Here is a 54929-nt window from a genome sequence, read left to right on the forward strand (position 1 = left end):
ATGACGAAAGGCGGGCGGCGAACCTTGCTCGGGCACGGTCTCCAACGACCAAGGATGACACGGTGCGCTGCCCGCCGATCAGCCTCTCCAATTGCAAGAGGCCGTCAACAGACAAGGATGACGCACGGTGGGATGATGGCGGCTTGCCGTCGACGTCTCCACCATCCTTCGACGGCGTCGCCTTCATTAGGCATTGCCTTCACCAGGCATCGCTGCGGTCGCCATCGCAGTCGGACACCAGGCACCGACATCCGCGATAAGGCACCCCATCAAACAAGGTCGTCATCCTCGGGCTTGACCCGAGGACCCATGCCAAATCGTGGCCATCGCTGCTGAGGTGTGGATACCGCCACCCCCTCGGACCTCACCCGCGCGCCACCGAACCGACGCCCCCACCGCGCGCCACCTCCCCAAACCCACCTTCCACCCCGCCCCGTCGCGCGCTAGCTTTCGGGATCATCGGGAGGATCGCGCCATGCGTCGTTTACCGCTTGCCGGGCTGTGGCTCGGCATCTGTCTTGCCATCACCGGATCTGCCGTCGCCCAGGAGCAGGCCTCCGATCGCGTCCAGCCGGAGATCGCGACCGAGGCGTCCGACAAGGCGCTGGTGCGGGCCGAGCGGCAGATGGTGGCGGCGGCCAATCCGCTGGCGGCAAAAGCCGGTCTCGCCATCCTGCGCGACGGCGGCAACGCCATCGACGCCATGGTGACGACGCAGCTCGTGCTCGGCCTGGTCGAGCCGCAATCCTCGGGGATAGGCGGCGGCGCCTTCCTGGTCTATTTCGACGCCGAGGCCGGCCGGCTCACCACCTTCGACGGCCGCGAGACCGCGCCGGCAGCAGCGACGCCGAAACTCTTCCTCGACGCGGCCGGCGAGCCGCTCGCCTTCTACGATGCCGTCGTCGGCGGCCGCTCGGTCGGTACGCCCGGCACGGTGCGGCTGCTGTTCGACACCCATGAGCGCTACGGCAAGCTTCCCTGGGCTACCGTCGTGCAGCCAGCGATCGACCTTGCCCGCAAGGGCTTCGCCGTCTCGCCCCGGCTCCACGAGCTGATCGCCGAGGATGCCGAGCGGCTGTCGCGCTATCCGGGCACCAAGGGCTATTTCTTCGGCGCCGACGGCGCAGCGTTGCCGGTCGGGAGCATCCTGACGAATGCCGCCTATGCCGACACGCTGGCGGCGATCGCCGAGAAGGGCGCCGACGGCTTCTACGAGGGCCCGGTCGCGCAGGGCATCGTCGATACGGTGCGCAACGCCGAGGGAAATCCCGGCGTGCTCGCGCTTGCCGACCTCGCCAGTTACGCCATTGTCGAGCGCGAGCCGGTCTGCGTCGTCTATCGCAGCGCCGATGTCTGCGGCATGGGGCCACCCTCCTCCGGCGCGCTGACTATCGGCCAGATCCTCGGCGTGCTGGCGCCCCACGACATGGCCGCCCTCGGGCCCGACAGCGCCGAAGCCTGGCGGCTGATAGGCGATGCCTCGCGCCTCGCCTTCGCCGATCGCGGCCGCTACATGGCCGACAGCGACTTCGTGCCGATGCCGCAACGGGGCCTGCTCGATCCCGATTATCTGGCCGGGCGCTCCGCGCTCCTGTCCGGCGATCGGGCGCTGGCGGACGATGCGGTTGCGCCCGGCATGCCGCCCTGGGACCATGCCATGCTGCTGGGCGACGACATCGCCATCGAGCTGCCGTCCACCAGCCATTTCGCCATCGTCGATCCGGACGGCAACGTCGTCTCCATGACGACGACCATCGAGAACGGCTTCGGATCGCGGCTGATGACCGGCGGCTTCCTGCTGAACAACGAACTGACCGACTTTTCCTTCGCCACCCATGACGCGGAGGGGCATGTCATCGCCAATGCGGTGGCGCCGGGCAAGCGGCCCCGTTCGTCCATGGCGCCGACGATCGTCATGCGCGACGGCGCGCCGGTGATCGCCATCGGCTCGCCCGGCGGCAGCCGCATCATCGGCTATGTGGCGCAGGCGCTGATCGCCGTGCTCGACTGGGAGATGGACGTGCAGCAGGCCATCGCCATGCCGCATCTGGTCAATCGCTTCGGCACCTTCGATATCGAGGCCGACACCAGCGCCACGGCACTGGCCGCCCCGCTGCGCGATCTCGGCTTCGAGGTGAACGAGACCGATCTCGATTCCGGCCTGCACGGCATCGTCATCACGGCGGACGGGCTGGAAGGCGGGGCCGACCCGCGCCGCGAGGGCGTGGCGGTCGGCGACTGAGGTTTCACGGGCCGGGCGGCACCGACGCGCCCGGTTCGGCGGGCCGTCAGCCGGGCTGAGTTTTCCATTGGCCGGCCTTCCGCAAGTCTGGTAAAACCCAGCCGTTCGCTCCAATAGGAAACGCGTCGACCATGACGCCCCTGCGCCGGCTTGCAGCCATCCTGTCACTGGATGTCGAAGGCTTTTCCGGTCTGGTCGAGGCTGACGAAACCGCAGCCCTCGCCGCGGTCGAACGCGCCTACAAGCGGTTCGTGCGCCCCACCGTCGGCGAGTTCGGCGGCGACATCTTCAAGACCAGCGGCGACGGCGTGCTCATCGAATTCGGCAGCGCCGTGAACGCCGTCCAGTGGGCGGCGCGCTTCCAGCGAGCGCTGCTTGCCGACCGCCAGGAGCACAGGCGGGCGCTGCCGGTGCGGATCGGCATCGTCATCGGCGACGTCGTCGTCACCGAGCACGACCGCTTCGGCGAAGGCGTGGTACCTGGCAACCCGCGTGCAGCAGATCTCGCCGGCCGGTGGCATGGCCATCAGCCGCGGCGTGTTCGAGTATCTGCAGGGCAAGACCGATCTCTATTTCACCGGCATCGGCCCTTGCGAACTGAAGGGCTATGCCCGGCACGAGCCGATCTGGGTGTGGACGCCCAAGGTGATCAGCGCCAGCCGGGCGCGCCGCATCGCGGTCCCCGATCCGCACACCCAGCCGTCGGTGGCCGTCATGCCCTTCGACAATCTCAGCGGCGATCCGGGACGCGACAATTTCATCGACGGCATGGTGGAGGAGGTCACCGCGAGCCTCGCCCGGGTCCGCGAGTTCCTGGTCATCGCCCGCCAGTCGGCCGCCACCTACCGGGGCAAGTCGCTCGGAGCGAAGGAGATCGCCGCCGAACTCGGCGTGCGCTACATCCTGCAGGGCAGCGTGCGCTTTTCCGACCGGCGCATGCGCGTGTTGCTGAATCTGGTGGATGGCGAGACCGCGCTGCAGATCTGGAGCGAACGGATCGACGCGGAGATCGACGATCTCTTCCAGGTCCAGGACTACATCGCCGAGACCGTCTCCGGCGCCCTGCATCCGACGATCCGCCGCGCCGAGATCGAACGCGCCCGCCGCCGGCCGCCGGACAATCTCGTCGCCTACGACCTCGTCATGCGGGCGCTGCCGCATTTGTGGGCGCATCGCCACGACGAGAACGACCTCGCCATCGGACTGATCGACGAGGCCCTGGCGCTGGAGCCAAACAACGGACGCGCGGCGGCGATCGGCGCCTGGGCGCATGCCCAGCACATCGCCTATAGCTGGGCGAACGATATCGGCGAGCAGCGAACCCGCGGACGGGCGCTTCTGGACCGCACGCCGGGCCGCATCGACGACGACCCGCTGGCCCTCACCGCCGTGGCCACCGCCACCATGCTGATCGAGGCGGACCTGGAGCGGGCGAACGCGCTGTTGGACCGGGCGCTGGATCTCGACGTCAATCACGCCTGGGCCTGGACGCGGCGGGGCTTCGCCCGCGTCTATGCCGGCCAGCCGGACGATGCCTTCGCCTGTTTCGAGCGGTCGCTGCGCCTGTCGCCCCTCGACCCGTTCGCCTTCAACTCGTTCATCGGCATCGGCCTAGCGCATTTCGCCTCCGACCGGCCCGAGGAAGCTGCCCGCTGGACGCGGCGGGCGCTGGCGGAAAAGCCGGGCATGACCTGGCCGCATCGGGATCTGGCGGCCTTTCTCGGCGCCTGCGGTCAGGAGACGGATGCGCGCCTGGCGCTGGACCGCTTCACCGCCAGCCGTGCCGCCACGAGCATCGCGACCGTGCGCGATGCGCTGCGCTTCATGAACGGGGCGCTTCTCGATCGCTATTGCGCGGGGCTTGCGGCCGCGGGACTGGACGAACGTCAGGATATCGGGCTGCGCGCCGCGACGTGACCTGTGCCTTCCGGTCGGCGGGCGACTCAACAGCTGCAGACAGCAAAAGGCGGAGGCAACCGGGGCTGCCTCCGCCTTGCTTCAACGTTTCGAAGCGCTGGAGGGCGCTCCCTTCAGGCTCAGAGGAAGGTCAGCAGCTTGCGCGCGGCTTCTTCCGAGGAGGCCGGGTTCTGGCCGGTGACCAGCTTGCCGTCGGTGACCACGAAGGATGCCCAGTCGTCGCCCTTCTGATACTCGCCGCCATTGGCGGTCAGCATGTCCTGGACGAGGAACGGCACGACGTCGGTCAGGCCGACGCCCTCTTCCTCGGTGTTGGTGAAGCCGGTCACGGTGCGGCCCGCGACCAGCGGCTTGCCGTCGGCGGTCTGGGTGTGACGGAAGACGGCCGGCGCGTGGCAGACCGCGCCCACCGGACGGTCGCTTCGTGCGAAGGTCTCGATCAGCCGGCGGCTGTCGGCGTCCTCGGCAAGATCCCAGAGTGGGCCGTGGCCGCCGGGAAAGAAGATCGCGTCGAAACCGTCGGCATCGACCGAGGAGAGGACCTGGGTGCTCGCCAGATCCTGCTGCGCCGCCTTGTCGAGCTTGAAGCGCTTGGTCGCGTCGGTCTGCGCGTCCTCGGAATCGCTCATCGGATCGAGCGGCGGCTGGCCGCCCTTCGGCGAGGCCAGCGCGACGTCGGCGCCGGCGTCCTTGAAGACGTAATAGGGCGCGGCGAATTCCTCGAGCCAGAAGCCGGTCTTCTTGCCGGTATCGCCGAGCTGGTCATGCGACGTCAGAACCATCAGAATTTTCATGGTTGGTACCCTTCGAATGTGTCGGTTTCAGTCAGCGAGGTGGATGACGCGCTTGCCGAACGCTTCACCCTTCAGGAGGCCAATGAACGCGCCCGTCGCCTGTTCCAGCCCGGAGATCATCTCCTCGCGGTAGCGGATATTCCCGTCCTTCACCCAGGCGCCCATCTGTTCGGCGAATTGCGGGTAGAGATGACCGAAATCGTCGAAGACGATGAAGCCGCGCATGGTCATGCGCTTGCGCAGGATCTGGCCCATCAGATAGTTCATCCGGTCCGGGCCGTCGGGCAGCGAGGTGGCGTTGTACTGGGAGATCAGGCCGCACACCGGGATGCGGGCCGAGGGGTTGAGCAGCGGCAGCACCGCATCGAAGACCGCCCCGCCGACATTCTCGAAATAGATGTCGATGCCGTCTGGCGCGGCCTGCTTCAGGGCGTCGGCGAAGCCGTCGGCCTTGTAGTCGACGCAGGTGTCGAAGCCGAGCGTCTCCACCACATGGGCGCATTTCTCTGCTCCGCCGGCAATTCCGACGACGCGGCAGCCGAGGATCTTGCCGATCTGCCCGACGGTGGCGCCGACCGGGCCGCTGGCCCCGGCGACGACCAGCGTCTCGCCCGGGTTCGGGGCGCCGATCTGCGTCAGGCCGGCCCATGCGGTCAGGCCCGGCATGCCGAGGACGCCGAGCGCCCAGGACGGGTTCTCAGGGTTCTTGCCCATGTTGATGACGCCCTTGCCGTCGGACAGGGCGTAATCCTGCCAGCCGCCGAAGGCGACCACCCAGTCACCCTCGGCAAAGCCGTCGACATTCGAGGCGGCGACCTGCGCGACGGTGCCGCCCACCATGACCTCGCCGATCTCCACCGGGGCGGCATAGGACGGCGCGTCGCTCATGCGGCCGCGCATATAGGGGTCGAGGGACAGGTATTCGTTGCGCAGGAGCATCTGCCCGGCGCCGGCTTCCGGCCGTTCGACCGTTTCCAGGCGCAGCGTGTCGTCGTTCGGCTCGCCCTTCGGGCGTTCGGCCAGCACATAGCGGCGATTGACTTCGGTCGACTGGGTCATGGTGTCCTTCCGGATGAGATGGGCCGGTCGGGGCTCTCGCCCGCGACCGCCGACGACAACGGCCGACGGTGGCGAACCACGGCGTCGGCCGGCATCGGCAATGTCGGTCGGGACGTCTGGCGTCCCGGGATGCGCCTAAGCTGTGGTCCCGATCGTCGAATGCAATCCCGACGCACCGTTCATCAGCAGGCGGAAAGGCACGCGGTTAGCGGCCCAAAACGGCACAGGCCGGCACCGCCTGAGACGATGCCGGCCTGCTCGTGCCGTGCGGACCAGAGTTTCGCCGGATCAGGCGTAGGCACCCGCCGAATAGGTCAGCTCGTAGCTGTGGCTGTAGATCTCGAAGACGATGCCGAAGGGGTCCTCGACATAGACCATCCGATAGGGCTTCTCGCCGGGGAAATATTCGCGCACCGGCATGCGCTGGCGACCGCCCGCCGCGACAATCTTCGCCAGAAGCCCCTCCAGATCGGGGTCCTGGATGGCGAAATGGAACATGCCATGCCGGCCGAACGGCAGATTGTCGTCGGGCGCCTCGTTGCCGTCGAACTCGAACAGCTCGAAGCCGATGCGGTCGGCCGTCGCCAGGTGGGCGATGCGCAGCGACCGCCAGCCGGGGCCGAAGACGTCGGTGCACATCTGGCCGATGTCGCTGTCGTCCTCGGTCACCATGGTCGGCGCCATGATCGTGTAAAAGCCCATGACCTCCGTGTAGAATGTCACGGCCGCGTCGAGGTCGGGGACGGACAGACCGATATGGGAAAAGCTGCGGGGTGTCGGGAGCATCGTGCGATCCTTCACTGGAATTGACTGATCCCGAGATAGGCCTTTGCTGTCCTTGCGTGAAATTATCGTTTGAACGCTTTTCCATAACATTTCACATTGAACCATGCTGAACGCCCAATGGCTCGAGACCTTCACCACGCTTTGCGAGACCGGCCATTTCACCCGGGCCGCCAGCCGGCTCGCCATGACCCAGCCGGGCGTGTCCCAGCATCTGCGCAAGCTGGAAGAGCAGCTCGGCCAGAGGCTGATCACCCGTGACGGCAAGAGCTTCAGCCTGACCCCGGCGGGCGAGGCCGTCTTGGCCATGGGACGCGCGCGGCGGGCCGAGGAACAGGCCTTGCGCGCGGCCATCCTGCGCGACGATGCCGATGTCGGCGCGGTGGCGATCGCCTGTTCGGGCAGCTTCGCCATGCGGCTCTTCCCGCAGATCCTGCCGCGCATGGCAGCGGCGCCGCAACTGACGATCCGGCTGGAGGCCGCCCCCCAGGAGCGGGTGCTGGCGGGCGTTGCCGACGGCGCCTTCGATCTCGGCATCGTCGATCATCCGCCGGGCCATGCGCGCCTCGCCGCGGAGCATCTGGGCCGCGAGGAGCTCTGCCTCGTCCTGCCGGCGGCCACGGAGGACGGTCCCGTCAGTTTCGCCGATCTGGACGCACGCGGCTTCATCGCCCATCCCGACGGCTTCGCCTATGCCGACGAATTGTTCGCGCTGAACTTTCCGGAGGCCTTCAAGGGCGCCGATCGCCTCAAGGTCCGGGCGCATGTGAACCAGATCAACCAGATCCCCGCGCCGGTCGCGGCCGGCATCGGCTACACGCTTCTGCCGCGTAGCGGCGTCGAGGCCTATCCCGGCCGCGACAGGCTGCGCATCGTGACGCTGCCGCAGCCCCGCCACCACGATCTATGGCTGATCCAGCGCCGCGGCCGGGTGCTGCCGGCGCGGGTCGATGCGGTCGCCGGCCAGATCCGGGCGACCGCCGCCAGCCTCTCGGGCGGCTGACGCGCAGCCTGGACAGAGGCGTCCTTGGTGTCGGTGCAGCGCCGGCCGGTGTCCCCCGTTGCAGGCACCGCCGGCTGTGCCATGCCGGCCCCGGCCTCCGCTTCGGCGTCTTACGCCTGGGTCTGTCCGGAGGAGGCGGTCATGCGTCTGCCTTGGCGGGTTCGCACGGCGCATCGCTGCCGCTGTCTCCCGCCTCGCATGTGGAGAGATTGCCGATCACGATCGCCAGCGCATCGGCAAGGGTGCGGCGCTCGGCCTCCGACAGGCCGTCCTGCGCGTCCTCGAAGACCCGCGCCGCGCGGCTGCGCATCGGCTCCATCAGCTCGCGGCACTTCTCGGTGGTGAAGAGCTGGCGCGCCCGCCGGTCCTTCGGGTCCTGCCGGCGTTCCACGAGACCTGCGGCGACCATTCGGTCGACATGCCGGCACACGGTCATCGGCTCGAGTTCCAGGAGCGCGGCCAGCGCCGACTGCCCGATGCCCTCGTTCTTGGAGAGACGGGCAACGATGTGGAGCTGCGCCGAGGTCATGGCGATATCGCGGCTTTCCTGCTCGAAGCGGCGGCGAATGAGGCGCGCGGCGTCGATCAGCAGGAAGCCGAGGCTGGGGGCTGATGGGTCTGTCATGGATGCGGTCTAATAACCTTGCTTATGATAAGCAATTCATAGCACGGCCGTCGACACGGATTTTCCCGCCGCCATCGGCGACAGGGTTATCGACCGGTCATGACGACCTGTTCAGACCGCCAGCGCCCGCTCGGCATAGGCGGCTTCACCGAACACCCGGTGGTAGCGCGCCACCGCCTCGGGATCGCCGCTGGTCTTGGCGGGATTGTCGGAGAGCTTCACCGCCGGCCGGCCATTGGCGGAGGTCACCTTGCACACCAGCGAGATCGGGTCGAGCCCGGTGCTCGGCTCGGGCGAGGCGCCGCGGAAATCGTTGGTCAGATTGGTGCCCCAGCCGAAGCTCATGCGCACCCGGCCCTCGAAATGCCGGTAGGTCCGCTCGATCGTGTCGGAATCCATGCCGTCCGAGAACACCAGCAGCTTGTCCTTCGGGTCCTGCCCCATGCGCTTCCACCAGGCGATGATCTCCTCGCCGCCCTCGATGGGGGGCGCGGAATCCGGCCTGAAGCCGGTCCAGGACGCCAGCCACTCCGGCGCATTCTGCAGGAAGGCGGAGGTGCCGAAGGTATCGGGCAGGACGATCAGCAGGTTGCCGCCATAGTAGCTCTGCCACTCGCGCAGCACCTCGTAGGGCGCCTGGCGCAGTTCGGCGTCGCTGCCCGCGAGCGCCCCCATCACCATGGGCAGTTCATGGGCGTTGGTGCCGATGGCCTCCAGATCCGTTTCCATGGCCAGGAGCACGTTGGAGGAGCCGAGGAAGCGGTCGCCGAGCCCTTCCTTCAGGGCCTCCACGCACCAGCGCTGCCACAGGAAGGAGTGCCGCCGGCGCGTGCCGAAATCGGAAATGCGCAGATTCGGCAGGGCCTGCAAGCGCTCGACCTTGCCCCACATCTTGGCCTTGGCGCGGGCATAGAGCACGTCGAGCTCGAAGCGGCCGAGATCCTTCATCGCGGCGCGGGAGCGCAGCTCGTTGATGATCGCCAGCGCCGGGATCTCCCACATCATGGTGTGGGTCCAGGGACCGTGGAAATCCAGCTCGAACTGGCCGTCGACCCGGCGCAGCTCGTATTCGGGCAGACGAAAATCCTCCAGCCATTCGAGGAAGTCCGGCCGGAAGATCTGCCGCGTCCCGTAGAAGGTATTGCCGGCGAGCCAGATCATCTCCCGCTTGGTGAAGGAGAGCGTGCGCACATAGTCAAGATTCTCGCGCAGCTCCTGCTCGTCGACGATCTCGGCGAGGCGCACATGCTTCGACCGGTTGTTCAGCGAGAAGGTCGCCTGCACGTCCGGGTGCTGTCCCCGGATCATCTGCAGCATCAGGAGCTTGTAGAAATCCGTGTCGAGCAGACTGCGCACGATCGGGTCGAGCTTGAACGTGTGGCTCCAGACCCGGGTTGCGATATCCGTGGCCACCATGCCGGCCTCCTCAAAGTTCCCGGATGCCGCCGCCCATGCCTGCGGCACCCCCTCCGTGCGGGTCCATCGCCAAGCCGTTACATGACTTGCCCATCGGGATAAAGCGTGCGGATGAAGCGCGTACGGTCCGGCCGATCGCCGGCAACAGGCCGGCATCGCGTCGGCGGCCATCGATGAACGCAGCGTCGTCCTTGCCTTCGGCCCCCTCTGTCACAGCATATGCGGTCGACAATCTGCCAATGGGGGACCTCGCACAGATGCTGAAATTCTACTTCCACCCGACGCCGAACCCGATGAAGGTCGCGCTCTTCCTCAAGGAAGCCGGCCTCGATTTCGAGCTTGCGCCGGTCGACACGCTGAAGGGCGAACAGCACGAGGCCGCGTTCCGCAAGATCAATCCCAACGGCAAGCTGCCGGCGATCGAGGACGACGGCAAGCGGGTCTTCGATTCCAACGCCATCCTGCTCTATCTCGCCGACAAGCACGGCAAGTTCGCCGGCAAGGCCGAGGATCGCGGCGAGCTCCTGTCCTGGCTGATGTTCATCGCCACCGGTGTCGGCCCCTACTCCGGCCAGTCGGTGCATTTCCGCACGGTCGGCAAGGACAAGTCCGACTATGCCGCCAACCGCTATCTGCGCGAGGCCCAGCGGCACTACCAGGTGCTGGACGACCATCTGGCCGGCCGCGAATTCTTCGTCGACGACGACTACACCATCGTCGATATGGCGGCCTGGGGCTGGATCGACCGCGCGAAGATGGTGCTGGGCGAAGGCGAACTCGCCAATTACCCGAACCTGTCGCGCTGGTTCGCGGCCATCGACGCCCGGCCGGCCGTGGCCGAGGCCCGCAAGGTCGGCAGCGATGTCGGCTTCAAGTCGGAGCGCGACGAAGCCGCCCTGCGGGCGCTGTTCCCGCAGAACTACCCGGCCGGCTGATCCGGTCCGCCGGAGCGCCCCGGCGCTCCGGCCCTTGCTCGCCGGCCCTTGTTCGCCGGCTGTTGGCCGCTATCGTCGCGCCGGGGTGGGAATCGTCCTGTCCCCGCATGCTGCAGGAACCGGCCATGAGCGATCCGAAGACCATCCAGAGCGCCCTGAACACCGCCTTCGCGGCCGGCGACACCGCCGCCGTCATCGGCGAGGTGCTGGCAGGGGAAGCCGCCGGCTCGGTGCTCGACATCGGCTGTGGACGCGGCGCGCTCGCCCGCAGCCTCGTCAAGCGCGGCTTCGCGGTGACGGGGATCGATCCCAGCGAGGCGGCCATCGCCGCGGCCCGCGACAGCGTTCCGGAGGCCCGTTTCGACGTGGCGGCCGCCGAAGTCCTTCCCTTCGACGATTCCAGCTTCGATGCCGCCGTGATCCTCAATGCCCTGCACCACGTGCCGGTCGCCGCCATGACGACGGCGCTTGCGGAAGCTGCGCGCGTGACGAAGCCGGCCGGCACGGTGCTGATCGTCGAGCCCTTGGCCGAAGGTCCTTATTTCGAGGCGATGCGCCCGGTCGAGGACGAGAGCGAGATTCGCGAGGCGGCCGGTGTCGCAGTGGCGGATGCGGTGCGCAACGGTGGCTTCGTCCTGCGGGGCAACGTCGTCTATCAGCGCAGCGAACGCTTCCGCGACGTCGCCCAGTTCATCGAGCGGCTGGAAGCCGTCGATCCGCTGCGCGCGGCTGCCGTTGCGGACAATCGCAGCACGGTGGAAGCCCGCTTCGAGGCTGAAGCCGAGACCGAGGACGGCATGCGCGTCCTCGCCCAGCCGCTCCGCGTCTACTGGCTGCGCACGCCCGGCTGATGCCGCGAGGGCGGCCGATCCCGTCATGCGCACCGGCCGACAGGGCCGTCCTCAATCTCGCCGGATTGAGCAGGCACATCTGCGGGCAGTCGGGCCGCAGCCGTCACCGATGCGGGCGGCCCATGAGGCCATTCCATGCACGACAGGACGCACGGCATGTGTCCGAAACCAAGTCCCGCCACGATCTGACGCATGAGATACTTACAATTCTAAATAGTTCCTGCACGGCTTCTTAGGACTGCAAGCAGGCATGATTGGATAAACTTCGTCGATCCTCATATATGCACGCCCAGCAAGGTTCGATGCAGGCAGGCATGCGGACGGGGTTCTCAGGAAGACAGCGGAATTTCGATGATACCCACGACGGATCTGGCCAGCCAGCTGGAGCAGATTGCCCGGCGTCTTCACTCGCAGGGATACGCGTCCAAGCTGTTCCCGGCGCAATGGGCGGCCCTGCGCTACATCCACTCCGCGCCCGTGCCGCTGCGCACGGCCATCGATCTCGCCCGCTTCCAGGGTCTTGCCTCAGGCGCCGTGGCCCGCACCGTGCGCACGCTGATCACCAAGGGCTACGTCACCAAGCTGGGCAGCGTCGGACGCGGCCGCGCCGAGGAACTGGGCCTGACCGACCGCGGTCGCGCGCTGCTCAAGAAAGACCCGCTTCAGCGCATCTGCGAGGCCCTCGAGCCGCTTGACGAAGACAGCCGCAAGTGCCTTGCCGAAGGTCTCGACATCGTCATCCGCTCGACCCGCCCCGATCAGGCGGCGGACAAGACCGAGCCGACCGGCTAGCCCCGCGCCTTCAGACCCCCTCCGGCCAGGCGAGATCCGCCGTGACCGCCAGATGATCCGAGGCGGGCCGCGAGGCGTGGCCCGGTCCATGCGTGACCAGCGAGAACCCTTCCGAGGCGTAGATCCGGTCCAGCCGGAGCATCGGCCAGCGCGCCGGAAACGAGCGCGGCGCGGTGTGCACCGGCAGCCGCGGCGCCAGCGCGCCATGCAGCGCGCCCCCCAGCCTCAGATCGTTGCCATCCCCCATCGCCAGCGTCGGCACGTCCCGCGCGTCGACACGCTCGGCGAGGAACTGCGCCTGCGCCCGCCGCTGGCGCCGCAGCAGACCGAGATGGAAGGCCAGCACCCGCAGGTGCCCCGACGGCGCGGCGATCACGGCCTCGATGGCGGCGCGCGGCTCGACCCCGGGCTCGGGCAGCGCATGGATTGTCGCGCTGACGATCGGCCAGCGCGACCACAGCAGATGGCCGTAGTCGCGATCCTCGCGCGGGACGGTGCGCGCCTCGACGATCTGCGATCCCGCCGTCTTCAGAAGCTCCAGCCCCAGGGTCTCGAAGGCGCGCTGCCGGCGGCCGAGATGCGAGCGGCCGTCGACCTCCTGCAGCGCCAGGATATCCGGGCCGAGCCGCGCGATGGTCGCAAGGGTGCGCTCCGGGTCGCAGCGGCGATCGGCGCCGATCGAGCCGTGGCAGTTCCAGGTGACCGCCCGGATGACGCCGCGTTCGGCGATTTCCGGTTCAGGCTGCGAAGCGGCCATCGGCAACATCGAGTTCGGCCCGCATCCGGGTGACGAGCAGGCTCTCGTCGGGGGCGCAATTGTCGTGGGTCAGAAGCTCGCCGGCCCTGATCGGCTGCACCACCTTCGCCTTTTCGACGAGCCCGATCGGCAGCGCCCGGCGCGTGCGCCCGTCCTGCCAGGTCATGGCATAGCCGCGATAGTCGGCCTCGCCGATCCGCCCGAGCGTCTCGCCGGGCGCCAGGTCGCGCTTGGCCAGCGCGCCGCACTCGCCGACGGGCCGGTCGATCGGCACCATGTCGGGCCGCTGGTGGATCACCGCGCGCACCGCCGAGAGCGGGGTCTCCAGGCTGGTCAGGTGGAAGGGCCGGATCAGGCCGAAACAGGGGCCGGGACCGACCTTCAGATCGGCCATGCGCTCGATGGCGCGGGGATGGCGCGGCTTGACCACGCAGAAGACGCCGGGGGCCACGCCCTTGCCGATCGTGTAGTCGACGCAACCCGACCGCGACAGGATCCCGCCATCCTCGGTGGTGCAGAGCACCTGCCCCAGATTCTCGCTGGTCGCTTCGGGTCCGTGCATGCCCGCAACGTCCGGCGTCAGGCCGGTGCAATTGGCGATGGCGGTCATCTCGACCATGGTCTTGGAGCCGTCGATGAACTCGACCAGCATGCGGGCATTCATGTTCCGCGCGCGGGCCTCCTCCTCGTATTCCTCGGGGATGGCGGAATGGCGCAGCGGGTTGTTCTTGCCCTTGCCCGCCGCGACGATCTCCATGCCGAGGCTCTGGGCGAAGGCGATGAGTTCCAGCGTCGAGGCCGGCTCGTCGCCGGCCGACCCCGTATACACGAGGCCGGCTTCCTTCGCCTTGCGGGCCAGGAGGCGGCCGACGGTGATGTCCGCCTCGACATTCAGCATGACGATATGCTTGCCGTTGCGGATCGCCTCCAGCGCGAGGAAGGTGCCCACTTCCGGGCTGCCCGTCGCGTCGACGACCACGTCGATGCGCCCGGCTGCGCAGAGTGCGCCGAGATCGTCGGTGACGGCGATGCGGCCCGCCTCGATGGTCCGGTCGATGTCGGAGGCGCTCGCGGCAAAGCTGCCATGGTCGGCGGAATGGCCCGCCATGGCGATCGCTTCGGTCGGACGGCGCGGGCTGTTGGCGGCGATCGCCCCGATCCGCACACCGGTCATCAGCGCCACCTGCACGACGATGTCCGTGCCCATCTGGCCGGCACCGGCGAGACCGATGGTCACCGGACCATGCCGGTCGGTATAGGCGGCGAGTTCGGCGGCGAAGCCGACGCGTTCGATCATGGAGCTGGCATCCTCGGATTGCTGGTGACGCGCATGCGGCGGGACGGATTGGAGCCCTCCCCGCTCCGCGCCGGACACCTAGCGGATTTCAGCGTGGTTGTAAGCCGCCCGGCCTCAGCCGCGCACCCGGTCGCCGCGACCGCCGCCGGCCACCGTCTGCAGGATCAGCTTCAGATCGCCGAGGAAGCTGCGGTTGTTCACATAGTGCGCGTCGATCTCGGCGAGGCGCACCGGGTCGGACATGTCGACACCCTGCACCTGCGCTTCCCCGGTGATGCCGGGGCGCACCGCGAGGACGCCGCGCCGGCCGCGTTCCTCGATCAGGACGGTCTGCGACGGCAGGCAGGGCCGCGGGCCGACAAAGCTCATCTCGCCCTTCAAGACGTTCCAGAGCTGCGGCAACTCGTCGAGTTTCAGGGCGCGCAGCTTGCGACCCAGCCCGGTCACCGCCGAGGCCGGCGTCTCGTGCGAGGCGGCCGACACGGTGGTCCGGTGCATGGTGCGCAGCTTGTAGCAGGTGAAGACCGCGCCATCGCGGCCGACCCGCGGCTGGGCATAGATGCCGGGGCCGTCGCTGTCCCGCTTCACCAGGATCGCGAGAAGGCCGATCAGCCAGCCCAGACAGACAAGGCCGACGAGGCTGGCGGTGAAATCGAAGAGGCGCTTCATGGCCCTTCCGCTACAGCATCGTCCGCGATTGGCAAATCGCTTTTCGCCGCGCCGGCGTTGCGCATGGGCCGCGGCTTCGCCAGAACCGCTTCGAACGGTTCCACGGAGTGTCCTCGTCTTGCGCATCCTTCTGACAGGCAGCAGCGGTTTCGTCGGGCAGCGCCTGACGGCCGCGCTCGCGGCGGACGGCCACAACATCGTCCTCCTGCGCCGCGGCGGGCCGGCCAGCGATGGCGTCTTTGCGGCGCCGGCCAACCTTGCCGACATCGAGACGGCGGCGAACTGGCCCCGTGGCATCGACGCCGTCGCGCATCTCGCCGCCGCCAATCCCGAGCGGGGCACGGCCGACGCCGTCGATGCCGCGGCCCTTGCGGCGGTCAATCGCGACGGCACCGCCGCGCTGGCGCGCCGCGCAGCGCGCGAGGGTGTCCGGCGGATGGTCTTCGTCAGCACGGCGAATGTCCACGCGGCCTCCCCCGACCCGGTCGACGAGACATCCCCGATCGCACCGCAGAGCGCCTATGCGCGCTCCAAGCATGAGGGCGAGCGTGCCTTCTGGCAGGCGCTCTCAAGCAGTGCGACCACGGGTTGCGTGCTGCGACCGGTGCCGGTGTTCGGCCCCGGCGGGCGGGGTGGCATCGCCGCGCTGGCGAAACTGGCCCGCACGCCGGCTCCGCTGCCGCTGGGCGGCTTTGCCGCGCCCCGCAGCCTCGTGGCTGTCGACGATCTCGTGCAGGCGGTCGTGCTGGCGCTCACCGCGGAACAGGCCGCCGGCGAGACCTTTCTCGTCGCCAGCGATCCGCCGCTGTCGACCGCTGCGATCGTGACGGCCCTCCGCGCCGGGCTCGGTCGCCCCCCTCGCCTGATCCGGGTGCCGCCCGCCTTGCTGCGAAAGCTCGCGGGCCTGGCCGGGCGCGAGGCGATGGTGGCGACCCTCGACACGCCCTTCATCGTGGATGCCGGGCATCTGCGACACACGCTCGGCTGGGCGCCGGCCCGGTCGACGCAGGACGCGCTTGCCGCCATGACGACTGACGCGCGCTGAGGCCGCCGACGGAACCGTCACGCCGCAGATCGATTGACCAAGCCAGCCTGCCGATCGCCGCAACGATCGCGAACAAGGTGCAGACAGATGAGCCAGGACGACACCGGAAGCCCTCCGCCCAAACTCAGCCGGCAGGAACGGCTGGAGGCGCAATTGCGGGAGAATTTGCGCAAGCGCAAGGAACAGGCCCGCGCCCGCCGGCAGAGTGCGCAAGCATCGCAGACGGACGACAACGCGGACCCGGCAGGAGCGGGCGACGACTGACCGGGGCCCGCCGATCCGGTCACCACACAAGCGCGACGGCACGGTCGGCAGAGGCGGCGTTATCGGCTCGCCCTGCGACATTTCCGCTGGGCCGCAAAACCGCCGGGCATCGCGCCGCTGCGATCCCCATCTGCGCAGCGGCGGCGAAGTCCCTGTTCGCGCTTCGCTTCCCGGCAAAACGACAATTGAACGCATGGTGCCCGAATGCCCGGCCGAAGATGGACTTTGACTGGAACGGCTCTTAGAAAGGTTCTGACAAGGAGTATGGGATGATCGATTATCAGGGCCAGTTCGAGTCTGCGATCGAGGCTTTGCATGCCGAGAAACGCTATCGGGTCTTTGCCGATCTCGAGCGCATTGCCGGCCGGTTTCCGAAGGCCATCTGGCGCCATGACGGCGAAGCCACCGAGATCACCGTGTGGTGCTCCAACGACTATCTCGGCATGGGCCAGCACGCGGATGTCATCTCGGCGATGACCTCGACGGTCTCGGCCATGGGTTCGGGTGCCGGCGGCACCCGCAACATTTCCGGCACCAACCACCCGTTGGTGGAACTGGAGAAGGAACTGGCGGATCTGCACGGCAAGGAAGCCGCGCTGGTCTTCACCTCCGGCTTCGTCTCCAACGAGGCGTCGATCTCGACCATCGCCAAGCTGCTGCCCGACTGCCTGATCCTCTCCGACGAGCTGAACCACGCCTCGATGATCGAGGGCGTGCGCAAGTCCGGCGTCAAGAAGCAGGTGTTCCGCCACAACGACCTCGCCCATCTGGAAGAGCTCCTGAAGGCGGCCGAGCCGAACCGGCCGAAGCTGATCGTCTTCGAGAGCGTCTATTCCATGGATGGCGACATCGCGCCGATCGCCGAGATCGCCGATCTGGCCGAGCGCTACAACGCCATGACCTATATCGACGAGGTCCATGCGGTCGGCATGTATGGCGCGCGCGGCGGCGGCATCTGCGAGCGCGACGACGTCGCGCACCGGATCGACGTCATCGAGGGCACGCTGGCCAAGGCCTTCGGCGTCCTCGGCGGCTACATCACCGGCACCCGGGCGCTGATCGACGCGGTCCGCTCCTATGCGCCGGGCTTCATCTTCACCACCGCCCTGCCGCCGGCGCTTGCCGCCGCGGCGGTCGCCTCCATCCGCCACCTGAAGACCAGCCAGGCCGAGCGCGACGCGCAGCAGCGCCAGGCGGCGCAGGCGAAGCTGGTGTTCGGCGAGGCCGACCTGCCGGTGATGCCGTCCGAGACCCACATCGTGCCGGTGCTCGTCGGCGACCCGGACCTGTGCAAGAAGGCCAGCGACCACCTCCTCCACGCCCACGGCATCTACATCCAGCCGATCAACTACCCCACCGTGCCGCGTGGTACCGAGCGTCTGCGCATCACGCCGACGCCGCTGCACGACGACGCGCTGATCGACACGCTGAAGGACGCTCTGGTCGAGACCTGGAACGCCATCGGCATCCCCTTCGCCAGCCAGCAGCCGGCCCAGGCCGAGCGGTCCACCAAGGTGACCCCGCTCGTCGTGTCGCAGGCCGGCGGCTGACACGTCCCACACCGGCCGCGCTTGCCGCGGCCGGGTGACGCCCCGCGTCGAAAGGAGCGCTCCATGAAGATTTCGCTGGCGCAGCTTCTGGACAGATTGCCCCTGCCCGCGACCGAGCAATGGCCGAACGGCGTCTTCGCCGCCGAGGCCATCTCCCACGGCACCATGTCGCTGGAAGTGTTCGCGCCGCGCGGCACGGACCACCAGCGCCCGCATCTGCAGGACGAGCTCTACATCGTCGTGTCGGGCCGGGCCGCCTTCTGGCGCGAAGGCCAGACCGACGACGTGGCGGCGGGCGATGCGCTGTTCGTGCGCGCCGGCCAGGACCACCGCTTCACCGACATGTCGGACGATTTCGTCACCTGGGTGATCTTCTGGGGACCGGAGGGCGGCGAGGCGCCCGCCCCGTCACCGTCGGTCTTCGCCGCCATCGACGCCTGATTCCTCCGGCGGCACCGCCACGGTGTCTCCCGGCCGCGCGATGTGCTTGGCCAGAAGCGGTACCATCAGGGCGATACAGACGAAGCGTACGACGTGGTGGGCCGCCACATAGGCCGGATCGACGTCGAACTGGAACGCCAGAACCGTCAGCGCTTCCAGCGCCCCCGGCGCATAGGCCAGCGCCACCTTGCCGATCGATATCTCCAGCACCAGCACCGCCACGGCGACCGAGATCGCCGAGACCACGATGCCGATGGCAAACGAGCCGATCGCCGCGGGTAGCAGCGCGAAGACGCCCCTGCGGTCCAGCCCCTGCAGTCGCGACCCGATCAGCGCCCCCAGAAGGATCAGGCTCGGCACGGCGAGAACCGGCGGAATGGCGACGGTGGCGAATTCGCCGACATGCATGAAGGCGCTGCCGATCAGCGCGCCCAACATCATGCCGCCCGGCAGCCGCACCAGATGGCCGAGCGCCGCCGCCGCGATGCAGACGAACAGCAGCAGCAGATATTCCGTCAGCGGCCCGTCGGTACCGCGCGAGGCCGCCACCACGTCCTCGCCGCCCTCGAACCAGCCGAGCACCGGCGTCAGGGCGCCGATCAGGATCAGCAGCCGCACGCTCTGGACGATGGTCACCCGCGGCAGGTCGGCCCGTGTTTCCGAGGCCGCCGCCAGCACGAAGGACAGCGCCCCCGGCAATGAGGCGAACAGGGCGGTGTCCCGGTCCCAGCCGAGACCGTGACGCAGGAACGCGCGCGTCACGATGATGACGCCCAGAACGCCGAGCATCTGGACGGCGAAGGACAGCGGCCAGATCGCCATCTGGTCGAGGACCGCGGGCGTCACGCCGGAACCGGCCTGCATCCCGAGAATGAAGAAGGCCAGTGTCCGCAGCGCCTGCGGCAGCCGCGTATCGAGACCGGCGACGCTGGCCGCCGAAACGGCGAGAACCGGGCCGAGCAGCCAGGCGACCGGCAGGCCGAGCACCGCTGCCACGCCCCCGCCGAGGGCGGCCAGCGCCAGCGTGGCGGCGAGATTGCCGACCCGGCGCCGGTCCCAGCCTGTCACGCCGAACGGCCGATCCAGTCGGCCAGCCGATCCGCCGCCATCTCCACCTCGTCGAGCCGGCGATGGAAGCAGGCCCGGAACGAGCCCGGCGAGACCGGCCCGAAGGCGGTGCCGGGCGCAAGGCCCACCTTGGCCTCGTCGACGATGCGGAAGGCCGTCTCGCGGGTCTCGGTGATGCCGTCGATGGCAAAGAAGGAATAGAAGGCGCCCGCCGGCTGGACGATGGCGACCCGGTTGGTCGCCGCCAGCCGCTCGGTGAAGATGTCGCGCGCCTTGTGGGCCCGCTCCACCTGCATCGCCACGAAGGGCTCGCCCTCGGTGATCGCGGCGATGGCGCCGCGCTGCATGAAGGGGGCGACGCCCGAGGTCGAATACTGGGTGAGATTGGCGATGACGGTGCCGATGGCCGGGGTGGTCTCGATCCAGCCGACCCGCCAGCCGGTCATCGCCCAGTTCTTGGAGAAGGAATTGACGAACAGGATCGCGTCGTCCGGCTCCATGATGTCGTGGAAGGACGGCGCCCGGTCGGCGGCGTAGTAGAAGCGGCTGTAGATCTCGTCGGCGATGATCGTCAGGCCATGCTTGCGGGCCAGCGCCAGCAGCGCCTTCAGCGTCGCGTGGTCGGCCGTCCAGCCGGTCGGGTTCGCCGGCGTGTTGACGAAGATGGTGCGGGTCTTCGGGCCGATCGCGGCGGCGACCTTGTCGAGGTCGAGTTGCCAGCCGGCATCGGTCCAGTCGAGCGCGACTTCCCGGGGCACGGCGCCGCGCACGCCGCAGGCGGCGGCGAAGTTCGGCCAGGCCGGGCCGAAATAGATCAGCTCGTCGCCGGGCGAGGTGCTCGCCGCGATCGAGATCTGGATCGCCTGCATGCCCGAACCGGTGACGAAGAAGCGTTCCGGCGAGGATTCGATGCCGTAGAGCCGGGCGGTGTAGTCGCTCAGCGCCTGGCGCAGTTCCGGCAGGCCGCGCTGATAGGTGTAGAAGGTCTCGCCCGCCGCAAGGCTCGCGGTCACCGCGTCTGCTATGAAGCCCGGCGTCGGCAGGTCGCCCTCGCCGGCCCAGAGCGGGATCACCCCCTCATGGCCGCGGGCATAGTCGATGACGGCGACAATGCCGCTCGCCGGCGCTTCCACAGCCTCGCGGCTGAGCCGAAATCTGTCGCTCATCAGGGTGCCTTCCGGGGGAGACTCGAACGAAAACGGCGTCGCCTGACGCCGTGCCCGGCATCGCGCTTCGTCCCGGAAAATGCAAGCCCGCCGCTCTCGGCGGCGGGCGTCGTCGTCGGTTCAGTGAGGCGTCAGACCCGGGTTTCGCGGTTCGAGGCGCTGGCCAGCAGGTCGCGGATTTCCTCCAGCAGCTTCTCGTTGCGCGGCACCTCGGACACCTCCGGCGGCTTGGCCTCTTCCTTGCGCTTCAGCCGGTTCATCGCCTTGACCACCATGAACAGGATGAAGGCGACGATCAGGAAGTTGATCGACAGGGTGACGAACTGGCCATAGGCGAGCACCGGCCCCTGCTCGCGCGCCGCTTCCAGGCTGGTGGCGGTGACGCCGTCGTCGAGACCGACGAACTTGTTGGTGAAGTCGACGCCGCCCGAGATCGCGGCGATGACCGGCATGAACAGGTCCTTGACCACCGAATTGACGAGGCCGGAAAACGCCGCGCCGATGATGATGCCGATCGCCAGATCGACCATGTTGCCCTTCAGGGCAAATTCCTTGAATTCCTTGAGCATCTCATGATTCCTCTGACGATGGGGCGTCCACTCTACAGTTGCGCGGCAGGGGCACAATCGCGCCACACGCGGAAAACCGGCGATCGCCGGTACCGGCGGTGTCGCGATCTGGACTTGCGCGGGCACCGATGGTTGTGTCGAACACGCATCGGCCTGAAGCGGCATCCCGGCTCACCTGACCCGCAGGGGCGCCGCTCCGCTCCCGTCAGGCCGCCGGGAGGATGAGAATTGCATAGCGGGATCATCGTCTTCACGGCGATCGTCTATCTCTTGCTGCTGTTCGCCGTGGCCTGGTGGGGAGACCGCCGGGCGGCGGCCGGCCGGGCGCGCATCAGCCGGCCGGGCGTCTATGCGCTCAGCCTCGCCGTCTACTGCACCTCCTGGACGTTCTTCGGCTCGGTCGGCGTGGCGGCGCGCGACGGGCTGTCCTTCCTGGCGATCTATCTCGGCCCGATCCTCGTCTTCGTCTTCGCACCGGGCTTCATCGAGCGGCTGATCCGCCACGCCAAGGCGGAGCGCATCACCACCGTCGCCGACTTCATCGGCTCGCGCTACGGCAAGAACCCGTCGGTCGCCGCGCTGGCCACCGTCATCGCCATCGTCGGCACGGTGCCGTACATCGCCCTGCAGCTGAAGGCGATTTCCACCAGCGTCGCCAGCCTCGTTGCCCATTACAGCGCGACGCTGGAAATGCCGCCGCTGTTCAGCGACCTGGCGCTGCTTGTCGCCACCGTCCTCGGCATCTTCGCGGTGCTGTTCGGCACCCGCCACGCCGATGCCACCGAGCATCAGGACGGCCTCGTCCTGGCCGTCGCGATGGAATCGCTGGTCAAGCTCACCGCCTTCCTGGCGGTCGGCCTGTGGGCGACCTTCGTCCTGTTCGAGCCCGGCGAATTGTGGAATGCGGCGCTCGCCAGCCCGCGGGTCCTCGCCTCCTTCCAGGGCGGCATCGGCGGTCATTTCATCGCCTCGCTCGGCCTCAGCGCGCTGGTGATCCTGCTCCTGCCGCGGCAGTTCCACATGACCGTGGTGGAAAACCGCACCCGCCACGAGATCCGCCGCGCCCGCTGGCTGTTCCCGCTCTATCTCGTCGTCATCAACCTCTTCGTCGTGCCGATCGCCGTGGCCGGGCTGATCACCCTCGGCCCCAGCGTCGATGCCGATCTCTACGTCCTGTCGCTGCCGCTGTCGCAGGGCCAGGACGCGCTGTCGCTGGTCGCCTTCATCGGCGGCCTGTCGGCCGCCACCGCCATGGTGATCGTCGCCAGCGTCGCCCTGTCGATCATGATCTCCAACGACCTCGTCCTGCCGTGGCTGCTGAAGCGCCGCGACCATGCGGTCGACCCCACCCGCGACGAGACCCGGCTGATCCTCAATGTCCGGCGCTCGGCGATCTTCGTCGTCGTGTTTCTCGGCTACGGCTATTATCGCTACGCCGGGGCCGGCAGCGGCCTCGCCTCGATCGGGCTCCTGTCCTTCGCCGCCATCGCCCAGCTCGCGCCGCCCTTCCTCGCCGGGCTGTACTGGAAGGGCGCCAATGCCCGCGGCGCCACGGCGGGCCTCATCGCCGGCATCATCGGCTGGGCCTGGACGCTGCTGATGCCGGCGCTCCTACGTGGCCAGGCCATCGACGCGACGGCGGTCACCGCCGGTGCCGACCCCGCCGCCGCGCCGCTGCTTGATCCGCTGCTCTATGGCTGCCTCGTCAGCCTGTCGGCCAACATCTTCTTCCTCGTCGTCGGCTCGCTCAGCCGCAAGGCGACGCCGCTGGAGCGCATCCAGGCGGCGGTCTTCGCCTCCAGCGACGTCGGCCCCGCCGCCGGTGTGCGGCGCACCCGCGCCGGGGTCAGCATCCGCGAGCTCAAGGCGACCATCGCCCGTTATCTCGGCTCGGACCGCACCGAGCGCTCGTTCCGCAGCTTCGCCGAGGCCGAGCACCGGACCATCGACGACGACGACACGGCCGATTCCGCCACGATCCGCTTTTCCGAGCAGCTTCTGGCGGCGGCCATCGGCTCGGCCTCGTCGCGGCTCGTCCTGTCGCTCCTGTTCCAGCGCCACGCCGATTCCAGCCGCTCGGCGTTGCAGCTCCTCGACGACGCCTCCGAGGCGCTGCAATACAATCGCGACCTCCTGCGGATCGCGCTCGAACAGGTCGACCAGGGCCTCGCCATCTTCGACGCCGACTACCGGCTGACCTTCTGGAACCGGCAGTTCCGCGATCTCGTCGGCCTGTCCTCGGAGTTCGGCCAGATCGGCACGCCGATGACCGTCGTCCTCGACGAGCTGATCGAGGCCGGCGAGATCGACCGGCCGGAATACGACACCAGTTTCGAGGTGCTGACCCGGCCGCCGGCCTTGCGCCAAATCAGCCTGCGGCGCTCCGGCCGCGTCCTGGAATTCCGCTCCAACCGGATGCCGGAAGGCGGCCTCGTCGCCACCGTCTCGGACATGACCGAGCGGGTGCGCCGCGCCGCCGCCCTGCGCGAGATGAACGAGAGCCTGGAAGAGCGGGTGCGCATGCGCACCGGCGAGCTGACGACCGCCAACGAAGAGCTCGGCAAGGCGCGGCTGGCGGCCGACGCGGCCAATCTCGGCAAGACGCGTTTCCTGGCCGCCGCCGGCCACGACATCCTGCAACCGCTCAATGCCGCAAGGCTCTACGCCGCGGCGCTGGAAGAGCGCAGCCTGGGCGGCCAGGAGACCGAGATCGCCGCCAATATCGGCTCGTCGCTGGAGGCCGTCGAGGCGATCATCGGCGCGGTGCTCGACATCTCGCGGCTGGAAGCCGGCGGCATGCAGGCCAAGATAGAGGATTTCCCGCTCGACCGGCTGCTGCGCCAGATCGAGACCGACATGAAGCCGCTGGCCGACGAAAAGGCCATCGCGCTGCGCTTCGTGCGCACCGGGGTCTCGGTCCGCTCCGACCGCAACCTGCTGCGCCGGCTGATCCAGAACCTCGTCTCCAACGCCATCAAATACACCCGCGCCGGCAAGGTCGTGGTCGGCGTGCGCCATCGCAGCGGCGGCCGGATCGACGTGGAGATCGCCGACAGCGGCATCGGCATTCCGGCCGACAAGCTGGAGGCGATCTATCACGAATTCGTCCGCCTCGACGAAGGCAGCCGGACTGCCCGCGGGCTGGGGCTCGGCCTGTCCATCGTCGATCGCATCGCCCGGGTGCTCGACCATCCGATCGAGGCGACGTCGGAGCATGGCCGCGGCACCCGCTTCCGGGTGACGCTGCCGGTGGCCGACGTGACGCCCGTCACCGCGCCCCAGACCGCGCTGCTGCCCGCCCGGGCCGGGCTGGCGCTGGCCGGAACGCGGGTCCTGTGCATCGACAACGAGGTGGCCATCCGCGAGGGCATGCGGGTGCTCCTGGCCGGATGGGGCTGCGAGGTCGAGGCCTATGGTTCGGCGTCGGAGGCGATCCCCGATCTCGGGCGGCGCGGCATCGTGCCCGACATCGCACTCGTCGATTATCATCTCGACGAGGGGACAGGCCTCGATGCGGTGACGGCGCTGCGGCGGGTGTTCGGCCCCGAACTGCCGGTGATCCTCGTCACCGCCGACCGGTCCCCGAGCCTGCGCGAGCAGGCCGCGGGGATGGAGGTGGACATCCTGACCAAGCCGCTGAAGCCGGCGTCGCTGCGCGCCGCCATGGGCCGCAAGCACGGCCGCCGCGAAGCCGCGGAATAGGTGGCCGGCCGCACCGCCGGCCCATGGCGCTGTCCTGGATGGGATGCGTCGCGGCGCGCGGCTCAGCCGGCGAGGCCGCTTTCCAGATCGATACCGAGCCGCGAGAGGCGGATTACCGCCTGGGTACGGCTGTCGACGCCCAGCTTCAGGAGCACCGCCGAGACATGCGCCTTGATGGTGGCTTCGGAGATGCCGAGCTCGTAGGCGATCTGCTTGTTGAGAAGCCCGCGCCCCAGCATGGTCAAGACCCGCGTCTGCTGCGGCGTCAGGGTGCGGATGCGCTGGATCAGTTCGGTGACCTCCGGGTCGCGCTCCGATTCCAGCGAGATGTCCGGCGGCAGGAAGACCTCGCCGGCCAGAAGCGCCAGGATCGCCTCGCGGATCTCGGCAAAGCCGGAGGATTTCGGAATGAAGCCGGAGGCGCCGAGATCGAGCGCCCGCGCCACGATCGGCGCGTCCTCGCTGCCCGAGACGATGGCGATGGGCACCGAGGGGTGGTCGGCGCGCAGGAGCGCCATGCCCGACAGGCCGCTGGTTCCCGGCATGTTCAGGTCGAGCAGCATCAGATCGGCCTCCGGATTGGCGGCCAGCGCCGCCGCGGCCTGGTCGAAATCCGCTGCCTCGACGATCTCGGCCGTGTCCGGCAGCGACGTCAGGATCTCCCGCAGCGCGCCACGAAACAGCGGATGATCGTCGGCCACGATGAAGACGTAGCGCATGCCCCTGTTCTCCCCCCTGCCTTTTCAACCGGATACCGGCTGCGACGCGCTCCCACTTCGTCGCGGCCCTTCTTGGCCCGGCTGCCCGGCGGGATCAACCCGCGGTGGTTCCGGCCTCAGCCCAGCGTACCGGAAAAGTGCAGCACGATCTCGCGCGAATGCGGGCGTGCCCGATGCTCGACGACATAGATGCCCTGCCAGGTGCCCAGCATCATGCGGCCGCCCGACACCGGCACGGCGACGCTGGTTCCCGTCAGCACGGTCTTGATGTGGGCCGGCATGTCGTCTGGCCCCTCCATCGTATGGACATAGGGCGCATCGGCGGGCGCCAGCCGGTCGAGGGCGTTCAGGAGGTCGTGCTGGACGTCGGGATCGGCATTCTCCTGGATGGTCAGCGACGCCGAGGTATGGCGGATGAACACCGTCAGCAGCCCGTCGCGGGCGCCCGCCGCAATCAGCCGTTCGGCGATCGCGGCGCTGATGTCGGTCATCGAGCGCCCCTTCGTGGCAACGCTGAGGGTTTCGATATGCTGGTCCATCGGCTTGCCCCCGTTGTCGTTGGATGCGGCCCCGAGCCTTTGCCACACGCCGCGCCCTACACCTGTGGAGGCCATGTCCTAGCTTCTCCGGCGCAAACAGGGAAACGGCAATGACCAAGACGCGACTGACCATCGACCCGGCAGCATTCGACCGGGCGCAGGCGGACCCCGAGCTGGTCGCCCTGAACGAGAAGATCATCAGGGATCAGAAGACGCTGCCCGATCCCTGGTCGCTGCCGGTGGAGACGGTTCGCAAGGCGCGGCGCGAGGGCCGCGGCATCCTGCCGATCGGACCGCGCGAGAAGAACGCCGAGGAGATCATCCATATCGGCGGCGCCGGCCGCGAAATCCCGGTGCGGGTGTTCCGCCCGCGCGACGGGCAGACCCGCGGCACCTTCCTGCATATCCATGGCGGCGGCTGGGTGTTCGGCGCCGCCGACGAGGCCGATCCGCGCCTGCGCCGAATGGCCGACAATACCGGGCTGACCGTCGCCTCGGTTGAATACCGTCTGGCGCCCGAGTTCCCGCATCCGGCAGCCCTCCACGACTGCACCGACATCGCGGTGGCGCTGGCCAACGGCCATCTCGACCTGCCGCGCGGCTTCCTGGCGATCGGCGGGGAATCGGCCGGGGCGCATCTTGCCGTCCTGACGATGCTGCGGCTGCGCGACGAATACGGCCTGACGCCGTTCCGCGCCGCCAATCTGGTCGCCGGCTGCTACGATCTGTCGCTCACCCCGAGCGTGCGCAACTGGGGCAAGGAGCGGCTCGTCCTCAACACCGACGACGTCATGGAATTCGTCATGCGGCTGGTGCCGGAGAGCGTCTCGCTCAAGGACCCGGCGGTCTCGCCGCTTTATGCCGACCTGACCGGCCTGCCGCCGGCCCTGTTCAGCTGCGGCACGCGGGACCTTCTGATCGACGACACGCTGTTCATGGCGATGCGCTGGATGGGCAGCGGGATCGAGACGGAGCTGTCGCTGACCAATGGCGGCTGCCACGTCTTCGAAGTGTTTCCGACCGCCGCCGGCGAGCGCTCCCTCGACACGATGGAAGCCTATCTGAGGCGCCGGGTCAGCTTCCCGGTCTGACGCCCCGGCCCGTCCCTCTCATCACGCGTCAGGTCCGGCCGGGCATGTCCGCATCGGCGTCCGCGTCATCCGACGGGGTCTCGCCGCGAATGTCCTCGTCGAGCTCCCGGACGATGTCGGCGAAGCCGCGAAACAGCTTCTGCATCTGGTCGACGGCCCGATCGGCATCGTCGCTGTCGATCAGCGCCCGGCGGCCCTCTTCCAGTTCCTCCACCCGGGCTTCGAGATCGTCGAGGCGGGCGGCGAGCTCGCCGTCACCGCTCGCGCCGCCGCCGCCGCCAAGTGTCGCATCGGTGCAGACGATGGCGTCGCCCGAAACCCGGCAGAACTCGACGTCGCCGGTCACCGTGTCGAGCCGCGCGACGCCGCCACCGACGGGCTGCATCTCGTAGCGTCCGCCGGCCGTGTCGAGCAGCGACTGGGCGGCCGCCGGCGTCGCCAGCAGCGCGGTTGCGGTCAGGATCGTCAGCACATGTCCGGCCATGGCGGCCTCCCGTTGCTTGGGTGGATGGCCGGCACGCTCCGGCCCTTTCGGCGACGCTAGACCGGGGACGTGACCACCTCGTGGCGGCCGACGGCCATTCGGCGCGATTGCTTTTTGCCGGTGCCTCTGGCAACCGAGGAAGCATGGTTGAGCCGATATACAAGATCGCGCCGCGGGCGCTGTGGGAGGCCGCGAAGGCCAGGGGCCGCTTCGACGGCGCACCGGTGGACGAGGCGGATGGCTACATCCATTTCTCGACCGGCCAGCAGGCCCGCGAGACGGCGGCCCGGCATTTCGCCCGCCAGGACGATCTCCTGCTGATCGCGGTGGATCCGGCCAAGCTCGGCGAGGCCCTGCGCTTCGAGCCGTCGCGCGGTGGCGCGCTGTTCCCGCATCTCTACGGCCCGCTGCCGCTGGAGGCGGTGCTGTGGGTCGAGGACCTGCCGCTCGGCGCCGACGGCAATCACCAGTTCCCCGGCTCCGTCAGGTGAGACGCCTCTACCGGCTGGCACGCCCGGCCATCTTCCGTCTCGATCCCGAGCGCAGCCACGGCCTGTCGATCGCCGCCCTGAAGAGCGGCCTCGTGCCGCGCGCCGACACCCCGGTGGACAATCGTCTGCGCGTCGCGGTCGCGGGCATCGGCTTTCCCAATCCGCTCGGCCTCGCCGCCGGTTACGACAAGAATGCCGAAGTGCCCGACGCCGCGCTGCGGCTCGGCTTCGGCTTTGCCGAGGTCGGCACGATCACGCCGAAGCCGCAGGAGGGCAATCCGAAGCCCCGGGTGTTCCGCATCACGGCGAAAGAGGCGATCATCAACCGCCTCGGCTTCAACAACCAGGGCCATGCCGAAGCCTTCGCGCGGCTGTCGGCCCGCGCCCGCAAGCCGGGCATCGTCGGCGTCAATGTCGGGGCCAACAAGGACGCGATCGACCGGGTCGCCGACTATGTCGAGGGCATCAACGTCTTCGCCCCGGTCGCCAGCTATCTGACGATCAACATCTCCTCGCCCAACACGCCGGGCCTGCGGGCGCTGCAGAGCGGCTCGGAACTCGACCGGCTGCTGCGCTCGGCCGTGGCGGCGCGGGACGGCTATGCCGCCCTGTCGGGTACGGCGAAGACGCCGCTCTTCCTGAAGGTGGCGCCGGACCTGACCGAGGAGCAGATCGAGGAGATCGCCGGCGAGGTCACGCGGCGCGGCATCGACGGCATGATCGTCTCCAACACCACCCTGTCGCGCGAGGGGGTCACCGGCCTGCCGGACGCCACCGAGGCGGGCGGCCTGTCGGGAGCACCGCTGGCGGCGCGCGCGACCTATGTGCTGGCGCGGTTCCGCAAGGCGCTCGGCCCCGACATGCCGCTGATCGGCGTCGGCGGGATCGACAGTGCCGCGGAGGCGATCCGGCGGATCGAGGCGGGCGCCGACCTCGTGCAGCTCTACACGGCGCTGGTCTATCACGGCCCCGAACTGCCGGGCTCCATTCTCAAGGGAATCTTGCGCTATCTCGACCGCGCCGGGATCGACAGCCTGCGCGATCTGCGCGACCGCGGCATCGATGCCGTTCTGGCCGATCCGCCCAGTAACTGAGCGGCGTACGCCTTACAGCCTAGAGAGAAGCCGCACGCTCAGGCCCAGGCGAAAGCCAGGCCCGGAGAGGCATGGAAGCTCGCCGGCGGCTTGCAGTGCGGCGGCGGGTTGGACATCCCCTCCTGCAGATACTGCATGATGCGGAAGACGTCATGGCGCACGAAGGGCTTGGGCAGGACGCCATGTCCACCGGCAAAATCCTCCGGCAGCTTGCGCGGATTGCCGGTCACGAAGACCACCATCGTATCGGGCCAGATGCTGCGGATATGGGTGCAGACATCGATGCCGCTCGAATTCTCGGCCAGATGCAGGTCGACGAAGGCGACGTCCGGCGCCAGATCGCGCGGCAGCGCCTGCACCTCGCGCAGCGACGCGCATTCGCCGGCCACCTCGTAGCCCGCATCCTCGATCATGGCTTCCATGTCCATGGCGAGGAGCGCTTCGTCTTCGACGATCAGGAACTTGAGCGCGGGCATGTTCAGGCAGCTCCTGCTTCGTCCGGCTGATGAAGCGGGAAGCGGATGGACACATGGGTTCCGGAGGCGGCGCCGTTCCACTCGGTTTCGGCGCCGATCTGGCGCGACAGTCGCGCGATCAGCGAGCGGCCCACCGAACCGGTGGTGATCCGGTCCGCGTCGAACCCCGGACCGTCGTCGCGCAGATCGATCATGGCGTGGCCGTCGATCTGCCGGACCTCGAGGCGCAATTCGCCGCTCCGTCCGTCGGCATAGGCGTGCTTGACGGCATTGGTGATCAGCTCGTTGAGGATCAGGCCGACCGGGGCCGCCTTGCTGGCGGCGATCGCGACGGCCTCGCACCGGCTGTTCAAGCGGATGTCCTCGCGGCCGCTGGCGCCCAGCACGTCCGAGGCGAGGCTGTCGGCGAAGGCGCCCACGTCGAACCGGGTCACGTCGTCGGCCTGGTAGAGCCGGCGATGGACGGCGGCCAGCGCGTCGATGCGCTCCAGCATGGTCTCCAGCGTCTCGCGGAACTTCGGATCGGGGATCGAGCGCATCTGGAGCCGCAGCAGCGAGCCGATCATGGTCAGGTTGTTCTTGACCCGGTGGTCGACCTCGTTGAGCAGCAGCGTCTTGGCTTCCAGCGCCGCCTGCAGGTCGCGGGTGCGGGCATGGACCTGCGCCTCGACATCCTCCTTGCGGCGGGCGAGCGCCTGCTCGGCCTCGACCCGATCGGTCATGTCGAGTTGCGAGGCGAAGAAGAACTGGACGTCACCGTCCTCGCCGCGCACCGGGCTGACATAGAGCGAATTCCAGAAGGCGCTGCCGTCCTTGCGGTAATTGCGCAACTGGACGTTCACCGCCTCTTCGCGCGCCACGGCCTGGCGCAGACGATCCACCTCGGCGGGATCGGTATCAGGCCCCTGCAGGAACCGGCAGTTGCGGCCGATGATCTCGTCGCGCGCGTAGCCGGTGAGATCCTGGAAGGCCTTGTTGGCGAAGACGATCGGATTGTCGGGCTGCCGGGGATCGGTGATGATCATCGGCATGCGGGTTCCGCGAATGGCAGCCGCGAAGGGATCGCCCCGGCCCTGTTCGTGGCCGATGATCTCGGTAAGGTGCCAGTCGTCGCGCTGTCTCATGTCCTGCTGCCGTCGGTTCCCGTAAGTCCGGTCGGCGGCGAGGCGCAACCTGAGGGTGGGTAAAGATGGTCAGCTAACGGCAAGTCCCGGTTTCCGTTCCGTCGAACTTTCGTCTTGTCTGTGGACAACGTTACCGCACTGCAGCGCCTTCACGTCCGCCCGGCCATGACGGCGCGGCGAAGGTCTCGGCCCGCCGCCGCGGCACCAGCGCGAGCAGGCTGAAGCCGCGAAAGCCCAGAAAGCCCAAAAGCGCCAGCCACAGGCCCGTATTGCCGTAGAACGGCGTCAGCGCGTAGGCGGCGGCCGCGAAAACGAGGAAGGCCGCGATCATCATGTTGCGCATGGTCCGCGACCAGGTGGCGCCGATGAACACGCCGTCCATGATGAAGGCCAGCGCGCCGGCAACCGGCGTCAGCGCCGCGAACGGCAGATAGTCCGTGGCCATCTGCCGCACCGCCGGGTCCGTCGTCAGTCCGGCGATCAGCGCCTCGCCGGCGAAGAGGAACACCGCCGAGACCACCAGCGACACGGCCATGCCCCACAGGATGGTGAGGCGGACGGCGCGGTCGAAGGCCGGCCGGTAGCGTGCCCCGACCGAGCGCCCGACCAGTTGCTCGGTGGCCGTCGCCAGCCCGTCGAGAAAATAGCTGCCGACCGCGAAGAAGTTCATCAGGATGCCGTTGGCCGCCAGCACCAGCGTGCCGAACTGGGCGCCGAGCCGCGCGAACAGCATGAAGGCGCCGAGCAGGCAGAAGGAGCGGATCATGATGTCGCGATTGACCGCGATCATCCGCACGAAGCCGGCCCGCTCGAAGACCCGCGCAGGGGACGGCCGGTCGGCGGCGTCGAAACGCCGCAAGACGACGAGGAAGCCGACAAGGGCGCCGATCGCCTCGCCGCAGACCGTGCCGACGGCGACGCCGGCAATGCCGTATTCCATCACCAGGCCGAACAGGATCGACAGGGCGATGTTGGTCCCGTTGACGACGAATTGCAGCGCGAGCCCCAGCCCGCCCCGGCCGCAGCCCAGCACATGGCCGAGAATGGCGTAGTTGAGAAAGGCGAAGGGCGCCGAGAACATCCGCACGAAGACGTAGAGCCCGGTCGCGGCAACGACGCCCGGCCCCGGCGCGATGGCCAGAAGGCCGAGCCCGGTGATCAGCGGCTCGGCGGCGATCAGCCCGGCGCCGATCAGCAGCGACAGCACCACCGAGCGCCAGAACACCGCCTGCACCTCGCGGCCGTTCTCCTCGCCGGCTGCCTGCGCCGTCAGCCCGGTCGTGCCGGAGCGCAGGAAATTGAAGGTGGCGAAGGCGAAATCGAAGATCAGCGCGCCGACCGCCAGCCCGCCGAGCGCCGTCGCATCGCCGATCCGCCCGACCACCGCCGTATCGGTCAGCCCGATCAGCGGCGTCGTCAGGAAGGCCAGCGTCATCGGCAGGGTGATCTTCCAGACGTCGCGATGGGTGACCGCGAAGGGGCGCGAGCGTGGCGCCGGCCCGCCCGGCACCGCGCCGCTGGCGCCGCCGCCGCGCCTGTCGTCCTGATCGATCATCTCGTGCATGGGCGGCAGGTTGCACCGGCATCGCAGGCACGCAAGCGAAACCTTGCCGCGGTGAATCCCGGCGAGGCCGCCCTAGCTTGTCGCCGAATGCCTCTTCCGATCATCCATCATCCCGCCTTCGACGCGGATTTCGACGCCGCGCACCGGTTTCCGATGTCGAAATTTTCGCGGCTCGCCGAAATCCTCGTCGAGGACGGGCTCGTCGCGCCCGGCGGCTACCACGAACCGGCCCCGGCGCCGCAGGACTGGCTGCGGCTGGCGCACGACCCGCTCTATGTCGACCAGGTGCTGTTTTCGGCCGTGCCGCCGGAGATGGAGAAGGCGATCGGCTTCCGGGTGGACGAGAAGGTGGCGCTGCGCTCGCGCTGTGCGACCGGCGGCACGGTGCTGACCGCCCATCTGGCGCTAGTCGAGGGGCTTGCCTGCAACACGGCCGGCGGCAGCCATCATGCGGCGCGGGACGGCGGCGCCGGCTTCTCGGTGTTCAACGACGTGGCGGTGGCGGCGTCGCTGCTCCTGGCCGACGGTGATGCCGGCCGCGTCCTGATCGTCGATTGCGACGTCCACCAGGGTGACGGCACGGCCCGCATCTTCGAGAACGAGCGGCGGGTCTTCACCCTGTCGCTGCATGGCGCCAGGAACTATCCGGTGCGCAAGGCGCAGTCCGATCTCGACGTGCCGCTGGCGGACGGCACCGGTGACGCCGACTATCTCGACGCCCTCGTGCCGGCGCTGGCCGAGGGGCTCCGCCGGTCGCTGCCCGACATCGTCTTCTACAATGCAGGCGTCGACCCGCACGCCGACGACCGGCTCGGCCGTCTGGCGCTGAGCGATGCCGGCCTGGCCGAGCGCGACCGCACGGTGATCGGAACCTGCCGCAACGCCGGCATCCCCGTCGCCTGCGTCATCGGCGGCGGCTATTCCCGCGACATCGACGCGCTGGCCCGCCGCCATTCGATCCTGCACCGGGTGGCCTCAGAGTTCGCCTGAGCGGTCCGTGTCCCGCGGTCATGGGCCGGCGCAGCCGATCTCTTGTCGGCACGACAGCAGGCAGGCATGATGCTGAATGTTCCCTTACGGAATATCCTGCGCCCGAGGTGCCCTCGCCATGTATGGTTCGAAATTCCTGAAGTACACTGTCTTCCTCTCGGCTTTGGCTGCGGTCGCGCTGACTGCGTGGCTTTTGAAGAATAAACCCGAATATTTCCTGCTAGCCCCCATCGAAACGGGAACGATCGTCGCCATCCTCGAACGGCTCGGCATCTTCGTCGTGCTAGCCTTGTTCGTGGAGCGGGCGACCGAGGTCTATGTGGCGGTGTTTCTCGAGCCCTACCAGCCCAAGGCGAACTTCGTCGGACCACTTGCGGAAACAGCGATGGACAGCAAAGCGATCAAGTTTCGCCCCACGATCTTCTCGCTTGTTCTGGGGCTTTTCATTGGCCTCGCCGGCGTCAGCATCCTCGGCGCCCTGCTGCCGGCCAAAGCCGATATGAGCGTGGTCCTGCGTCTGGCCGACATCGTGCTCGTCGGCGCCCTGTTGTCGGGCGGCGCCGAACCGATCCACCAGATCATGGAGGCGATCTCCGAGAGCGCCGCGGCGGTCAAGAAGCGCGCGCAGGCGCAGAAGGCCGCTGCGGCGGTCTGAGCCCGCCCGCTCCGGATGCTTCGCGTCGAACCGCCTAGCGGCGGCCGAGGGTCAGCAGGCGCGAGATGATGAAGATCGGGATCACGATAGCCGCGCCGAGCAGGAAATAGTCCAGCGCACGGTCGAGCGAGCCGAAGATGTTGTACCAGAGCCAGTCGAACAGGCTGACGAACCAGTCGACCACGTCGGCGGGGCTCCAGGACAGCCAGGACAGGATCACGCCGACGACGATCGACAGCAGGATCAGCCGCATGATCACGCCGAGCGGCGAGCCACCGAGAAACCTGTTCACCCGTTCCGACATCTTGCACTGCTCCGCTGCGTCCCTGCCCGGCAGGTAGGCGGTCGCGCCGCGCGGCACAAGCCCGAAGGACCGGCCAGCCGGCGCACGGCCCTGCCCCGGCAGCCCTGCGTCGCCTATTCCGGCATCGGCTCGGGCAGCATCGCCTGCAGGGTTTCCAGCCGGTCCGCCTCGAAGGCCGGCTTGTCCCATCTCAGCCGCGAGACACGCGGAAAGCGCATGGCGACGCCGCTCTTGTGGCGGCTCGACCGTGCCAGCCCCTCGAAGGCGACTTCCAGGACGAGGCCGTGATCGGGCTCGGCCCGCACCGAGCGCACCGGGCCGAAACGCTCGATCGTGTTGTCGCGGACATATTTGTCGAGCTGCTTCAGCTCCTCGTCGGTGAAGCCGAAATAGGCCTTGCCCACCGGCACCAGCTCGGGATCGTCCATCGGGCCGGTCCAGACGCCGAACGTATAGTCGGAATAGAAGCTCGACCGCTTGCCGTGGCCGCGCTGGGCATACATCAGCACCGCGTCGACCAGATGCGGGTCCTGCTTCCACTTGAACCACGGGCCCTTCGGCCGGCCCGGCACATAGGTCGAGTCCCAGCGCTTCAGCATCACGCCCTCGATCACCGGATGGGGCGGGCCGGCGCGCAGGCGTGCGAGTTCGTCGAAATCGGAAAAAGCGAGAAAGGGCGAGACGTCGAAGCGGGTCGGCTCGAGGCCGGCAACGAAGCGGTCTAGCCGCTTGCGGCGCTCGGCAAAGGGCAGCGCCCGCAGATCCTCGTCGCCGTCCTGCAAGAGATCATAGGTCCGCAGGAACACCGGATAGCGCTTCAGGACGGCCGCCGAGACCGTCTTGCGGTTCAGTCGCTGCTGCAGGTCGGAGAAGGTGCCGACAACGATGTCGTCGCGCGGTGCCCCCTCATGCGCCTCGACCCTGGGCGTGCCGCCGCCCTGCGTCTGTGGCGTGGCGACCAGCAGTTCGCCGTCGAGCGCGCCCTCATAGGTCATGAAGTCGAGAAGATCGGGAAAGGCGTTGGAGATGTCATCGCCGGTGCGCGAATACAGCCGGCGCGTGCCGTTCTCCGCCGTCGCCTGGACGCGGATGCCGTCCCATTTCCACTCGGCCGCATAGGTCTCGGGATCGATGCGGCCGTAATCCGGCTCCTCCAGCGCCTGCGACAGCATCACCGGGCGGAACGGCGAGGCCGCCGCCGAGACCGGCTTGTCGTCGCGCCCTTCCAGCCAGGCGAAGAGGCTCTCATAGGGCAGTTGCAGCCCGTGCCAGAGCTCCTCGATCTCGGCCACGGGCCGGTCGCCGAACTCGGCCAGCGCCTGCTTGGCGAGGCGCGAGGAGACGCCGATGCGCATGGCGCCGGTGACGAGCTTCAGCAGCGCATAGCGGCCGGAGGAGTCCAGTCGGTCGAGCCAAGCCTCGACGAGCGCCGGGCCGTCCTTGCGGGTCGCCGCGTCCAGCGTCTCCACCACCTCCGCCAGCGTCGGCGGAGCGGCCGGACGAGCGGCGCCGTCCAGCGGCGACGGCCAGACCAGCGCGATGGTCTCGGCCAGATCGCCGACATAATCGTAGGAATAGCCGAACAGCACCTCGTCCATGCGGCTGGCCATCAATTCGCGCAGCATGGCCGGCTTGACGCTGCGCACGTCGAGATCGCCGGTGATCGCCGCCAGCGCATAGCCGCGCTCGGGATCGGGCACATGGCGGAAGAAATCCACCATCAGGCGCAGCTTGCCGTTGCGCGACGGGGTCAGGACCAGGCGGTCGAGGAGTTCGGCAAAGCGCTTCATGGGGTCCCGGAACGGCTGCGGATCGGCGATGGCGGGGCACATAGGGCGCGGACGCCGGGCCGCATCGCCCCCCTGAGGCAGCGTACGCTGCCCAGGCTCGGCTCAGACGGCGGCAGCCGGCATCTGGCGGGCGCCGCGCACGCTGCGCAGCCGCAGATGATGGCGGGCGGTGAAGACGGCGTCGGCCTCCATGCCGGGCTCGCGCAGCAGCCATTCCAGATAGGCGTCCGGCACTTCCGCGAGCGCGACACCCTTGTGGCGGCCGAAGCGCAGCCGCGCCAGCAGCGCCGGCTCGTTCGAGACCCGCTCGGCCCGCTCCAGAAAATCCTCGACGTCGTGGCAGCGGGGCATCAGCGTCGCCGCGATGGTCCGCAGCAGCACCGCCGTGCAGACCGCGTCGTAGAGCGCGCGGTGCGGATGCAGCCCTTCCAGCATCGGTCGCACTTCGGACAGGTCCAGCGGCACGTACTTCACCAGGCTCTGCAGGCCGTGCGCCCGCACCTGCGGAAAGGCCCGCAGCGCCAGCTTGTAGGTGCACAGCCAGCGCCCGGTCAGCCGCAGCCGCGAGCGATCGAAGCTGGCGCGCTGGGCGGCATAGAGGCCGGCCGACGCGAAGGGTCGGACCGCCTCGGCAAAGGGCGGCGCGCCTTCCAGCATGGCGTCGGTGATCTGGTGGACCTTGCGCGCATGCGGATTGATCTCGACGCCGCCGGGATCGCACAAGGTCTGCAGCGGGTTGCGGATCGCCCCGGTCGCCAGATCCACGTCGATCGAGCCGATCTCGATGACGGCGTCCTCTTCCAGCCGGTGGCCCGCCGTCTCCACGTCGATGACGCGGACGGTCGTCGGCCCCGGCTCGGCAAAGAGCGAGGGCGTGGTGGGCACGGGCGGGAACAGGTCGGACATCGCCTGCCAAGATCGGTCGTCGCGACCCGGCGCGCAAGATGGTGCGACGGCCTGTCCGGCAAAGCGGCGCCCTGCCCGGAAGATGGCGTGGCCGAACACGCGTCGGGCCATGGCGAACCGCCCGATCTTTGCAGGCCGCGAGCGATCTGCTACGACCCATACTCTTACGTTTACGTCAAAATCATAGGTGTGATCCTGGCCCTCCCCACGCTTCTCGAAGGTCGGCTGCGGCTGCCGGTCATCGCCGCACCGCTGTTCATCATCTCGCATCCGGCGCTGGTCATCGCCCAGGCCACGGCCGGCATTGTCGGCGCCTTTCCGGCGCTGAACGCCCGGCCGGCGGCCCAGCTCGACGAATGGCTCTGCGAGATCGAGGAGGCGCTGGCCGCCCACGATCGCGCGCATCCCGAGCGGCCGGCCGCGCCCTTCGCCGTCAACCAGATCGTCCACCGCTCCAACACGCGGCTGGAGGAGGATCTGGCGGTCTGCGTCGAGCACAAGGTGCCGATCGTCATCACCTCGCTGGGCGCGCGACCCGAGGTGAACGAGGCGGTGCATTCCTATGGCGGCATCGTGCTGCACGACGTCATCGACGACCGCTTCGCCCGCAAGGCGATCGAGAAGGGCGCCGACGGCCTGATCGCGGTGGCGGCCGGCGCCGGCGGCCATGCCGGCACCCTGTCGCCCTTCGCGCTGATCCAGGAAATCCGCGAATGGTTCGACGGTCCGGTGTTCCTGTCCGGCGCGATCGCCACCGGCGACGCGGTGCTGGCGGCCCAGGCCATGGGCGCCGATGGCGGCTATATCGGCTCGGCCTTCATCGCCACCGACGAGGCGCGCGCGGCCGACGACTACAAGCAGGGCATCGCCCGTGGCCGTGCGAGCGACATCGTCTATACCGACCTCTTCACCGGCATTCACGGCAACTACCTGCGCGAATCCATCGTCGCCGCCGGCCTCGACCCCGACGCCCTGCCCGGCAGCGATCCCAGCCAGATGGATTTCGGCGGCAGCGCCAAGCCCAAGGCCTGGAAAGAGATCTGGGGCTCGGGCCAGGGCATCGGCGCGGTGCGCTCGGTCGGTCCGGCGAGCGCCCTGGTCGATCGCCTCGCCACCGAATACGACGCCGCCAGGCGGCGCATCTGCGGCTGACACGCCGTCCAAAGCCCACCGGCGGGCGGCGCATCGCACAATCGTGCCGCGCCGCCGCCCCATGTCGCTTTCCCGCTTGAACCCGACCGCGTTTCCCGCTATCAGGGCGCCGTCCGCGGATTTCGATCCGATCCGGACCGTGCCGCTTTAGCTCAGTTGGTAGAGCACGTCATTCGTAATGACGGGGTCGCGTGTTCGAGTCACGCAAGCGGCACCATTTCCCACACCCTTAGACACAACGTTCTATCGCTGAGCTGACGTCCCTCATAAAGCGAGTTGACAGCAGCTGGGCGAACTTTGAAAGGCGCTTGACGTCTTCCATAGTAGGAACCTCTTGGTCACCGCCATGTGCGACATCATTTCGTCTTTGAGCTAATTCGCCCAACCCAACAGTAATATTCATAGCGTTCCCGCCAACGGTGACAGATCGAATATCGCAATAATCCTCAATATCAACGAGCCTCATCAGCCAGTTGACATTCTTGGGAGTAGGATTAGCAAACTGGTCCTTTATATTTTCTACAACGATCTCTTCTCGGGTCAGCGGCCGAACGTCCGAGTACAATTTCTGAGAAAGCTCAACCAACTCTTTTGCGTGATCAACGCTTAGATTTCGCATGTGCGCTTGACTGCGAAATCGCCACAACCTGAAGCCTTCAGGATATTTTCGGGCGACTACATCTCGATCGACAAGATGCTCAAAGCCGCAACAAACGGTGCTTTCCAGAAAATACTCAAGATTTGACGCGACCAGAACGAGCGCCGATTTTCGCAAGGGTATCATCCAGTCCCCCGGCCTACCCCTGCCGCCGTCGTTTTGATCATACAGGCGAACTAAGCTTTTCACGTCAGCATTGAGCCGACGTTTAAAATCGTCGCGAAGAGTTAAAAGGGTTGCAACGGTCAACGGCAGCTCCTCCGAAGATGCGGCCAGCTTCGCTCATCTCTGGACAGTCATCAAACTTCAGTAGCGAACATCACCAAATATTAGAGTTGTCCTTCTCGGGAAACAATGCTGCTCGCGCCGCAGCAGGCGGCTATCCAGCATGGGCGCCTCGACGCTCCCAGACAGCACATCGCCTCGCGGCACCCGCATGTCGTTGATGTCGCTGTCTTGCCGCCACCGCAATCCGCGTCCGCGCCGCAACATCCCGTAAACGACTGTTGTGATATCGAACTGTCATCGTCACAACGATCAGAATGGCTGATGCTGCGTCACACCGAGTCCGTCGAGGTCTACAAAGCTCTGGTCTCGGCACTGGCCGACAATCTTCTGCCCACCGCTTCGATCGGCGTGACCTTCTTCATCATCGGGTTCTACGCCTATCTTGAAACCGGTGCGGTCGCGGCGCTCGCCATCACGGTCTTCGGGGTCGCGGCCTCGATCGGCAAGGCGCTGTTCATCCTCGTCCATCGCCGGACCATCGCCGGGCCGACGCCCGCGCTGGCTGACTTCCGCAAGGTCGAAGCCGGACACGCGATCACGAGCTGGTGCATGGCGGCGCCGATGGGCGCGCTCGGCGCGTTCCTGTTCTCGCAGCCGGACCTGTCGCTGCATATCGTGGCGACCGCGCTGCTGTTCGGCTATTGCGCCGGCGTCGCCACCCGGATCTCGGTACGTCCGCGGATCGCGGCGGGCGCGGTTCTCCTGGCGGCGGGACCGGCGATCGTGTCCGCGGCGTTCTACATCGAGGATGCGAGGCTTCTCACCGGCGCCGTGTTCCTGGTGTTCCTGATCAGCGCGCTGGAAACCATCGCGCATCTCCATCGCAGCGCCTGCCGCCTGATCACCATGCGCCTGCAGATGGCGACGTTGGCGCGGCGCGATCCGCTAACCGAACTCTTCAACCGTCTGGGCCTGCGCAAGGCGTTCGACGCACTGCCCCGGGAGGATCGCAGCCGGGTCGCCGTTCACGTCTTCGACCTCGACGGCTTCAAGGCGGTGAACGACACCTTCGGGCATGGTGTCGGGGATCGGCTCCTGGAGGAGGTGGCGAGCCGCCTGCGCCGGATCGTGGGACCGGGTGACATCGTCGCCCGGATCGGTGGCGACGAGTTCGTGGTCGTCCAGCCGGGCATCGCGGAGCCGGCCGCCCCGGACAGGCTCGCCCAGCGCATTCACGCCGGCCTGAGTGAAGCCTATCGGATCGACGGCGGACATGATATCCACGTCGGCCTCAGCCTCGGCTACAGTACCGCATCGTCCGACACCGCCTCCCTCGACGCGCTGCTTCGCGACGCAGATGCAACCTCCTACGCGGTCAAGCGGGACGGCGGCGGTTTCCGCCCGCATCGGCAGGGGGCGCGCACCACGCCGCAGAGCTTGCCGACCGACGCGATCACGGCCGGACCGCAGGCGGTCGCGACGGCCTGACGGGGCCCCGCTCACGCAGACCCGCGTTCTAAAGAATGGGGGTCGCACAAACCCGGGACGCGCTCATGTCATGGCCTCCCGGAAAGACCGCCACAGGTCTTTTCAAGCGCAACGCAGCTCATCGCCCGCGCGGGACGATCACCCCCGCGCACCGCCGCCGGCCGGCCGGCCCTCGACCACCGGCACCGGGGACGGCTGGGCGTGGCGCGACCAGATGCGGGGCTTGGGATTGGCCAGCCGCTGGCCGAACAATTCGGTGGAGAAGGGTTCCGGCGTCCACAGCGCACGGCGCAGGGCATCGGCTTCGGCACGCTCGGCCTCGATGCGGTTCCAGCGGGGTTCGTCCGCCGGTTCCGCCGCCGTCACCGGGTTGCGCGCGGCCATGATCCGGTTGGCCTCGGCCCAGTGCTCATGCTCGCGGCCGGTCGGCCGGCCTTCGCGTTCCCAGATTTCGTAGGCCAGCCTGCGCACGGCCTCCGCGTCGTCGATCCTGACCATGTCTCGTCTCCAAATACTTTGAAACGGAACTAGGATTCGCATTCAGCGAAGCAGGAGACTGCGACGGGGAAATGACGTTAGCCGCGCATTCATCCGACCTGCGACGCGGAACCTGCAACATCCGTCGAGATGCCCGGCACCGCCGGACCCACGCAGGGTTCGACGCGCGGTCGCCGATAGAACCAAGATAGGGTCGCGAATGTCGCCGGGAAGCCTGGCCGCGCAGGATCCCTGTGCGGTCAGGCGTGCATCCCGTTTCTCGGGAGAGCGGCGTCAGGCCGGGGCGGACCGCAAGGTCGAAACGGCGGCGCCGAGCCCGTCGAGCCGGTCGATGACCGCATCCGCGCCGAGATCGTCGGCGGCGATGCTCGTATAGCCACCCCGCAGCACGACGACCGCCATGCCGGCGGCCTTGGCGGCGGCGACGTCGTTCTCGCTGTCGCCGACGAAGACGACCTGATCGACCGCAAGGCCCAGGCGCTCGCAGGCGAGGAGCAGAAGGCCCGGCTCGGGCTTCTTCGCCGGGCCGGCATCGCCGCCGACCACCACCTGCATCAGTTCCGACAGGCCGAAATGGCTGAGGATCTCGCGCGTTGCGGCCTCGGGCTTGTTGGTGACGACGCCGATCGGGGTGCCGGCATCGACCAGCGCACGGGTCGCCTCGCTGGCGCCGGCGGTCAGCGTCGTTAGTTCGGTGGCGCGCGGCTCGTAGATCGCCAGGAAGCGATCGACCACGCGGTCGCGCTCGGCCGGGTCGATGCTCTTGCCGAGGCCCTCCCAGGCCCGTTCGATGAGCACCGGCACGCCGCGGCCGACCATGCGGGTCACCGCCTCCAGCGTAAAGGGCGGCTCGCCATAGCTTGCCAGCGTCTCGTTCAGCGCGGCGTGGATGTCGGGGGCGGAATCAACGAGGGTGCCGTCGAGATCGAAGAGGACCGCCTGCGGCCAGTTCCCGGCCATCAGGCGGTTTCCTTCCATTTGATCGAACAGCCGATGGAGGGGATCTGCTCGGCGGGCCCCTTGCCGGTCTCGGCGACCTGGCGCATGGCGTCGAAGAGGTCGCGCGCCGTGCCCTCGGGCGCGACGACCTTGCGCGAAGCATCGATGCGGCCGCGGTATTGCAGGCCGAGATCGCCGTTGAAGCCGAAGAAATCCGGCGTGCAGACCGCGCCATAGGCCCGGGCGACGCTCTGGTCCTCGTCGTAGAGATACGGGAACGGGAATGCGTGCTGGCGCGCGAAATCCTGCATCCGCTCGAAGGAATCCTCCGGGAAGCGCTCGGCGTCGTTGGATGAGATCGCCACCGTGCCGATGCCCAGCTCCGCCAGTTCGGTCGCGTCGCGGACCAGCCGCTCGATCATCGCCTTCACATAGGGGCAGTGATTGCAGATGAAGGCGACCAGCAGGCCGTTTTCGCGCTTGTGGTCGAAGATGCGATGCTGCTTGCCGTCGACGCCGATGAGTTCGGCGTCGATCGCCTTCCAGCCGAAGTCGCAGATCGGTGGCTGTGCGGCCATGGTTCGTCCTTCTCGCTTCGGGCGCCCGCCCGAGACCTAGGGGAAACGCGCCGGAAAATCGAGCCGGAGCGCCGGCCGGCGGTTCAGATCGCCGTCAGGCCGCCATCGACGGGAATGGCCGCGCCGGTCATGAAGCCATTGGCCGGGTCGGCCGCAAACAGCACCGCCGTCACCACCTCGTCGATCTCGGCGAGCCGGCGCATCGGAATGCCGCGGACGATCTTCTGCTCGGCCTCGCTCGCCTCCGTGGCCCCGGCCAGGGAACCCGGCGCACCCAGCACCATGGCGGTGCGGGCGAAGGACGGGCAGACGGCGTTGATGCGCAGGCCGCGTCGGGCGTTCTCGGCGGCGGCGGATTTCGTCAGGCCGATCACGCCGTGCTTGGCGGCGGCATAGACCGACAGAAGCGGCGCCCCGCCAAGCCCTGCGACCGAGGCGACATTGACGATCGCCGCCTTGGTGCCGTCGCTGGCAAAGCGCGCATTCATCGCCGCGATCTGGTGCTTCATGGCGAAGAACACGCCCATCAAATCGACGGCGATCACCCGCTCGGCCTCTTCGGCACCGATCTCCTGCAGGCGCTTGTAGTCATGGGCGATGCCGGCATTGTTAATGGCGATGTCGAGGCCGCCGAAGCGCTCGGTCGCCAGATCCACCAGCGCGGAGGCGGTTGTCTCGCGCGAGACGTCGCCTGCCAGCGTCACGATTTCCGTGCCGGTGAGTTCGGCGGCGAGGGCCTCCAGCGAGCCCTCGTCCCGGTCTGTGAGGACCAGCCGTGCCCCTTCGGCAGCGAGCACCGTGGCGATGGCCCGGCCGAAACCGCCGGCCGCCCCCGAGACGAGAACCGCCCTGCCCGCAAAGCGCGCCATCAGGCTTCCTTCTCGATCAGGTCGACGGCGAGCTGCGCCAGGACCGGCACGTTGCGGCCATAGACCTTGGCCTTCTCCGGATTGGAGGCGTTGCCCTGGGTGTAGCGCTTGAAGACGCCCTGCAGGATCGCCGCGAGCCGGAAGAAGGAGAAGGCGACATAGAACGGCCAATGGTCGATGCCGTCGATGCCGCGTCGCTCGCAATAGCGCGCCACATACTGCTCCTCGGTCGGAATGCCGAGGGCGGCCCGGTCGAGGTCGCCCAGCCCCTTGAAGGAGCCGGCATTGGGCAGGCGCCACTGCATGCACTGGTAGGACAGATCGGCCAGCGGATGGCCCAGCGTCGACAATTCCCAGTCGAGAACCGCCAGGATCGTCGGCTCCTTCTTGGCGAAGATCATGTTGTCGAGGCGGAAATCGCCATGGACGAGGCCGGACGCGCCGTCATCGGGCGGCAGGTTCTTCTCCAGCCAGGCGATCAGCTCGTCCATCGCCGGGATCGGATCGATCTTCGACTGCCGGTACTGCTCGGTCCAGCGCGAGAGCTGGCGCTCGAAATAGCTTCCCGGCCGGCCGAAATCAGCAAGCCCCACCGAATCCACGTCCACCGAATGCAGCGCCGCCAGCGCGGCGTTCATGGCGTCGTAGATCGCCCCGCGCTCTTCGGGGGTGGCGATTTCCGGCAGGGCCGGGTCCCAGAAGATGCGGCCATCGCAATGCTCCATGACGAAGAAGGTCCGGCCGAGCGGCGACTGGCTCTCGCTCGCCAGATGCAACATGCGCGGCACCGGCACGTCGCTGCCGGCGAGCGCCTGCATGACGCGGAACTCGCGGTCCACCTGATGGGCGGATTTCAGCAGTTCGCCCGGCGGCTTGGCGCGCAGGACATAGGTGCCGCTCTCGGCATCGAGCCGCCAGGTGGGGTTCGACTGTCCCGCCTGGAACTTGACCATCCGTTCGAGCCCGTGGAAGCCCTCCACATGCTCTTCCAGATACTGGCCGAGCGCCGCTTCGTCGATCGTCCGGTCGTCGCCGTCAGTCGTCATCGTGCGCCTTTCACAGGACCTCGAAGAGGCCGGCCGCGCCCATGCCGCCGCCGACGCACATGGTCACGACGACCCAGCGCACGCCGCGCCGCTTCCCCTCGATGAGCGCGTGGCCGGCCATGCGGGCGCCGGACATGCCGTAGGGATGGCCGATCGAGATCGCGCCGCCATCGACATTGAGGATCTCGCCGGAGATGCCGAGCCTGTCGCGGCAATAGATCGCCTGGGAGGCGAAGGCCTCGTTCAGCTCCCACAGGCCGATGTCGCCGATCTTCAGGCCGTTCTTTTCCAGGAGCTTGGGCACTGCGAAGACCGGGCCGATGCCCATCTCGTCGGGATCGCAGCCGGCCACCGCGATGCCGGCATAGCGGCCGAGCGGCTGCAGGCCGCGGCGTTCGGCGTCACGGGCTTCCATCAGCACCGCGGCGGAGGCGCCATCGGAGAGCTGCGAGGCGTTGCCGGCGGTGATGAAGCGCCCTTCGGCGACCTCCTGGCCGTCCTTGAAGACCGGGTTCAGCTTCTCAAGATCGGCGAGCGTCGTCTGGGGCCGGTTGCCCTCGTCGCGGTCGATGGTGACCTCGCGATCGGAGATCTCGCCGGTCTCGCGATCCTTGACCTTCATGGTCACGGTCATCGGCACAATCTCGTTGTCGTAGCGGCCGGCCTCCTGGGCGGCGGCCGTGCGCTGCTGCGACTGCAACGCGAAGGCGTCCTGGTCCTCGCGCGAGATGCCATAGCGGTCGGCGACGATCTCGGCGGTCTCCAGCATCGACATGTAGAGGTCGGGCCGGTGCTCGCGCAGCCAGGGATCGGCGGCGCGGAACATGTTCATCTTGTCGTTCTGGACCAGCGACACCGATTCCAGCCCGCCGCCGACCGCCACGGTCATGTTGTCCTGGACGATCTGCTTGGCGGCGATGGCGATGCCCATCAGGCCGGAGGCGCATTGCCGGTCCACCGACATGCCGGCGACCTGCGTCGGCAGGCCGGCGCGCAGCGCACACTGGCGGGCGATGTTGGTGCCGGTGGAGCCCTGCTGCAGGGCCGCACCCATCACCACATCCTCGATCTCGGCCGGATCGACGCCGGCGCGCTCGACCGCGTGGCGGATGGCGTGCCCGCCCAGCGCCTGGGCCTGGGTGTCGTTGAAGGCGCCGCGATAGGCCTTGCCGATCGGCGTGCGGGCCGTCGAGACGATGACCGCTTCTCTCATGGGTTAGGTGTTCCCTCGGTTGGTGCGCGCATGTGGCGGTGGGCGTCGGCTCAGTCGGTCGGCGGTTCCAGTACCGCCAGCGTGATCCACTGCGCGGTCAGGGCCGGCTTGGTGGCGCCCTCGATCTCGACCGAGGCGTCCCAGGTGGTCTGCAGGCTGACCGCGCGCTCGGCGAGCGCGACCATCTTGAAGACGCCGCGCACACGCGCCCCGGCCTTGACCGGATTGAGGAAGCGCACGCGATCGAAGCCGTAATTGATGCCCATCCGGGTGGTCTTCACGCCGGGCAGCGCGTCATAGGCGAGCGGCGACAGCAGCGAGATGGTCAGGAAGCCATGGGCGATGGTGCCGCCGAAGGGCGTTTCGGCCTTCGCCCGCTCCGGGTCCACATGGATGAACTGGTAGTCGCGTGTCGCGGCCGCGAAGCCGTCGATCATCGTCTGGTCGACGGTCATCCAGTCGGAGGTGAGCGGCGCGCCATCGAGATGGGCGCGATAGGCCTCCATCGAGACCAGGCGGGCCTTCAGGGCCGCCTCGGTCGCGGCGACCGAATCCAGTTCCATCAGTGCTCCTCGAACAGTTCGTGACCGGTCTCGACCCCGATGCCGCCGTCCAGCGGCAGGATCGCGCCCGTGGTATATGCGCCGCCCCGGCCGCAAAGGAACAGGGCCGCCCCGGCAATATCGTCCGGCGCGCCGATCCGGCCCATCGGAACGCCGCGCCCGACCGCGGCGGCCTTTTCGTCCGTGCCCGTCGCGAAGGCCGTCATCTTCGACTGGAAGGGGCCCGGCGCAAAGGCGTTGACGGTGATGTGGCGCGCGGCGAATTCCTTGGCGAGGCAGCGCGTCAGATGATGCACCGCCGCCTTGGAGGCCGCGTAGGAATAGACGTTCTCGGCCAGGGGCGCTGCGCCCATCACCGAGCCGAGATTGACGATCCGGGCCGGGTCCTCGGCGCTGGCGGACTTCTCCAGCAGCGGCAGCAGCCGCTGGGTCACGGTGAAGAGGCCCGCGACATTGACCCCCATGACCTTTGCCCAGGCGCTGTAGGGAAACTCTTCCAGCGGCGCGCCCCAGGAGACACCGGCATTGTTGAACAGGATGTCGAGCCGGTCGGTGCGGGCCTGCACCGCCTCGGCCAGCGCGGCCACACCCGCCTCGCTGGACACGTCCCCGGCAAAGCCCTCGACCGTGCCCGGATGGCCCTCGGCATTGATCTCGGCTGCCGTCGCCTCGCAGGCCTCGGCCTTGCGGGATGCGATGAGAACCCGCGCGCCGCCGCCGGCCAGCGCTGTCGCAATCATCCGGCCGATGCCCGTCGCACCGCCGGTCACGAGTGCGATCTTGCCCTCGACGGAAAACAGGCGTTCCAGCATCGGCATGGTCATCGGCGGTCCCTCCCGGTCGCTTGCGGCGACGCCCGTCCGGCGACGGCGCGACGCGAAATCCTTCGTGCCGCAATTGACATCATACTCGCGAGTATGTCCAGTGGCGACAGGATGACGAGCGCGAGAACCACAGGCGACACTCAGGAGACCGGGGCCCGGCCGCGCCGGGCGGCGGCGCCGTCGCGCTCGCGGCGCGACCGGGACTTCGTGGCGGCGCGCGGCGGCGATGGCGATCCGGACGGCGTGCGGGCGTCGATCCTGGCCGCCGCGGCCCGGGCCTTCGGCGAAAGCGGCTATGCCGCGGCGTCGATCGACGACGTCGCCCGCCGCATGGGCGCCACCAAGGGCATCGTCTATCATTACTACCGCTCGAAGAACGATCTGTTCTTCGACGTCTGCCAGCACGGCATGGCGCTGGATTTCGCCGCCGTCACCCCGCATGCCCAGTCGCGCGACCGGGCGGTGACGCGGCTGCGGGCCATGGCCGAGGCGCACATCATGACGATGATGCACGAGGTACACTTCCAGCTGGTGATCCTGCAGGGCGTCTCGCGGCATCTCAACAATCCGACGACGCCGGAGGACAAGGCGTCGCTCGACACGCTGATCGCCGAGCGGGACCGCTACGAGGCGTTGTTCCGCGGGGTGATCGCCGAAGCGCGGACCCAGGGCGACCTGCCGGCGACGAGCGACATCTCCCTGGCGGGCAAGACATTCCTGGCGGTAATCAACTCGCCGGTCTTCTGGTATCGGGAGCGGGACGGCGAGACGGCGGACGATCGCCGGACCATCGCCCGCGACCTGGCATTCTTTGCATTGCGCGGCGCCGGTGCCGACGACAGCATTCTTGAGGAGGAATTCGACCGATGAACGAACAGAACGGCGCGATGGCACTGGGCATGACCGAGCGGCTGAAGCCGATCCATGCGGCGGTGCGCGACATGGTGCGCAACGAGATCACGCCGGCCGGCGAGGAATTCCTCGCCGAGGTGCCGAAGGAAGGCCGCTGGATCTATACCGCCCGCCAGAAGGAAATCCTCGAAGGGCTGAAGGCGACGGCCAAGAGCCGCAAGCTGTGGAATTTCTGGCTGACCGATTCCGAGCGCGGCTACGGCCTGTCCACCGTCGAATACGCCTATCTCGCCGAGGAGATGGGCAAGACGCATCTGGGCGCCGAGACCTTCAACTGCTCGGCCCCCGACACCGGCAACATGGAAGTCTTCGAGCGCTATTGCACGCCCGAGCAGCAGGCGCCGTGGCTGCCGCGCCTGCTCGATGGCGAGATCCGCTCGGCCTATCTGATGACCGAGCCGGACGTCGCCTCTTCCGACGCCACCAACGTGTCGATGCCCTGTGTCGCCGACGGCGACGACTACGTGCTGAACGGCGAGAAATGGTGGTCGTCCGGCGCCGGCGATCCGCGCTGCGAGATCTACATCGTCATGGTCAAGACCGGCGGCGACGACCTGCCCAAGCACAAGCGCCATTCGATGATCCTGGTGCCGGCCGACACGCCGGGCATCGAGATCCTGCGCGCCATGACCGTCTATGGCGACGACGACGCGCCCCACGGCCACATGCATATCCGCTTCACCGACGTGCGGGTGCCGAAATCGGCGATGATCCTGGAGGAAGGCCGCGGCTTCGAAGTGGCCCAGGGCCGGCTCGGACCCGGCCGCATCCACCATTGCATGCGCGCCATCGGCCATGCCGAGGCGGCACTGGAGATGATGTGCGCCCGGTCGCTGCGCCGCGAGGCCTTCGGCAAGCCGCTGGCCCAGCTCGGCGCCAATTACGACATTATCGCCAAGTGCCGCATGGATATCGAGATGGCCCGCCTGCTCTGCCTGAAGGCGGCCTGGATGATGGACCAGGGCGACCAGCGGGCCGCCGCGCCATGGATCAGCCAGATCAAGGTCGTCGCCCCCAACGTCGCCCTGTCGGTGATCGACGAGGCGGTGCAGATGTTCGGCGGCGAAGGCATTTCGCAGGACACGCCGCTGGCCCGCATGTGGACCCATGTCCGCACCCTGCGGCTTGCCGACGGCCCCGACGCCGTGCATCGCCGTCAGGTGGCGCGCTGGGAACTGGCCAAGCACACCCAGCAGAAGGTCTGACGCCGGATCAGCGAGACCGGGGCGGTCAGGCCGCCTCGGTCAGCATGGTGGAAAGGTATGGAAACTGCGCCGTTTCCATACCAATATGACCCATGCAGTTCGAGTACGATCCGAACAAGAGCACGGCGAACAAGGCCAAGCACGGTATCGACTTCGAGGACGCCCAGCGCATCTGGGACGATCCGTGGATGATCGAGGCGCCGGCCCGCACCGACGACGAACCCCGCTTCCTGGCGATCGGCCGGATCGGCGAGAAACACTGGGCGGCCATCTATGCCGTTCGCGCCGGCAGGGTCCGGCTGATTTCCGTGCGGCGGGCCAGACAACAGGAGGTCGCATTCTATGAAAGCGCATGATCTCGATGCGGCATTCGACGCCGGCGAGGATGTGAGCGACCAGATCGACTGGTCGAAGGCCCGGCGGCCCAATGTCGAAACCCGGCGCGTCAATGTCGACTTCCCCGCCTGGGTCGTGACGGGTCTGGACCAGCAGGCCCGGCGCCTCGGCGTGACCCGCCAGGCGCTGATCAAGCTTTGGATCGCCGAACGCCTGTCCTGAAACCACGCCGGCCCCGTCTGCGCAGCCTCCGCGCAACCGCGATGCCGTGATGCCGTGATGCCGTGATGCCGTGATGCCGTGATGGTGCCGGCCGCAAGCCCTTAGGAACTTCCATGAAAGCCATCGTCTGCGAAGACTACGGTCCGATCGAGAACCTCGCCTACAAGGATGTCGACGAACCGTCGCCGAAGGGCCGCGAGGTCGTCATCGAGGCCGAGGCGGTCGGCGTGAACTATCCGGACGGCCTGCTCGTCCAGGGGCTGTATCAGGCCAAGCCCGATCTGCCCTTCGTTCCGGGCATGGAAAGCGCTGGCACGGTCGTGGCGGTCGGCCCCGAGGTGAGCCGGCTCAAGGTCGGCGACCGGGTCGTCGCCTCGATGCAGCTCGGCGCCTTTGCCGAGAAGGTCGCGGTGGACGAGGCTGCGGCGATGCCCCTGCCCGACGGTTTCGATGCCGGAATCGCCTGCGCCCTCGTCTGCGGCTACGGCACCGCCCATCATGCGCTGAAGCAGCGCGCCGACCTCAAGCCCGGCGAGACCCTGCTCGTCCTCGGCGCGGCCGGCGCCACGGGGCTTGCCGCCATCCAGATCGGCAAGACCATGGGCGCGCGGGTGATCGCCGTCGCATCGTCGGCCGAAAAGCAGGCGCTGGCGAAAGCCGAGGGCGCCGACGAGGCGATCGGCTACGAGGATCTGCGCGGCGACATCAAGCGGCTGACCGACGGCGCCGGCGTCGACGTCGCCTTCGACCCCGTCGGCGGGGAGGCCTTCGACGCGCTGGCCCGGTCGATGGCCTGGAACGGCCGCCTCCTGGTCATCGGCTTCGCCTCCGGCACCATCCCGAAGCTGCCGGTCAATCTTGCCCTGGTGAAGGGCTACAGCCTTGTCGGCGTGTTCTGGGGCGCCTTCACCCGCAAGGAGCCCGCGGTCTTCGCCGAGAACATGCGCGAGCTGATGGGCTGGGCCGTCGACGGCAGCGTCCGCCCGCATGTGTCGGAACGGGCGAAGCTCAGCGATGCCGCCGATGTCCTGCGCCGCATGCACGACCGCCAGACCACCGGCAAGATCGTCCTCGTTCCCTAAGATGCAGCTCGCGCCGGGCCGAAACCGACGGCCCGGTCACGCGTTCGCACACAAGACATCCCGTTTCCGGAGACATCCATGTCCGCCATTCCCGATACGATGCAGGCGCTCGTCCTCAAATATGACGGCTATTCCGGCACCGCCGAAGGCCCGACCATCGCGGACCTGAAGGACTGGGTCTCGCTGGAGGAGATCGCCGTGCCGAAGCCGGAAGGCCGGCAGGTGCTGGTCCGCATCGGCCTTGCCAACATCAACCCGTCCGATCTCCACTACATCAAGGGCGAATACGGCCAGCCGCGGCGCAAGGGCGTCGCCGCCGGCTTCGAGGCGATGGGCGAGGTCGTGGCGGCCGGCGAGGACCCGGCGGCGGCCAAGCTGGTCGGCCAGCGCGTCGCTGTGTCGGTGGCGCGCACCGGGACCGGCGCCTGGGCGCAATATGCCCTCACCGATGCCGGAGCGGTCGTGCCGCTGGCGCCGCAGATGCGCGACGAGGATGCGGCGGCGCTGATCGTCAATCCGCTCAGCGCCTGGGCCATGGTGCACCTGGCAAAGGAGCACGGCGCGAATTCCTTCGTGATGACCGCCGGCGCCAGCCAGCTCTGCAAGCTGATGGCCTCGCTTGCCCGCGACATGGGCATGCACGCCATCGCGGTCGTGCGCCGCGAGGAGCATCGCAGCACGCTGGAAGGCCTCGGCGCGGGCACGGTGCTGAACACCGCCCGGGAGGATTTCGAGGACATGCTCCTGCAGGCGATGAAGCAGAACCAGCCGAAGATGCTGCTCGACGCCGTGGCAGACAATCATTCGGCGACGATCTTCTCGGCCATGCCGGCCGGGTCGCACTGGGTGATCTACGGCAAGCTCTCGCAGGAGGCGCCGCGCCTGCCGGCGCTGGGCCAGATGGTGTTCATGAAGAAGGTGATCGAGGGCTTCTGGCTGACCGAGTGGCTCGGCCGCGCGACGCCCGAACAGCGGGTCGAAGCCTTCACCGAAGTGCAGAAGCGCTTCATCAGCGGTGCCTGGAAGACCGATGTCGCCGAGACCATCCCGCTCGCCGAGGCGCCGGACCGGCTCGCCGGGGCTCTCGAAGGCATGAACCGCGGCAAGGTCTTCCTGCGGCCCTGAGGGCGGCCTGCCGCGGCGCGACCTCGCTGCACCGCGGCAAAATCTCGGCCGCTTCGGTTCATGTCCGGCCTGCGCGGCCTATATGCCCGTTTCACCCGAGCGCCCGGCCGCATCGCAGGCGGGCGCCACGACGACGAGACAGGCTCTGGAGGCGACATGTGCGGAATTTGCGGTGAGATCCGGTTTGACGGAAATTCGGCGTCGCCGGAACGCATTTCCAGAATGTCCGCCTGCCTCGAGCGCCGCGGCCCGGACGGGTCCGGCCAGGTGGTGCGCGGCCGGGTCGGCCTCGGCCATCGTCGGCTGAAGATCATCGATCTGAGCGAGAAGGCCGAGCAGCCGATGGTCGATCCAGATCTCGGCCTGACCATCGCCTTCAATGGCTGCATCTACAATTACCCGGAACTGCGCCAGGAGCTGGAGGGCAAGGGCTACCGCTTCTTCTCCCACGGCGACACCGAGGTGATCCTGAAGGCGTACCACGCCTGGGGCCGCGACTGCGTCAAGCGCTTCCACGGCATGTTCGCCTTCGTTTTGCATGAGCGGGAGACCGGCCGGGTGCTGCTCGCCCGCGACCGCTTCGGCATCAAGCCGCTCTATCTGTCGCAGAACGACAGGCGCCTCTATGTCGGCTCGTCGCTGCAGGCGATCCTGCGCACCGGCGACGTCGACACCTCGATCGACCGCCAGGCGCTGCACCACTACATGACGTTCCACGCGGTGGTGCCGCCGCCGCTGACCATCGTCAAGGGCGTGCGCAAGCTGCCGCCGGCGACGACGCGGCTGATCGAGGCCGATGGCAGCTACAGCGACGAGATGTTCTGGGCGCCGAACTTCGCGCCGCTGCCGGGCGACGAGAAACTGTCCTCCAACGACTGGCGCGACCTCGTCATGGAGTCGCTGAAGACCGCGGTCGCGCGCCGCATGGTCGCCGACGTGCCGGTCGGCGTGCTGCTGTCGGGCGGCGTCGATTCCTCGCTGATCGTCGGCCTCCTCGCCGAGGCCGGCCAGAAGGATCTCAACACCTTCTCGATCGGCTTCGAGGACGCCAATGGCGAGGTCGGCAACGAATTCGAATTCTCCGACCTGATCGCCAATCACTACGGCACCGAGCACCACAAGATCTTCGTGCCCGGCTCGGAGCTGATGGAGCATCTGCCGGGCACCATCGCCGCCATGTCGGAGCCGATGGTCTCCTACGACAATGTCGGCTTCTACCTCCTGTCGCGCGAGGTCTCCAAGCACATCAAGGTGGTCCAGTCGGGCCAGGGCGCCGACGAGATCTTCGGCGGCTATCACTGGTACCCGCCGATGGTCGGCGCCAACGATCCGCTGGCCGCCTACAGCCGCGCCTTCTTCGACCGCTCCGACGAGACGCTGCGCCGGCAGATCTCGCCGGAATGGCATGCCGACAGCGATGTCAGCCGCGAATTCGTCGAGCGCCATTTCGCCATGGCCGGCGCCACCAACCCGGTCGACAAGGCACTGCGGGTCGACGCCCACATCATGCTGGTGGACGATCCGGTCAAGCGCGTCGACAACATGACCATGGCCTGGGGCCTGGAGGCGCGGGTGCCGTTCCTCGACCACGAGCTGGTCGAGCTGGCCGCGCGCGTGCCGGCCGAGGAAAAGCTCAAGCAGGAGGGCAAGGGCGTCCTCAAGGAGGTCGCCCGGCAGGTCGTCCCGTCCGAGGTGATCGACCGCAAGAAGGGCTACTTCCCGGTCCCGCAGCTCAAATACATCTCCGGCCCCTATCTCGACATGGTGCAGGACACGCTGCGCTCCGACAGCGCCCGCTCGCGCGGCCTGTTCCGCGACGACTATCTCGACACGCTGTTCGCCAATCCGGCGGACCACATCACGCCGCTGCGCGGCTCGGAACTCTGGCAGGTCGCGCTTCTGGAAATGTGGCTTCAGCAGCAGGAGCTGTGATCGCGCCATGGCCGACATGAGAGACAAGCAGCAGCACGGGGTCGACAAGCACCGCCTGCGGCGAATGCATCGCGACGGCATGAAGCCGCCGATCAACCAGCCGGGCGGTGCCGCCTACCAGGCGCAGGAAAACGCCATTCTCGATTGCGGCTGGGGCCGGCTGGTCTTCGGCCAGACCTTTGACGATCCCAAGGAGCTGGTCAGCAGCCTGCGCGAGGAAGGCACGGCGCGGCGCGACATCGCCTTCTATGTGCGCGATCCCCATGTCCTGCTCAGCCACGCGCCGCAGGAGATCTTTCTCGACCCGTCCCACACCTACCGGCTGGATCTCGCCACCTATCGCAGCGATCCGCGCCGGCCGCGCGGCTATTTCATCCGCCGCATGTCGTCGGAGCAGGATGCCAACGAGGTCAACCGCATCTACCAGAGCCGCGGCATGGTGCAGGTGCATCCCGGCTTCTTCTGGTCGAACCGCGACAACCGGGCGCTGACCTATTTCGTCGCCGAGGACGAGACCACCGGCGCGATCATCGGCACCGTGACCGGCGTCCACAATCGCCGCGCCTTCAACGACCCGGAGAACGGCTCCTCGCTCTGGTGCCTGGCGGTCGATCCGCAGGCCACCCAGCCCGGCATCGGCGAAGCGCTGGTGCGGCGCCTTGCCGAGCATTTCCAGGCGCGCGAATGCGCCTTCATGGATCTGTCGGTGATGCACGACAACGACAAGGCGATCGCCCTCTACGACAAGCTCGGCTTCTACCGGGTCCCGTATTTCGCCGTGAAGCGCAAGAACGAGATCAACGAGAAGCTGTTCACCGGCACCGACGACGATTACGACCATCTCAATCCCTACGCCCGGATCATCGTCGACGAGGCCCGGCGGCGCG

Annotated in this window: 57 protein-coding genes and 1 tRNA gene (1 of these 58 running past the window's edge); 27 read left to right on the forward strand and 31 right to left on the reverse strand. The window is 68.1% G+C overall.

The features are described 5' to 3' along the window. Nucleotides 1–187, reverse strand: a 187-nt coding sequence (locus H9Q09_RS22340; protein ID WP_210315196.1) for a hypothetical protein, incomplete at its 3' end; no start/stop codon positions are given. Nucleotides 188–475: 288 nt separating this feature from the next. Between H9Q09_RS22340 and ggt the strand changes: the two genes are divergently transcribed. Continuing rightward, on the forward strand, nt 476–2242 hold the full coding sequence (gene ggt / locus H9Q09_RS02715; protein ID WP_187389805.1) for a gamma-glutamyltransferase: 1767 nt from the start codon (nt 476–478) through the stop codon (nt 2240–2242). 164 nt (nt 2243–2406) lie between these two features. On the opposite strand, the gene H9Q09_RS02720 is transcribed toward ggt, so the two are convergent. Next, on the reverse strand, nt 2407–2769 hold the full coding sequence (locus tag H9Q09_RS02720; RefSeq protein ID WP_187389806.1) for a hypothetical protein: 363 nt from the start codon (nt 2767–2769) through the stop codon (nt 2407–2409). On the opposite strand from H9Q09_RS02720, the gene H9Q09_RS02725 reads away from it, so the two are divergent. Next, nucleotides 2762–4159 (forward strand): hypothetical protein, encoded by a 1398-nt coding sequence (locus H9Q09_RS02725; RefSeq protein ID WP_187389807.1) that lies wholly within the window; start codon nt 2762–2764, stop codon nt 4157–4159. The genes H9Q09_RS02720 and H9Q09_RS02725 overlap by 8 nt on opposite strands. Before the next feature lie 119 nt (nt 4160–4278). On the opposite strand, the gene H9Q09_RS02730 is transcribed toward H9Q09_RS02725, so the two are convergent. The 3 genes from H9Q09_RS02730 to H9Q09_RS02740 all read right to left on the reverse strand — a co-directional run bounded on the left by H9Q09_RS02730 (nt 4279) and on the right by H9Q09_RS02740 (nt 6798). Next, nucleotides 4279–4953 carry a type 1 glutamine amidotransferase domain-containing protein gene (locus tag H9Q09_RS02730; protein ID WP_187389808.1) on the reverse strand — a complete coding sequence of 225 codons (675 nt, stop codon included), beginning with the start codon at nt 4951–4953 and terminating at the stop codon, nt 4279–4281. A gap of 27 nt (nt 4954–4980) precedes the next feature. After that, a complete protein-coding gene (locus H9Q09_RS02735; protein ID WP_187389809.1) occupies nt 4981–6012 on the reverse strand; it encodes an NADP-dependent oxidoreductase in 1032 nt (343 codons plus the stop codon). 288 nt (nt 6013–6300) lie between these two features. Beyond that, nucleotides 6301–6798 carry a lactoylglutathione lyase family protein gene (locus H9Q09_RS02740; RefSeq protein ID WP_187389810.1) on the reverse strand — a complete coding sequence of 166 codons (498 nt, stop codon included), beginning with the start codon at nt 6796–6798 and terminating at the stop codon, nt 6301–6303. Nucleotides 6799–6901: 103 nt separating this feature from the next. Between H9Q09_RS02740 and H9Q09_RS02745 the strand changes: the two genes are divergently transcribed. Continuing rightward, a complete protein-coding gene (locus H9Q09_RS02745; RefSeq protein ID WP_187389811.1) occupies nt 6902–7798 on the forward strand; it encodes a LysR family transcriptional regulator in 897 nt (298 codons plus the stop codon). Between the two features lie 139 nt (nt 7799–7937). On the opposite strand, the gene H9Q09_RS02750 is transcribed toward H9Q09_RS02745, so the two are convergent. Both H9Q09_RS02750 and pncB read right to left on the reverse strand, forming a co-directional pair. Further along, nucleotides 7938–8423 (reverse strand): MarR family winged helix-turn-helix transcriptional regulator, encoded by a 486-nt coding sequence (locus H9Q09_RS02750; protein ID WP_187389812.1) that lies wholly within the window; start codon nt 8421–8423, stop codon nt 7938–7940. Between the two features lie 111 nt (nt 8424–8534). After that, on the reverse strand, nt 8535–9839 hold the full coding sequence (gene pncB / locus H9Q09_RS02755) for a nicotinate phosphoribosyltransferase (RefSeq protein ID WP_024349695.1): 1305 nt from the start codon (nt 9837–9839) through the stop codon (nt 8535–8537). Nucleotides 9840–10096: 257 nt separating this feature from the next. On the opposite strand from pncB, the gene H9Q09_RS02760 reads away from it, so the two are divergent. The 3 genes from H9Q09_RS02760 to H9Q09_RS02770 all read left to right on the forward strand — a co-directional run bounded on the left by H9Q09_RS02760 (nt 10097) and on the right by H9Q09_RS02770 (nt 12417). After that, nucleotides 10097–10774 (forward strand): glutathione S-transferase family protein, encoded by a 678-nt coding sequence (locus tag H9Q09_RS02760; RefSeq protein WP_187389813.1) that lies wholly within the window; start codon nt 10097–10099, stop codon nt 10772–10774. A 125-nt stretch (nt 10775–10899) separates the two neighbouring features. Continuing rightward, on the forward strand, nt 10900–11625 hold the full coding sequence (locus H9Q09_RS02765) for a class I SAM-dependent methyltransferase (protein ID WP_187389814.1): 726 nt from the start codon (nt 10900–10902) through the stop codon (nt 11623–11625). A 351-nt stretch (nt 11626–11976) separates the two neighbouring features. Continuing rightward, nucleotides 11977–12417, forward strand: coding sequence for a MarR family transcriptional regulator (locus H9Q09_RS02770; RefSeq protein WP_187389815.1), 441 nt, complete (start codon nt 11977–11979; stop codon nt 12415–12417). Nucleotides 12418–12427: 10 nt separating this feature from the next. Here the strand turns inward: H9Q09_RS02770 and H9Q09_RS02775 are convergent, their stop codons facing one another. The 3 genes from H9Q09_RS02775 to H9Q09_RS02785 all read right to left on the reverse strand — a co-directional run bounded on the left by H9Q09_RS02775 (nt 12428) and on the right by H9Q09_RS02785 (nt 15140). Beyond that, on the reverse strand, nt 12428–13174 hold the full coding sequence (locus tag H9Q09_RS02775; RefSeq protein WP_187389816.1) for an endonuclease/exonuclease/phosphatase family protein: 747 nt from the start codon (nt 13172–13174) through the stop codon (nt 12428–12430). Then, on the reverse strand, nt 13155–14471 hold the full coding sequence (locus H9Q09_RS02780) for a homoserine dehydrogenase (RefSeq protein WP_187389817.1): 1317 nt from the start codon (nt 14469–14471) through the stop codon (nt 13155–13157). Before H9Q09_RS02780 ends, H9Q09_RS02775 begins: the two co-directional genes overlap by 20 nt. A gap of 114 nt (nt 14472–14585) precedes the next feature. Next, nucleotides 14586–15140: a sugar transferase gene (locus tag H9Q09_RS02785; protein WP_187389818.1), complete on the reverse strand. Its 555-nt coding sequence runs from the start codon at nt 15138–15140 to the stop codon at nt 14586–14588. Nucleotides 15141–15258: 118 nt separating this feature from the next. On the opposite strand from H9Q09_RS02785, the gene H9Q09_RS02790 reads away from it, so the two are divergent. The 4 genes from H9Q09_RS02790 (at nt 15259) to H9Q09_RS02805 (ending at nt 18440) form a co-directional block, all read left to right on the forward strand. After that, nucleotides 15259–16185, forward strand: coding sequence for an NAD-dependent epimerase/dehydratase family protein (locus H9Q09_RS02790; protein WP_187389819.1), 927 nt, complete (start codon nt 15259–15261; stop codon nt 16183–16185). 87 nt (nt 16186–16272) lie between these two features. Beyond that, on the forward strand, nt 16273–16449 hold the full coding sequence (locus H9Q09_RS02795; protein WP_169513617.1) for a hypothetical protein: 177 nt from the start codon (nt 16273–16275) through the stop codon (nt 16447–16449). 272 nt (nt 16450–16721) lie between these two features. Next, the gene (gene hemA / locus H9Q09_RS02800) at nt 16722–17999 is read left to right on the forward strand and encodes a 5-aminolevulinate synthase (RefSeq protein WP_024349687.1); all 1278 of its coding nucleotides are present in this window, start codon (nt 16722–16724) and stop codon (nt 17997–17999) included. Between the two features lie 63 nt (nt 18000–18062). After that, nucleotides 18063–18440: a cupin domain-containing protein gene (locus tag H9Q09_RS02805; RefSeq protein WP_187389820.1), complete on the forward strand. Its 378-nt coding sequence runs from the start codon at nt 18063–18065 to the stop codon at nt 18438–18440. Here the strand turns inward: H9Q09_RS02805 and H9Q09_RS02810 are convergent. The 3 genes from H9Q09_RS02810 to mscL form a co-directional block, all read right to left on the reverse strand. Next, complete coding sequence (locus H9Q09_RS02810) at nt 18408–19508, reverse strand: AbrB family transcriptional regulator (protein ID WP_187389821.1); 1101 nt, start codon at nt 19506–19508, stop codon at nt 18408–18410. The two genes, H9Q09_RS02805 and H9Q09_RS02810, sit on opposite strands and share 33 nt — an antisense overlap. Next, entirely contained in the window at nt 19505–20674 is a 1170-nt protein-coding gene (locus H9Q09_RS02815; protein WP_187389822.1) for a pyridoxal phosphate-dependent aminotransferase, read from the reverse strand. Before H9Q09_RS02815 ends, H9Q09_RS02810 begins: the two co-directional genes overlap by 4 nt. A gap of 131 nt (nt 20675–20805) precedes the next feature. After that, the gene (gene mscL, locus H9Q09_RS02820; protein ID WP_024349683.1) at nt 20806–21243 is read right to left on the reverse strand and encodes a large conductance mechanosensitive channel protein MscL; all 438 of its coding nucleotides are present in this window, start codon (nt 21241–21243) and stop codon (nt 20806–20808) included. Nucleotides 21244–21471: 228 nt separating this feature from the next. On the opposite strand from mscL, the gene H9Q09_RS02825 reads away from it, so the two are divergent. Continuing rightward, nucleotides 21472–24945 carry an ATP-binding protein gene (locus tag H9Q09_RS02825; protein WP_187389823.1) on the forward strand — a complete coding sequence of 1158 codons (3474 nt, stop codon included), beginning with the start codon at nt 21472–21474 and terminating at the stop codon, nt 24943–24945. Between the two features lie 62 nt (nt 24946–25007). Here the strand turns inward: H9Q09_RS02825 and H9Q09_RS02830 are convergent, their stop codons facing one another. Together H9Q09_RS02830 and H9Q09_RS02835 are read right to left on the reverse strand one after the other, a co-directional pair. Then, entirely contained in the window at nt 25008–25664 is a 657-nt protein-coding gene (locus tag H9Q09_RS02830; RefSeq protein ID WP_024349681.1) for a response regulator transcription factor, read from the reverse strand. 116 nt (nt 25665–25780) lie between these two features. Beyond that, nucleotides 25781–26203, reverse strand: coding sequence for a secondary thiamine-phosphate synthase enzyme YjbQ (locus H9Q09_RS02835; RefSeq protein WP_187389824.1), 423 nt, complete (start codon nt 26201–26203; stop codon nt 25781–25783). A gap of 110 nt (nt 26204–26313) precedes the next feature. On the opposite strand from H9Q09_RS02835, the gene H9Q09_RS02840 reads away from it, so the two are divergent. Next, complete coding sequence (locus H9Q09_RS02840) at nt 26314–27294, forward strand: alpha/beta hydrolase (RefSeq protein ID WP_187389825.1); 981 nt, start codon at nt 26314–26316, stop codon at nt 27292–27294. A 28-nt stretch (nt 27295–27322) separates the two neighbouring features. Here the strand turns inward: H9Q09_RS02840 and H9Q09_RS02845 are convergent, their stop codons facing one another. Then, nucleotides 27323–27778 (reverse strand): hypothetical protein, encoded by a 456-nt coding sequence (locus tag H9Q09_RS02845; protein ID WP_187389826.1) that lies wholly within the window; start codon nt 27776–27778, stop codon nt 27323–27325. 143 nt (nt 27779–27921) lie between these two features. Between H9Q09_RS02845 and H9Q09_RS02850 the strand changes: the two genes are divergently transcribed. Then, nucleotides 27922–28269 (forward strand): DUF952 domain-containing protein, encoded by a 348-nt coding sequence (locus H9Q09_RS02850; protein ID WP_187389827.1) that lies wholly within the window; start codon nt 27922–27924, stop codon nt 28267–28269. Then, nucleotides 28266–29363, forward strand: coding sequence for a quinone-dependent dihydroorotate dehydrogenase (locus tag H9Q09_RS02855; RefSeq protein ID WP_187389828.1), 1098 nt, complete (start codon nt 28266–28268; stop codon nt 29361–29363). Before H9Q09_RS02850 ends, H9Q09_RS02855 begins: the two co-directional genes overlap by 4 nt. Before the next feature lie 38 nt (nt 29364–29401). Here the strand turns inward: H9Q09_RS02855 and H9Q09_RS02860 are convergent, their stop codons facing one another. The 3 genes from H9Q09_RS02860 to H9Q09_RS02870 form a co-directional block, all read right to left on the reverse strand. Beyond that, complete coding sequence (locus H9Q09_RS02860; RefSeq protein WP_187389829.1) at nt 29402–29839, reverse strand: response regulator; 438 nt, start codon at nt 29837–29839, stop codon at nt 29402–29404. Between the two features lie 2 nt (nt 29840–29841). Continuing rightward, nucleotides 29842–30963: a PAS domain-containing protein gene (locus H9Q09_RS02865; protein WP_187389830.1), complete on the reverse strand. Its 1122-nt coding sequence runs from the start codon at nt 30961–30963 to the stop codon at nt 29842–29844. Nucleotides 30964–31093: 130 nt separating this feature from the next. Beyond that, nucleotides 31094–32518, reverse strand: a complete 1425-nt coding sequence (locus H9Q09_RS02870; protein WP_187390123.1) for an MATE family efflux transporter — start codon at nt 32516–32518, stop codon at nt 31094–31096. Between the two features lie 96 nt (nt 32519–32614). Here H9Q09_RS02870 and H9Q09_RS02875 point away from each other — a divergent pair, with 96 nt between their 5' ends. Continuing rightward, the gene (locus tag H9Q09_RS02875) at nt 32615–33517 is read left to right on the forward strand and encodes a histone deacetylase (RefSeq protein ID WP_187389831.1); all 903 of its coding nucleotides are present in this window, start codon (nt 32615–32617) and stop codon (nt 33515–33517) included. Between the two features lie 118 nt (nt 33518–33635). Next, on the forward strand, nt 33636–34172 hold the full coding sequence (locus H9Q09_RS02880; protein WP_187389832.1) for a hypothetical protein: 537 nt from the start codon (nt 33636–33638) through the stop codon (nt 34170–34172). 34 nt (nt 34173–34206) lie between these two features. Here H9Q09_RS02880 and H9Q09_RS02885 read toward each other — a convergent pair whose 3' ends face one another. The 3 genes from H9Q09_RS02885 to H9Q09_RS02895 all read right to left on the reverse strand — a co-directional run bounded on the left by H9Q09_RS02885 (nt 34207) and on the right by H9Q09_RS02895 (nt 37283). After that, nucleotides 34207–34464 (reverse strand): DUF6460 domain-containing protein, encoded by a 258-nt coding sequence (locus H9Q09_RS02885; protein WP_187389833.1) that lies wholly within the window; start codon nt 34462–34464, stop codon nt 34207–34209. Between the two features lie 125 nt (nt 34465–34589). Beyond that, nucleotides 34590–36266, reverse strand: a complete 1677-nt coding sequence (locus tag H9Q09_RS02890; RefSeq protein WP_187389834.1) for a cisplatin damage response ATP-dependent DNA ligase — start codon at nt 36264–36266, stop codon at nt 34590–34592. A gap of 102 nt (nt 36267–36368) precedes the next feature. Continuing rightward, complete coding sequence (locus tag H9Q09_RS02895; protein WP_246715980.1) at nt 36369–37283, reverse strand: exonuclease domain-containing protein; 915 nt, start codon at nt 37281–37283, stop codon at nt 36369–36371. 84 nt (nt 37284–37367) lie between these two features. Here H9Q09_RS02895 and H9Q09_RS02900 point away from each other — a divergent pair, with 84 nt between their 5' ends. Both H9Q09_RS02900 and H9Q09_RS02905 read left to right on the forward strand, forming a co-directional pair. Then, nucleotides 37368–38324 (forward strand): nitronate monooxygenase family protein, encoded by a 957-nt coding sequence (locus H9Q09_RS02900; protein ID WP_187390125.1) that lies wholly within the window; start codon nt 37368–37370, stop codon nt 38322–38324. Between the two features lie 141 nt (nt 38325–38465). After that, a tRNA-Thr gene (locus H9Q09_RS02905) sits at nt 38466–38541 on the forward strand. A gap of 12 nt (nt 38542–38553) precedes the next feature. Here H9Q09_RS02905 and H9Q09_RS02910 read toward each other — a convergent pair. Next, a complete protein-coding gene (locus H9Q09_RS02910) occupies nt 38554–39231 on the reverse strand; it encodes a HEPN domain-containing protein (protein WP_187389835.1) in 678 nt (225 codons plus the stop codon). A 300-nt stretch (nt 39232–39531) separates the two neighbouring features. On the opposite strand from H9Q09_RS02910, the gene H9Q09_RS02915 reads away from it, so the two are divergent. Then, the gene (locus H9Q09_RS02915; RefSeq protein ID WP_187389836.1) at nt 39532–40698 is read left to right on the forward strand and encodes a GGDEF domain-containing protein; all 1167 of its coding nucleotides are present in this window, start codon (nt 39532–39534) and stop codon (nt 40696–40698) included. Nucleotides 40699–40836: 138 nt separating this feature from the next. On the opposite strand, the gene H9Q09_RS02920 is transcribed toward H9Q09_RS02915, so the two are convergent. The 8 genes from H9Q09_RS02920 to H9Q09_RS02955 form a co-directional block, all read right to left on the reverse strand. Then, a complete protein-coding gene (locus H9Q09_RS02920) occupies nt 40837–41196 on the reverse strand; it encodes a DUF2934 domain-containing protein (RefSeq protein ID WP_187389837.1) in 360 nt (119 codons plus the stop codon). Between the two features lie 273 nt (nt 41197–41469). Then, nucleotides 41470–42156, reverse strand: coding sequence for a phosphoglycolate phosphatase (gph, locus tag H9Q09_RS02925; RefSeq protein WP_187389838.1), 687 nt, complete (start codon nt 42154–42156; stop codon nt 41470–41472). Further along, entirely contained in the window at nt 42156–42713 is a 558-nt protein-coding gene (locus H9Q09_RS02930) for a thioredoxin family protein (protein ID WP_187389839.1), read from the reverse strand. The genes gph and H9Q09_RS02930 overlap by 1 nt, the downstream gene beginning before the upstream one ends. 83 nt (nt 42714–42796) lie before the next feature. Then, nucleotides 42797–43582, reverse strand: coding sequence for an SDR family NAD(P)-dependent oxidoreductase (locus tag H9Q09_RS02935; protein ID WP_187389840.1), 786 nt, complete (start codon nt 43580–43582; stop codon nt 42797–42799). Then, the gene (locus H9Q09_RS02940) at nt 43582–44628 is read right to left on the reverse strand and encodes a phosphotransferase (RefSeq protein WP_187389841.1); all 1047 of its coding nucleotides are present in this window, start codon (nt 44626–44628) and stop codon (nt 43582–43584) included. The genes H9Q09_RS02935 and H9Q09_RS02940 overlap by 1 nt, the downstream gene beginning before the upstream one ends. A gap of 10 nt (nt 44629–44638) precedes the next feature. Then, on the reverse strand, nt 44639–45841 hold the full coding sequence (locus H9Q09_RS02945; protein WP_187389842.1) for an acetyl-CoA C-acyltransferase: 1203 nt from the start codon (nt 45839–45841) through the stop codon (nt 44639–44641). A 50-nt stretch (nt 45842–45891) separates the two neighbouring features. After that, nucleotides 45892–46347, reverse strand: coding sequence for a MaoC family dehydratase (locus tag H9Q09_RS02950; RefSeq protein WP_187390126.1), 456 nt, complete (start codon nt 46345–46347; stop codon nt 45892–45894). 56 nt (nt 46348–46403) lie between these two features. Then, nucleotides 46404–47222 (reverse strand): SDR family oxidoreductase, encoded by an 819-nt coding sequence (locus tag H9Q09_RS02955; protein WP_187390127.1) that lies wholly within the window; start codon nt 47220–47222, stop codon nt 46404–46406. Nucleotides 47223–47339: 117 nt separating this feature from the next. Here H9Q09_RS02955 and H9Q09_RS02960 point away from each other — a divergent pair, with 117 nt between their 5' ends. The 8 genes from H9Q09_RS02960 to ngg form a co-directional block, all read left to right on the forward strand. Then, the gene (locus H9Q09_RS02960) at nt 47340–48098 is read left to right on the forward strand and encodes a TetR/AcrR family transcriptional regulator (RefSeq protein ID WP_187389843.1); all 759 of its coding nucleotides are present in this window, start codon (nt 47340–47342) and stop codon (nt 48096–48098) included. A gap of 17 nt (nt 48099–48115) precedes the next feature. Continuing rightward, nucleotides 48116–49345: an acyl-CoA dehydrogenase family protein gene (locus H9Q09_RS02965; RefSeq protein ID WP_187390128.1), complete on the forward strand. Its 1230-nt coding sequence runs from the start codon at nt 48116–48118 to the stop codon at nt 49343–49345. Nucleotides 49346–49437: 92 nt separating this feature from the next. Next, nucleotides 49438–49701 carry a BrnT family toxin gene (locus H9Q09_RS02970; protein WP_187389844.1) on the forward strand — a complete coding sequence of 88 codons (264 nt, stop codon included), beginning with the start codon at nt 49438–49440 and terminating at the stop codon, nt 49699–49701. Continuing rightward, nucleotides 49688–49903 carry a hypothetical protein gene (locus H9Q09_RS02975; protein ID WP_024349613.1) on the forward strand — a complete coding sequence of 72 codons (216 nt, stop codon included), beginning with the start codon at nt 49688–49690 and terminating at the stop codon, nt 49901–49903. Before H9Q09_RS02970 ends, H9Q09_RS02975 begins: the two co-directional genes overlap by 14 nt. Before the next feature lie 113 nt (nt 49904–50016). Further along, nucleotides 50017–50985 (forward strand): NADPH:quinone oxidoreductase family protein, encoded by a 969-nt coding sequence (locus H9Q09_RS02980; RefSeq protein WP_187389845.1) that lies wholly within the window; start codon nt 50017–50019, stop codon nt 50983–50985. A gap of 78 nt (nt 50986–51063) precedes the next feature. Next, nucleotides 51064–52110 (forward strand): zinc-binding dehydrogenase, encoded by a 1047-nt coding sequence (locus H9Q09_RS02985; protein WP_187389846.1) that lies wholly within the window; start codon nt 51064–51066, stop codon nt 52108–52110. A gap of 156 nt (nt 52111–52266) precedes the next feature. Then, nucleotides 52267–54042 carry an N-acetylglutaminylglutamine amidotransferase gene (locus H9Q09_RS02990; RefSeq protein ID WP_187389847.1) on the forward strand — a complete coding sequence of 592 codons (1776 nt, stop codon included), beginning with the start codon at nt 52267–52269 and terminating at the stop codon, nt 54040–54042. A gap of 7 nt (nt 54043–54049) precedes the next feature. After that, nucleotides 54050–54929, forward strand: the start of a protein-coding gene (gene ngg / locus H9Q09_RS02995) for an N-acetylglutaminylglutamine synthetase (RefSeq protein ID WP_187389848.1). The gene runs 932 nt beyond the window's last position; only the first 880 of its 1812 coding nucleotides appear in the window; the start codon lies at nt 54050–54052; its stop codon lies beyond the right edge, outside the window.

The organism is Aurantimonas sp. DM33-3 (assembly GCF_014334315.1).
GTDB lineage: Bacteria > Pseudomonadota > Alphaproteobacteria > Rhizobiales > Rhizobiaceae > Aurantimonas > Aurantimonas coralicida.

Coding starts and splice junctions, on each gene's coding strand:
- gph (WP_187389838.1), bottom strand. CDS start 42,156: ATGGCCGGGAACTGGCCGCAGGCGGTCCTCTTCGATCTCGACGGCACC.
- H9Q09_RS02780 (WP_187389817.1), bottom strand. CDS start 14,471: ATGATCGAACGCGTCGGCTTCGCCGCCGAACTCGCCGCCTATACCGAC.
- H9Q09_RS02950 (WP_187390126.1), bottom strand. CDS start 46,347: ATGGAGGCCTATCGCGCCCATCTCGATGGCGCGCCGCTCACCTCCGAC.
- H9Q09_RS02850 (WP_187389827.1), top strand. CDS start 27,922: ATGGTTGAGCCGATATACAAGATCGCGCCGCGGGCGCTGTGGGAGGCC.
- H9Q09_RS02765 (WP_187389814.1), top strand. CDS start 10,900: ATGAGCGATCCGAAGACCATCCAGAGCGCCCTGAACACCGCCTTCGCG.
- H9Q09_RS02785 (WP_187389818.1), bottom strand. CDS start 15,140: ATGAAGCGCCTCTTCGATTTCACCGCCAGCCTCGTCGGCCTTGTCTGT.
- H9Q09_RS02830 (WP_024349681.1), bottom strand. CDS start 25,664: ATGCGCTACGTCTTCATCGTGGCCGACGATCATCCGCTGTTTCGTGGC.
- H9Q09_RS02955 (WP_187390127.1), bottom strand. CDS start 47,222: ATGCCGATGCTGGAACGCCTGTTTTCCGTCGAGGGCAAGATCGCACTC.
- H9Q09_RS02745 (WP_187389811.1), top strand. CDS start 6,902: ATGCTGAACGCCCAATGGCTCGAGACCTTCACCACGCTTTGCGAGACC.
- mscL (WP_024349683.1), bottom strand. CDS start 21,243: ATGCTCAAGGAATTCAAGGAATTTGCCCTGAAGGGCAACATGGTCGAT.
- H9Q09_RS02730 (WP_187389808.1), bottom strand. CDS start 4,953: ATGAAAATTCTGATGGTTCTGACGTCGCATGACCAGCTCGGCGATACC.
- H9Q09_RS02965 (WP_187390128.1), top strand. CDS start 48,116: ATGGCACTGGGCATGACCGAGCGGCTGAAGCCGATCCATGCGGCGGTG.
- H9Q09_RS02835 (WP_187389824.1), bottom strand. CDS start 26,203: ATGGACCAGCATATCGAAACCCTCAGCGTTGCCACGAAGGGGCGCTCG.
- H9Q09_RS02945 (WP_187389842.1), bottom strand. CDS start 45,841: ATGAGAGAAGCGGTCATCGTCTCGACGGCCCGCACGCCGATCGGCAAG.
- H9Q09_RS02990 (WP_187389847.1), top strand. CDS start 52,267: ATGTGCGGAATTTGCGGTGAGATCCGGTTTGACGGAAATTCGGCGTCG.
- ggt (WP_187389805.1), top strand. CDS start 476: ATGCGTCGTTTACCGCTTGCCGGGCTGTGGCTCGGCATCTGTCTTGCC.
- H9Q09_RS02865 (WP_187389830.1), bottom strand. CDS start 30,963: ATGAGACAGCGCGACGACTGGCACCTTACCGAGATCATCGGCCACGAA.
- H9Q09_RS02895 (WP_246715980.1), bottom strand. CDS start 37,283: ATGGCCCGACGCGTGTTCGGCCACGCCATCTTCCGGGCAGGGCGCCGC.
- H9Q09_RS02840 (WP_187389825.1), top strand. CDS start 26,314: ATGACCAAGACGCGACTGACCATCGACCCGGCAGCATTCGACCGGGCG.
- H9Q09_RS02880 (WP_187389832.1), top strand. CDS start 33,636: ATGTATGGTTCGAAATTCCTGAAGTACACTGTCTTCCTCTCGGCTTTG.
- pncB (WP_024349695.1), bottom strand. CDS start 9,839: ATGGTGGCCACGGATATCGCAACCCGGGTCTGGAGCCACACGTTCAAG.
- H9Q09_RS02960 (WP_187389843.1), top strand. CDS start 47,340: ATGACGAGCGCGAGAACCACAGGCGACACTCAGGAGACCGGGGCCCGG.
- H9Q09_RS02935 (WP_187389840.1), bottom strand. CDS start 43,582: ATGGCGCGCTTTGCGGGCAGGGCGGTTCTCGTCTCGGGGGCGGCCGGC.
- H9Q09_RS02805 (WP_187389820.1), top strand. CDS start 18,063: ATGAAGATTTCGCTGGCGCAGCTTCTGGACAGATTGCCCCTGCCCGCG.
- H9Q09_RS02920 (WP_187389837.1), bottom strand. CDS start 41,196: ATGGTCAGGATCGACGACGCGGAGGCCGTGCGCAGGCTGGCCTACGAA.
- H9Q09_RS02985 (WP_187389846.1), top strand. CDS start 51,064: ATGTCCGCCATTCCCGATACGATGCAGGCGCTCGTCCTCAAATATGAC.
- H9Q09_RS02870 (WP_187390123.1), bottom strand. CDS start 32,518: ATGATCGATCAGGACGACAGGCGCGGCGGCGGCGCCAGCGGCGCGGTG.
- H9Q09_RS02890 (WP_187389834.1), bottom strand. CDS start 36,266: ATGAAGCGCTTTGCCGAACTCCTCGACCGCCTGGTCCTGACCCCGTCG.
- H9Q09_RS02770 (WP_187389815.1), top strand. CDS start 11,977: ATGATACCCACGACGGATCTGGCCAGCCAGCTGGAGCAGATTGCCCGG.
- H9Q09_RS02740 (WP_187389810.1), bottom strand. CDS start 6,798: ATGCTCCCGACACCCCGCAGCTTTTCCCATATCGGTCTGTCCGTCCCC.
- H9Q09_RS02725 (WP_187389807.1), top strand. CDS start 2,762: ATGGCCATCAGCCGCGGCGTGTTCGAGTATCTGCAGGGCAAGACCGAT.
- H9Q09_RS02815 (WP_187389822.1), bottom strand. CDS start 20,674: ATGAGCGACAGATTTCGGCTCAGCCGCGAGGCTGTGGAAGCGCCGGCG.
- H9Q09_RS02795 (WP_169513617.1), top strand. CDS start 16,273: ATGAGCCAGGACGACACCGGAAGCCCTCCGCCCAAACTCAGCCGGCAG.
- H9Q09_RS02760 (WP_187389813.1), top strand. CDS start 10,097: ATGCTGAAATTCTACTTCCACCCGACGCCGAACCCGATGAAGGTCGCG.
- H9Q09_RS02875 (WP_187389831.1), top strand. CDS start 32,615: ATGCCTCTTCCGATCATCCATCATCCCGCCTTCGACGCGGATTTCGAC.
- H9Q09_RS02720 (WP_187389806.1), bottom strand. CDS start 2,769: ATGGCCATGCCACCGGCCGGCGAGATCTGCTGCACGCGGGTTGCCAGG.
- H9Q09_RS02735 (WP_187389809.1), bottom strand. CDS start 6,012: ATGACCCAGTCGACCGAAGTCAATCGCCGCTATGTGCTGGCCGAACGC.
- H9Q09_RS02775 (WP_187389816.1), bottom strand. CDS start 13,174: ATGGCCGCTTCGCAGCCTGAACCGGAAATCGCCGAACGCGGCGTCATC.
- H9Q09_RS02980 (WP_187389845.1), top strand. CDS start 50,017: ATGAAAGCCATCGTCTGCGAAGACTACGGTCCGATCGAGAACCTCGCC.
- H9Q09_RS02860 (WP_187389829.1), bottom strand. CDS start 29,839: ATGCCCGCGCTCAAGTTCCTGATCGTCGAAGACGAAGCGCTCCTCGCC.
- H9Q09_RS02975 (WP_024349613.1), top strand. CDS start 49,688: ATGAAAGCGCATGATCTCGATGCGGCATTCGACGCCGGCGAGGATGTG.
- H9Q09_RS02940 (WP_187389841.1), bottom strand. CDS start 44,628: ATGACGACTGACGGCGACGACCGGACGATCGACGAAGCGGCGCTCGGC.
- H9Q09_RS02845 (WP_187389826.1), bottom strand. CDS start 27,778: ATGGCCGGACATGTGCTGACGATCCTGACCGCAACCGCGCTGCTGGCG.
- H9Q09_RS02915 (WP_187389836.1), top strand. CDS start 39,532: ATGCTGCGTCACACCGAGTCCGTCGAGGTCTACAAAGCTCTGGTCTCG.
- H9Q09_RS02970 (WP_187389844.1), top strand. CDS start 49,438: ATGCAGTTCGAGTACGATCCGAACAAGAGCACGGCGAACAAGGCCAAG.
- H9Q09_RS02750 (WP_187389812.1), bottom strand. CDS start 8,423: ATGACAGACCCATCAGCCCCCAGCCTCGGCTTCCTGCTGATCGACGCC.
- H9Q09_RS02930 (WP_187389839.1), bottom strand. CDS start 42,713: ATGGCCGCACAGCCACCGATCTGCGACTTCGGCTGGAAGGCGATCGAC.